This window comes from Laribacter hongkongensis DSM 14985, from assembly GCF_000423285.1.
Classification (GTDB): domain Bacteria; phylum Pseudomonadota; class Gammaproteobacteria; order Burkholderiales; family Aquaspirillaceae; genus Laribacter; species Laribacter hongkongensis.
Genome location: NZ_AUHR01000015.1, coordinates 1 through 57,671, shown reverse-complemented (window position 1 = coordinate 57,671; position 57,671 = coordinate 1). Strand labels below are relative to the sequence as shown.

Annotated in this window: 45 protein-coding genes, 2 tRNA genes, 1 rRNA gene and 2 riboswitches (1 of these 50 running past the window's edge); of the genes, 12 read left to right on the top strand and 36 right to left on the bottom strand. The window is 61.7% G+C overall.

Features of this window, described 5'->3' with window-relative positions; translation table 11 throughout:
- From fliB to G542_RS0111485, 14 genes are all read right to left on the bottom strand, one after another.
- Positions 1 to 180, bottom strand: partial view of a flagellin lysine-N-methylase gene (gene fliB / locus G542_RS0111550; RefSeq protein WP_155826673.1) — the 5' portion only. The gene continues 948 nt to the left of window position 1, outside the view; 180 of the gene's 1,128 nt are visible here — the first part of the coding sequence; the start codon lies at positions 178 to 180; the stop codon falls past the left edge of the window.
- Positions 181 to 292: 112 nt separating this feature from the next.
- Complete coding sequence (gcvP, locus tag G542_RS0111545) at positions 293 to 3,148, bottom strand: aminomethyl-transferring glycine dehydrogenase (RefSeq protein ID WP_027824190.1); 2,856 nt, start codon at positions 3,146 to 3,148, stop codon at positions 293 to 295.
- A 67-nt stretch (positions 3,149 to 3,215) separates the two neighbouring features.
- Positions 3,216 to 3,599, bottom strand: coding sequence for a glycine cleavage system protein GcvH (gene gcvH, locus G542_RS0111540; RefSeq protein WP_012698167.1), 384 nt, complete (start codon positions 3,597 to 3,599; stop codon positions 3,216 to 3,218).
- Between the two features lie 99 nt (positions 3,600 to 3,698).
- Entirely contained in the window at positions 3,699 to 4,805 is a 1,107-nt protein-coding gene (gene gcvT / locus G542_RS0111535; protein WP_027824189.1) for a glycine cleavage system aminomethyltransferase GcvT, read from the bottom strand.
- 26 nt (positions 4,806 to 4,831) lie between these two features.
- A riboswitch (glycine riboswitch) is annotated at positions 4,832 to 4,930 on the bottom strand.
- A 14-nt stretch (positions 4,931 to 4,944) separates the two neighbouring features.
- Positions 4,945 to 5,045: riboswitch (glycine riboswitch) on the bottom strand.
- A gap of 3 nt (positions 5,046 to 5,048) precedes the next feature.
- Positions 5,049 to 5,693, bottom strand: a complete 645-nt coding sequence (locus G542_RS17590; RefSeq protein ID WP_027824188.1) for a biliverdin-producing heme oxygenase — start codon at positions 5,691 to 5,693, stop codon at positions 5,049 to 5,051.
- A gap of 142 nt (positions 5,694 to 5,835) precedes the next feature.
- Entirely contained in the window at positions 5,836 to 6,696 is an 861-nt protein-coding gene (gene pbpG / locus G542_RS0111525) for a D-alanyl-D-alanine endopeptidase (protein WP_027824187.1), read from the bottom strand.
- A 309-nt stretch (positions 6,697 to 7,005) separates the two neighbouring features.
- Positions 7,006 to 7,947: a carbamate kinase gene (gene arcC, locus G542_RS0111520; protein ID WP_027824186.1), complete on the bottom strand. Its 942-nt coding sequence runs from the start codon at positions 7,945 to 7,947 to the stop codon at positions 7,006 to 7,008.
- A gap of 159 nt (positions 7,948 to 8,106) precedes the next feature.
- Complete coding sequence (locus G542_RS0111515) at positions 8,107 to 9,111, bottom strand: ornithine carbamoyltransferase (protein ID WP_012698172.1); 1,005 nt, start codon at positions 9,109 to 9,111, stop codon at positions 8,107 to 8,109.
- Positions 9,112 to 9,189: 78 nt separating this feature from the next.
- A complete protein-coding gene (locus G542_RS0111510; RefSeq protein ID WP_027824185.1) occupies positions 9,190 to 10,419 on the bottom strand; it encodes an arginine deiminase in 1,230 nt (409 codons plus the stop codon).
- A 137-nt stretch (positions 10,420 to 10,556) separates the two neighbouring features.
- Complete coding sequence (gene arcD / locus G542_RS0111505; RefSeq protein WP_027824184.1) at positions 10,557 to 11,993, bottom strand: arginine-ornithine antiporter; 1,437 nt, start codon at positions 11,991 to 11,993, stop codon at positions 10,557 to 10,559.
- A gap of 283 nt (positions 11,994 to 12,276) precedes the next feature.
- Positions 12,277 to 13,713 carry an arginine-ornithine antiporter gene (arcD, locus tag G542_RS0111500; protein ID WP_012698175.1) on the bottom strand — a complete coding sequence of 479 codons (1,437 nt, stop codon included), beginning with the start codon at positions 13,711 to 13,713 and terminating at the stop codon, positions 12,277 to 12,279.
- Between the two features lie 237 nt (positions 13,714 to 13,950).
- On the bottom strand, positions 13,951 to 14,895 hold the full coding sequence (gene arcC, locus G542_RS0111495; protein WP_012698176.1) for a carbamate kinase: 945 nt from the start codon (positions 14,893 to 14,895) through the stop codon (positions 13,951 to 13,953).
- Between the two features lie 111 nt (positions 14,896 to 15,006).
- Positions 15,007 to 16,014: an ornithine carbamoyltransferase gene (locus G542_RS0111490; RefSeq protein WP_012698177.1), complete on the bottom strand. Its 1,008-nt coding sequence runs from the start codon at positions 16,012 to 16,014 to the stop codon at positions 15,007 to 15,009.
- 92 nt (positions 16,015 to 16,106) lie between these two features.
- Positions 16,107 to 17,336 (bottom strand): arginine deiminase, encoded by a 1,230-nt coding sequence (locus G542_RS0111485; RefSeq protein WP_012698178.1) that lies wholly within the window; start codon positions 17,334 to 17,336, stop codon positions 16,107 to 16,109.
- A 695-nt stretch (positions 17,337 to 18,031) separates the two neighbouring features.
- Here G542_RS0111485 and G542_RS0111480 point away from each other — a divergent pair.
- On the top strand, positions 18,032 to 25,246 hold the full coding sequence (locus G542_RS0111480; RefSeq protein ID WP_027824183.1) for a retention module-containing protein: 7,215 nt from the start codon (positions 18,032 to 18,034) through the stop codon (positions 25,244 to 25,246).
- A gap of 319 nt (positions 25,247 to 25,565) precedes the next feature.
- Here G542_RS0111480 and G542_RS0111475 read toward each other — a convergent pair whose 3' ends face one another.
- The 4 genes from G542_RS0111475 to grpE form a co-directional block, all read right to left on the bottom strand.
- A complete protein-coding gene (locus tag G542_RS0111475) occupies positions 25,566 to 27,056 on the bottom strand; it encodes an alanine/glycine:cation symporter family protein (protein WP_012698180.1) in 1,491 nt (496 codons plus the stop codon).
- A gap of 259 nt (positions 27,057 to 27,315) precedes the next feature.
- On the bottom strand, positions 27,316 to 28,458 hold the full coding sequence (dnaJ, locus tag G542_RS0111470; RefSeq protein WP_027824182.1) for a molecular chaperone DnaJ: 1,143 nt from the start codon (positions 28,456 to 28,458) through the stop codon (positions 27,316 to 27,318).
- A gap of 110 nt (positions 28,459 to 28,568) precedes the next feature.
- Positions 28,569 to 30,497 carry a molecular chaperone DnaK gene (gene dnaK, locus G542_RS0111465; protein WP_027824181.1) on the bottom strand — a complete coding sequence of 643 codons (1,929 nt, stop codon included), beginning with the start codon at positions 30,495 to 30,497 and terminating at the stop codon, positions 28,569 to 28,571.
- 118 nt (positions 30,498 to 30,615) lie between these two features.
- The gene (gene grpE, locus G542_RS0111460) at positions 30,616 to 31,173 is read right to left on the bottom strand and encodes a nucleotide exchange factor GrpE (RefSeq protein WP_027824180.1); all 558 of its coding nucleotides are present in this window, start codon (positions 31,171 to 31,173) and stop codon (positions 30,616 to 30,618) included.
- 428 nt (positions 31,174 to 31,601) lie between these two features.
- Here grpE and aceA point away from each other — a divergent pair, with 428 nt between their 5' ends.
- Entirely contained in the window at positions 31,602 to 32,912 is a 1,311-nt protein-coding gene (gene aceA / locus G542_RS0111455) for an isocitrate lyase (protein WP_012698186.1), read from the top strand.
- An 86-nt stretch (positions 32,913 to 32,998) separates the two neighbouring features.
- Here aceA and G542_RS0111450 read toward each other — a convergent pair whose 3' ends face one another.
- From G542_RS0111450 to G542_RS0111430, 5 genes are all read right to left on the bottom strand, one after another.
- Positions 32,999 to 33,805 (bottom strand): hypothetical protein, encoded by an 807-nt coding sequence (locus tag G542_RS0111450; protein ID WP_155826671.1) that lies wholly within the window; start codon positions 33,803 to 33,805, stop codon positions 32,999 to 33,001.
- 466 nt (positions 33,806 to 34,271) lie between these two features.
- Positions 34,272 to 34,955, bottom strand: coding sequence for a phosphate ABC transporter ATP-binding protein (locus tag G542_RS16725; protein ID WP_051190036.1), 684 nt, complete (start codon positions 34,953 to 34,955; stop codon positions 34,272 to 34,274).
- Entirely contained in the window at positions 34,952 to 35,812 is an 861-nt protein-coding gene (locus G542_RS0111440) for a PstA family ABC transporter permease (RefSeq protein ID WP_027824178.1), read from the bottom strand. The genes G542_RS16725 and G542_RS0111440 overlap by 4 nt, the downstream gene beginning before the upstream one ends.
- Positions 35,796 to 36,659, bottom strand: coding sequence for a PstC family ABC transporter permease (locus G542_RS16720; RefSeq protein ID WP_051190035.1), 864 nt, complete (start codon positions 36,657 to 36,659; stop codon positions 35,796 to 35,798). The genes G542_RS0111440 and G542_RS16720 overlap by 17 nt, the downstream gene beginning before the upstream one ends.
- On the bottom strand, positions 36,659 to 37,495 hold the full coding sequence (locus G542_RS0111430; RefSeq protein WP_051190034.1) for a phosphate ABC transporter substrate-binding protein: 837 nt from the start codon (positions 37,493 to 37,495) through the stop codon (positions 36,659 to 36,661). Before G542_RS0111430 ends, G542_RS16720 begins: the two co-directional genes overlap by 1 nt.
- Positions 37,496 to 37,580: 85 nt before the next feature.
- Between G542_RS0111430 and G542_RS18540 the strand changes: the two genes are divergently transcribed.
- Both G542_RS18540 and G542_RS18820 read left to right on the top strand, forming a co-directional pair.
- Positions 37,581 to 37,748 (top strand): hypothetical protein, encoded by a 168-nt coding sequence (locus tag G542_RS18540; RefSeq protein ID WP_155826669.1) that lies wholly within the window; start codon positions 37,581 to 37,583, stop codon positions 37,746 to 37,748.
- Positions 37,749 to 37,892: 144 nt separating this feature from the next.
- Entirely contained in the window at positions 37,893 to 38,069 is a 177-nt protein-coding gene (locus G542_RS18820; RefSeq protein WP_162142358.1) for a hypothetical protein, read from the top strand.
- Between the two features lie 151 nt (positions 38,070 to 38,220).
- Here the strand turns inward: G542_RS18820 and G542_RS0111425 are convergent.
- The 10 genes from G542_RS0111425 to G542_RS0111380 all read right to left on the bottom strand — a co-directional run bounded on the left by G542_RS0111425 (position 38,221) and on the right by G542_RS0111380 (position 45,973).
- Positions 38,221 to 38,297 (bottom strand) — tRNA-Pro (locus G542_RS0111425).
- A 31-nt stretch (positions 38,298 to 38,328) separates the two neighbouring features.
- Entirely contained in the window at positions 38,329 to 38,658 is a 330-nt protein-coding gene (locus G542_RS17585; RefSeq protein ID WP_081666819.1) for a MerR family transcriptional regulator, read from the bottom strand.
- On the bottom strand, positions 38,636 to 38,941 hold the full coding sequence (locus tag G542_RS0111415) for an integration host factor subunit alpha (protein ID WP_012698195.1): 306 nt from the start codon (positions 38,939 to 38,941) through the stop codon (positions 38,636 to 38,638). Before G542_RS0111415 ends, G542_RS17585 begins: the two co-directional genes overlap by 23 nt.
- Before the next feature lie 97 nt (positions 38,942 to 39,038).
- Positions 39,039 to 41,402, bottom strand: a complete 2,364-nt coding sequence (gene pheT, locus G542_RS0111410) for a phenylalanine--tRNA ligase subunit beta (protein WP_027824176.1) — start codon at positions 41,400 to 41,402, stop codon at positions 39,039 to 39,041.
- A gap of 18 nt (positions 41,403 to 41,420) precedes the next feature.
- Positions 41,421 to 42,404, bottom strand: coding sequence for a phenylalanine--tRNA ligase subunit alpha (gene pheS, locus G542_RS0111405; RefSeq protein ID WP_027824175.1), 984 nt, complete (start codon positions 42,402 to 42,404; stop codon positions 41,421 to 41,423).
- A gap of 119 nt (positions 42,405 to 42,523) precedes the next feature.
- Positions 42,524 to 42,883: a 50S ribosomal protein L20 gene (gene rplT, locus G542_RS0111400; RefSeq protein ID WP_027824174.1), complete on the bottom strand. Its 360-nt coding sequence runs from the start codon at positions 42,881 to 42,883 to the stop codon at positions 42,524 to 42,526.
- A 10-nt stretch (positions 42,884 to 42,893) separates the two neighbouring features.
- Positions 42,894 to 43,091 (bottom strand): 50S ribosomal protein L35, encoded by a 198-nt coding sequence (gene rpmI, locus G542_RS0111395; protein ID WP_012698199.1) that lies wholly within the window; start codon positions 43,089 to 43,091, stop codon positions 42,894 to 42,896.
- 151 nt (positions 43,092 to 43,242) lie between these two features.
- Positions 43,243 to 43,761: a translation initiation factor IF-3 gene (gene infC, locus G542_RS0111390; RefSeq protein ID WP_172623009.1), complete on the bottom strand. Its 519-nt coding sequence runs from the start codon at positions 43,759 to 43,761 to the stop codon at positions 43,243 to 43,245.
- Positions 43,762 to 43,802: 41 nt separating this feature from the next.
- Positions 43,803 to 45,704, bottom strand: a complete 1,902-nt coding sequence (thrS, locus tag G542_RS0111385) for a threonine--tRNA ligase (protein WP_027824172.1) — start codon at positions 45,702 to 45,704, stop codon at positions 43,803 to 43,805.
- Between the two features lie 192 nt (positions 45,705 to 45,896).
- Positions 45,897 to 45,973 (bottom strand) — tRNA-Val (locus G542_RS0111380).
- A gap of 122 nt (positions 45,974 to 46,095) precedes the next feature.
- Between G542_RS0111380 and tgt the strand changes: the two genes are divergently transcribed.
- The 3 genes from tgt (at position 46,096) to secD (ending at position 49,442) form a co-directional block, all read left to right on the top strand.
- Positions 46,096 to 47,208 (top strand): tRNA guanosine(34) transglycosylase Tgt, encoded by a 1,113-nt coding sequence (gene tgt / locus G542_RS0111375; protein ID WP_027824171.1) that lies wholly within the window; start codon positions 46,096 to 46,098, stop codon positions 47,206 to 47,208.
- Positions 47,209 to 47,276: 68 nt separating this feature from the next.
- Positions 47,277 to 47,555, top strand: a complete 279-nt coding sequence (gene yajC, locus G542_RS0111370; RefSeq protein WP_012698203.1) for a preprotein translocase subunit YajC — start codon at positions 47,277 to 47,279, stop codon at positions 47,553 to 47,555.
- A gap of 69 nt (positions 47,556 to 47,624) precedes the next feature.
- On the top strand, positions 47,625 to 49,442 hold the full coding sequence (gene secD, locus G542_RS0111365) for a protein translocase subunit SecD (RefSeq protein ID WP_027824170.1): 1,818 nt from the start codon (positions 47,625 to 47,627) through the stop codon (positions 49,440 to 49,442).
- A gap of 129 nt (positions 49,443 to 49,571) precedes the next feature.
- Here the strand turns inward: secD and G542_RS0111360 are convergent, their stop codons facing one another.
- A complete protein-coding gene (locus tag G542_RS0111360) occupies positions 49,572 to 49,826 on the bottom strand; it encodes an ArsR/SmtB family transcription factor (RefSeq protein WP_012698205.1) in 255 nt (84 codons plus the stop codon).
- Between the two features lie 175 nt (positions 49,827 to 50,001).
- On the opposite strand from G542_RS0111360, the gene gpmI reads away from it, so the two are divergent.
- From gpmI to argA, 5 genes are all read left to right on the top strand, one after another.
- Positions 50,002 to 51,528, top strand: coding sequence for a 2,3-bisphosphoglycerate-independent phosphoglycerate mutase (gene gpmI / locus G542_RS0111355; protein WP_027824168.1), 1,527 nt, complete (start codon positions 50,002 to 50,004; stop codon positions 51,526 to 51,528).
- Positions 51,525 to 52,826: a murein hydrolase activator EnvC family protein gene (locus G542_RS0111350; RefSeq protein WP_027824167.1), complete on the top strand. Its 1,302-nt coding sequence runs from the start codon at positions 51,525 to 51,527 to the stop codon at positions 52,824 to 52,826. The genes gpmI and G542_RS0111350 overlap by 4 nt, the downstream gene beginning before the upstream one ends.
- An 81-nt stretch (positions 52,827 to 52,907) precedes the next feature.
- Positions 52,908 to 54,314: a S41 family peptidase gene (locus tag G542_RS0111345; RefSeq protein ID WP_027824166.1), complete on the top strand. Its 1,407-nt coding sequence runs from the start codon at positions 52,908 to 52,910 to the stop codon at positions 54,312 to 54,314.
- 61 nt (positions 54,315 to 54,375) lie between these two features.
- Positions 54,376 to 54,771, top strand: coding sequence for a hypothetical protein (locus tag G542_RS0111340; RefSeq protein WP_051190032.1), 396 nt, complete (start codon positions 54,376 to 54,378; stop codon positions 54,769 to 54,771).
- A 70-nt stretch (positions 54,772 to 54,841) separates the two neighbouring features.
- A complete protein-coding gene (gene argA, locus G542_RS0111335) occupies positions 54,842 to 56,158 on the top strand; it encodes an amino-acid N-acetyltransferase (RefSeq protein ID WP_027824164.1) in 1,317 nt (438 codons plus the stop codon).
- A gap of 4 nt (positions 56,159 to 56,162) precedes the next feature.
- Here argA and galE read toward each other — a convergent pair whose 3' ends face one another.
- Entirely contained in the window at positions 56,163 to 57,176 is a 1,014-nt protein-coding gene (gene galE / locus G542_RS0111330; protein ID WP_027824163.1) for a UDP-glucose 4-epimerase GalE, read from the bottom strand.
- Between the two features lie 235 nt (positions 57,177 to 57,411).
- Positions 57,412 to 57,524: ribosomal RNA gene (rrf, locus tag G542_RS0111325) — 5S ribosomal RNA — on the bottom strand.
- Positions 57,525 to 57,671: the final 147 nt, after the last annotated feature.

Sequence of the window (57,671 nt, the reverse complement as noted above, 5' to 3'; positions counted from 1 at the left end):
GCCCGCCAAAGGACCTGTCTTGATCCGGCGATAAAACCGGACAACGGGTTTATCCAGCGTGACGTTCCAGCCTGCACAGCAGGTATCCTCACATGCGGCTCCGATACACTGGAATTGGGTCACGTATTTGGGTACCAACACTGGGCGAGTCAGGGTTTCATGCATGAACAGGGCTTTCACGACACATCGTTACACAACGACTGGAGAGACTATCCGGTTTATCGACCGTTAGCGTCGACTCTGGACAAAAAAACCGCCCGGCATGGGCGGTTTTGCTTGGGTCTGTACCAGATCAATACTCGCTCATCGGCGGGCAGCTGCATACCAGGTTGCGGTCACCATACACATCGTCGATACGGTTCACGAACGGCCAGAACTTGCTCTCTGCCACGTAAGCCAGCGGGAACAGGCCCTGCTCGCGCGGGTACGGGCGGCTCCAGTCGCCGGTAATGTCCGCCAGGCTGTGCGGGGCATGCTTCAGGGGATTGTCATCCCGCGGCCATTCACCTGCCCCGACCTTGCGGATTTCTTCGCGGATGGCCAGCAGGGCATCAATGAAGCGGTCGAGTTCGGCTTTGGATTCCGATTCGGTCGGCTCGATCATGATGGTGCCCGCCACCGGGAAGCTCATGGTCGGCGCGTGGAAACCGTAGTCCATCAGCCGCTTGGCCACGTCCACCTCGGTGATGCCGGTTTCGGCCTTGAGCGGACGCAGGTCGAGAATGCACTCGTGCGCCACCCGGCCGTTCTTGCCGGTGTAGAGCACCGGATAGGCATCGCCCAGACGCTTCGCGACGTAGTTGGCGTTCAGGAGCGCCACTTCGGTCGCGCGACGCAGGCCGGCCGCGCCCATCATACGGATATACATGTAAGGAATGACCAGGATCGAGGCACTGCCGAACGGTGCCGCCGATACCGCAGTCTGCCCCACGCTTTCGTTGGCGATCGGGCTGACGCAGTGGTTGGCCATGAACGGTGCCAGATGTGCCTTCAGACCGATCGGGCCCATGCCCGGTCCGCCGCCGCCGTGCGGAATGGCGAAGGTCTTGTGCAGGTTCATGTGGCTCACATCAGCGCCAATGTCACCCGGACGCACCAGCCCCACCAGCGCATTCATGTTGGCACCGTCCATGTAGACCTGACCGCCGTTGGCGTGAACGATGTCGATGATCTCGCGGATCGGCTGCTCGAACACCCCGTGCGTGGACGGATAGGTAATCATCAGGCAGCCAAGCTGCTCGCGATGCTGTTCGGCCTTGGCCTTCAGGTCGGCCACATCCACATTGCCATTGTCGTCGCAGGCCACCGCCACCACCTGCATGCCCATCATCTGGGCCGTGGCCGGGTTGGTGCCGTGTGCCGAAGTCGGAATCAGGCAGATGTCACGCCCGCCCTCGCCACGGCTTTCGTGGTAGCGGCGGATGGCCAGCAGGCCGGCGTATTCGCCTGATGCTCCGGAGTTCGGCTGCATCGAGATGGCGTCAAAGCCGGTAATGGCCTTGAGCTGGTCCACCAGCCCGTCGATCAGTTCGGCATAGCCCGTCGCCTGCGCCTTCGGCGCAAACGGGTGCATATCGCCGAAAGCCTGCCAGCTCACCGGAATCATCTCGCTGGCGGCATTGAGTTTCATGGTGCAGCTGCCCAGCGGAATCATGGCGTGATCCAGCGCCAGATCGCGGTTTTGCAGCTTTTTCAGGTAACGCATCATCTCGGTTTCGCTGTGATGCGAATTGAACACCGGATGCGTCAGGATGGCGGATTCACGCTTGAGAGCGGCCGGAAACTGCTCGCGGGCGGCAGCATCCAGCGCAGCAATGTCGGCCGGCTTGCCGGTCAGCAGCTCAACCAGGGCGGCGACATCGGCCCCGGTGGCGACTTCGTGGAATGCCACGGCCAGCGTGGTGTCATTCACGCGGCGCAGGTTGTAGCCAGCGGCTTCGGCGGCAGCCAGCAGGGCATCCGTCCGGGCGCCGGTGTTGACCAGCACAGTATCGAAGAAGGCTTCGCCGGCAATCGCACCGCCGTTGGCACGCACACCGTCGGCAAACAGGCTGGCCAGACGGTGGATACGGGTAGCGATGCGCTTGATGCCTTCTGGCCCGTGATAAGTGGCATACATGCCGGCCATGTTGGCCAGCAGCACCTGCGAGGTGCAGATGTTCGAGTTGGCCTTTTCGCGGCGGATGTGCTGCTCGCGGGTCTGTAGCGCCATGCGCAGGGCACGCTTGCCCTTGGCATCGATCGACACGCCGATGATGCGGCCCGGGGTGGCACGCTTGAAATCGTCGCGAGTGGCAAAGTAGGCAGCGTGCGGGCCACCAAAGCCCATCGGGATGCCAAAACGCTGGGTCGAACCCACGGCGATGTCGGCACCCATTTCGCCCGGGCTCTTCAGAAGCACCAGCGCCATGATGTCGGCGGCTACCGTGACCACGGCCCCCTTGGCCTTGATGGCCGCGATGATGGCGGAGAGATCGCGCACTTCACCATTGGCGCCCGGGTACTGCAGCAGGGCACCGAACACCTCATGGCTGGCAGCTTCATCCGCCGGGCCGGTGACCAGCTCGAAACCAAAATATCGGGCGCGGGTTTTCAGCACATCCTGTGTTTGCGGCAGCACATCGTCGGCCACAAAGAAACCGTTGCCCTTCACCTTGCTGACCCGGCGCGCCATGGCCATGGCTTCGGCGGCAGCGGTGGCTTCGTCCAGCAGCGAAGCGTTGGCCAGTTCCAGCCCGGTCAGGTCGATGACCATCTGCTGGAAGTTGAGCAGGGCTTCCAGACGTCCCTGGGCGATTTCTGCCTGGTACGGGGTGTAGGCGGTGTACCAGCCGGGATTTTCCAGCACATTGCGCAGGATGACCGACGGGGTCAGGGTCGGATGGTAGCCAAGGCCGATGAACGATTTCTGCACCGTGTTCTTGCCGGCGGTGGCGGCCAGATCGGTCAGGGCAGCGTGTTCGGCCACGGCTACCGGCAGCGGCAGCAGGTCGGCGCGGAGAATGTCGGCCGGAATGGTCTGGGCAACCAGATCATCCAGCGAGCCGGCGCCGACCGTGGCCAGCATGGCGGCAATTTCGTTTTCAGCCGGGCCGATATGGCGCTCGACAAATTCGTCGTGGTGTTCGAGTTGGTGCAACGAGGTCATGAGAAGCAGCAATCTGTAGTTCGGGCGAAAAAAGACCCCGCCAGCGGCGGGGCCGGTACGGAGCCGGTCAGCCGACTTCCTTTTCGTAGGCAGCAGCGTCAAGCAGGCTGGCCATGTCGGCCGGGTTCACCAGCTTCAGCTTGAAGAACCAGCCGGCGCCGTACGGGTCGGCGTTGACGGTTTCCGGGGCGCTTTCGAGATCGGCATTCACTTCCAGCACTTCACCGGCGATCGGGGCGTACACGTCGCTGGCAGCCTTGACCGATTCGACCACACCGGCGCCATCGCCTTCGGCCAGCACCTGGCCCACGGCCGGCAGCTCGATGTAAACGATGTCACCCAGCAGTTCCTGGGCGTGGAAGGTCACACCGACGGTCACGACGCCATCACCTTCGTCACGCACCCATTCGTGGCTGGCAACGTATTTCAGATCGGCAGGAATATTGCTCATGAAAGTTCTCCGGTAAGGATGGTAAGCGGACGGCGCAGCGCCAGCGGGCCCGCCATCCGGATGCACGGACAGCCCGGCCGGGCTGCCTCTTTACGTTATTCAGTCAAACACTTTTTTGCCGTTGCGCACGAACGGCAGTTTCACCACGCGGGCAGCAACCAGCTGGCCACGCACCTCAACGGCAGCGCGATCGGTGGTGGCAGCCGGTACCTGGGCAATGGCAATGGCCTGCTTGAGGGTCGGCGAGAAGGTGCCGCTGGTGGTGATACCTTCGCCGGCACCGTCCACGACCACTTTCATGCCTTCGCGCAACACGCCGCGCCCTTCCAGCACCAGCCCGACCTGCTTCATGCTGACGCCACGGGCCTTCTGGGCCTCGATGACATCGCGCCCGATGAACTGGCGACCAGCATCTTTCAGATCGATGGTCCAGCCCATGCCGGCCTTCAGCGGGCTGATGGACTCGTCCATGTCGTGACCATAGAGGTTCATGCCGGCTTCCATGCGCAGGGTGTCGCGGGCGCCAAGGCCGCACGGGGCGACGCCGGCAGCGAGCAGGTCCTGCCACAGGGCGGCAGCATCTGCTGCCGGCAGCATGATTTCCAGACCGTCTTCGCCGGTATAGCCGGTGCGGGCGACAAACCAGCCGTCCGGGCCATCGGTGCAGCATGGCAGCCCCTGGAAGATGGAGAGCGACTGCACCAGGGCAGCACAGGCGGGACGGGCAGCGCAGAACTTGCTGATGGCACAGGGGCCCTGCACGGCCAGCATGGCCAGTTCCGGACGTTCGGTCAGGGTGACATCAAACGAAGCAGCCTGCGCCTGCATCCAGGCCAGATCCTTGTCGCGGGTGGCGGCGTTCACCACCACGCGGTAGCCCCAGGCGGTCAGGTAGACGATCAGGTCGTCGATCACGCCGCCGGCCGCATTGAGCATGCCGGAATACAGGGCCTTGCCCAGTGGCGCCAGCTTGGCAACATCGTTGGCGATCAGGCGGCGCAGGTAGGCCTGGGCATCCGGTCCGGTCAGGTCGACCACGGTCATGTGGGAAACGTCGAACATGCCGGCGTCCGTGCGGACAATTTCGTGTTCCTTGAGCTGGGAACCGTAGTGGATGGGCATGTCCCAGCCTCCGAACGGCACCATTTTGGCGCCGGCGGCAAGATGCAGGGCGTGGAAGGGAGTCTTGGAAAGAGCTGCTGTCATGTCGGCACCGGGTGAATGAAATGCAAATACACCCCTCTGTCCCGGCACCTGAGATTTTCCGGTGCCGCAGCACCGTTAGCCCCTTCGGTGGAGGCCTGACAGCCTCGCTCTCCAGAGTGATTGCGAACCGGCTTGGCGGTCCCTTCATGCAGTCCTTTTGCCTGAGCGATTGCGGGTGTGCTTGCGCCTTCGGCGGTGCTGGCGGTACGGGCCGCCTGCACGCTCTCCTGCATGACCTCGGGATTATCCGGGGCAAGCGGCATCTGTGCAACCACCGGCCGCTTGCCGGGCTGCCGGCAGGGGACGCCAGGGATCGAGAAACAACCGGAAAACCGCCTCGGCATACTGTGCCGATTGCACCAGTGCGGCAGGAGAATCCAGCTCTTCGCGCAGCAGGTTGCAAAAACGCAGCCAGTGGCGGCCGGCCTCGTCACCGTAGGCCACGAAGTAGCGGCAGGCAACAGCCCCGAAGGGATACAGCATCAGTTGCGACAGCATGTGCTGACCGGCATAGGCTGCACCTTCGATCACGTACAGGGCCCCCAGTGCGGCAGCCCGGTCGGGCAGCAGGCAGGGCCAGAGCTGTTTGTGGAAAGTGCGCTCGACCCCCAGTTCCGCCAGGTCGTCATCCAGCAGGGAGAGTCTTGGCAAATAGCCGATTTCATCCAGCAAACCGGCATGCCGGCTGGTCAGCTCGTGCTCCAGCATGCTGAAGCAGCGGTGCAGCCGGGTCAGGATATTGCGGTATGCCTGCTGGTCCAGCATGCCGCCGAAGAGGCCGGTTTCCAGCCACCAGCCTTGCAGGGCGGCATGCAGGGCTTGTGTGTGGCAATAGAGCGCAATCGGTGCCGGTGCGCTGCCGGGAAGTGTCAGCAGGGAATCGACCATGGTGAACGCCCTCTCTCCAGACCAAGCCAGTCTTTCAAGATAGCGGCGACAAGGCCGGTTCACCAGGATTCAGGTGAAGCGAGGCACGCAAAACGGACGACAGTTTTCTGCCGTCCGTCGGGTACTCCAGCCAGTCCGGTTTTCAGCCAGCCAGCCAGGTGGCCGGATGTTTTTCCAGCCAGGTCTTGATGTTGCGGGCATCGTTGATGCGGGCGGACGAGCCTTCGGAATCCAGGAACACCATGATCAGCGGCGTGGAACCCACGGTGGCCATCATGACCAGACACCGGCCTGCCTCCTGGGTATAGCCGGTTTTCGACAGGCCGATCTGCCACTGTCCTTCACGCACCAGCGCGTTGCTGTTGCGGTATTGCAGCATGCGGTTGCGGGCGTAGACCTGCTGGTCGGTGGTGGTGGTGTCCTCGCGGATCAGCGGATAACGATAGGCCGCAGCCACCATGCGGGCCAGGTCTTCCGCAGTCGAGGTATTGCGGCTGTCCAGTCCGGTCGGATCATAGAAACGGGTGCTGTGCATGCCCAGCTGACGGGCCTTCTGGTTCATGCGCGAGACAAAGGCACTGGTGCCACCGGGTGAGGTGCGTGCCAGCGAAGCCGCAGCACGGTTCTCGCTCGACATCAATGCCAGAAGCAGCATTTCGCGCCGGCTCAGCACACTGCCGACTGCCAGACGGGAACTGGTGTTTTTCAGGCGGTCGATTTCCGCCTCGGATATGGTGATCAGCTCGTCCAGCGGCTGTCCGCTGTCCAGCATGACCATCGCCGTCATCAGCTTGGTAATCGAGGCAATCGACATCATCCGGTCGGTATTCTTGCCAAACAGCACTTCACCGGTCTGGGCGTTGACAACCAGGGCGGCACTGGAGTGCAGCCGGGGAACCGAGCTGGCAGCCAGCTGCATTTCGTGTTCCGGCTGGGCCAGAACCAGAGGGCTGGTTGCCAGCAGCATGGCAGTCAGTCCGGATACAAAAAATCGGGACAACATGGGTTTCTCCCTGAGGCAGAAATGGCCGCATCGCGGCCACGGAGAGGACTGGCGAAATTTTAAACGGATTTAAGTCTGTATCGCATGAAATTCAAACGATCGACCCCCCGATTGCCAATCAGACCGACGAGCGTCACCCATCAAGATTCATGCCATCCATATGCAAACATGCAACCATCTGCCGGCAAGCAGCACGCAACATGCTGCCTGATGTGTCCCTACACGTATCCCCGCAGGTTTCAGGCGCAAAAAACCGGCAGGGGCACACCCTGCCGGCTGGCGATACTGGCGGAAGTTTCCGCCACGGATTCAGTAATACTCGATGCCGTTGGTCTCGGTGGAGACAATCGTGCCGGCCTGCCCCTGCACGATCTTTTCAATGTCTTCCAGCGCGCCGATCACCGCCCGCTTGCCGGTCTGCCTAGCAAACTCGGCGGCAGCCTCGACCTTGGGGCCCATCGAACCGGCAGCAAAACCCAGTTTGTCGAGTTCGTCCGGATGCGCCATCCGGATGGCTTTCTGATCCGGCTTGCCCCAGTTGATGAACACGGCATTGACGTCGGTCGCCACCACGAAATAGTCGGCATCCACTTCACGGGCCAGCAGGCTGGAAGCCAGATCCTTGTCGATGACGGCTTCGACGCCCACCAGCTTGCCGTCCTGGTACATGGTCGGAATGCCGCCGCCGCCCGCCGCAATCACTACCGTACCCTTTTCCATCAGCCACTTGATCGGCCGCATTTCAAAAATGCGCTTGGGCCGGGGGCTGGGCACCACGCGGCGGTAGTATTGGCCGTCGGCCTTGACGGTCCAGCCATTGGCCGCTGCCAGCTTGTCGGCCTGGTCCTTGGAATAGACCGGCCCGACAAATTTGGTCGGGTTGGAAAACGCCGGATCTTTCGGATCGACCTCGGTCTGGGTCAGGATGGTGGCCAGTGGCACTTCAAACGGCAGCTCGTTGCCCAGTTCCTGCTCCAGCATGTAGCCGATCATGCCCTCGGTCTGTGCGCCCAGCACATCCAGCGGGTATGGCGTGACCTTTTCATCCACATGCCGGGCGTATGCCTCGTTCTGCAGGCCGAGAAGGCCCACTTGCGGTCCGTTGCCATGCGCCAGCAACAGCTCGTGCTCTCCGGCAACCACCGCCAGCTGCCTGGCGGCGATCCTGACATTGTTGCGCTGATTATCCGCAGTCATGACTTCACCGCGGCGTTGCAGGGCATTGCCCCCCAATGCGACAACCACTCTCATGGCCACACCCTCTCGAAACGGAGCCCGGCTCCGGATGTGAAAGCACGACTGCCGGCACCTTCAGGCTGCGCGGCAGCCGATGACAAACCGCCCTTCACCCGGACTGCCTGCGCAAGCAGTCAGGGACCGGATGAAGGGCAGCAATGGTTCGGCCCGGAATCAGGCCAGCGTGGCCACCATGATGGCCTTGATGGTGTGCATGCGGTTTTCAGCCTGCTCGAAAGCAATGCAGGCCGGACCTTCAAACACCTCGTCGGTCACTTCGATGCCGTCGGCAAACTGCGGATACTGGGCAGCGATCTGCTTGCCGACCTTGGTTTTCGCGTTGTGGAAAGCCGGCAGGCAGTGCATGAACTTGACCTTGGGATTGCCGGTGGCAGCCATCAGCTTCGAATCCACCCGGAACGGCGTCAGCAGCTTGATGCGCTCGCCCCAGCTTTCGATCGGCTCGCCCATCGACACCCACACGTCGGTATGGATGAAATCCACGCCCTTGACTGCCACATGCGGGTCATCGGTCACGGTCAGACGGGCACCGGTGGACTTGCAGATTTCCTGACATTGCTTGACCAGCGCGGGGTCCGGCGACAGGTCTTTCGGCCCGCCGATACGGACGTCCATGCCCAGAAGGCAGCCGATCACCATCAGCGAATGCCCCATGTTGTTGCGGGCATCGCCGACATAGGCGTAGGCGATTTCGGTCAGCGGCTTGTCGCTGTTTTCGGTCATGGTCAGCACGTCGCACAGCATCTGTGTCGGGTGCCAGGCGTCAGTCAGGCCGTTGTAGACCGGCACGCTGGAATAGCGGGCCAGCTCTTCGACGTCTTCCTGGGCAAAGCCGCGGAACTCGATGCCGTCATAGAAACGGCTCAGCACGCGGGCGGTGTCGGCAATGCTTTCCTTGTGACCAAGCTGCGAGCTGCTCGGATCGATGTAGGTCACATGTGCGCCTTGGTCATGCGCAGCCACTTCAAACGAGCAGCGGGTACGGGTCGAGGTCTTTTCGAAAATCAGCGCGATGTTCTTGCCCTTGAGGCGCGGCACTTCGTTGCCGGTGTATTTGGCGCGCTTGAGGTCACGGGCAAGGTCCAGCAGATAATGGATTTCGCGCGGGGTAAAATCGAGTTCTTTGAGGAAATGACGGCTTTTCAGATTAAAGGCCATGGTGGCTCTCCTGTTTGTCAGCCATGAAACACGACGGTCGCATAAAGCGCCCGTCCATATATGACGAGAATGAATGTATCAGAAGTTGATCGGATCGCGAGCGATCGGGCAGGTCATGCAGTGACCACCCCCACGGCCGCGGCCCAGCTCACCGCCGGGGATTTCCACTACTTCCACGCCGGCATCACGCATCAGCTTGTTGGTATAGGTATTGCGGTCGTAGGCCACCACCACGCCACGATCAAGGGCAACCACGTTGTTGCCGTCGTCCCACTGCTCGCGCTCGCGCTGGTAAGCATCGCCGCCGGTATACAGGATCTTGAGTTTCGACAGGCCCAGCGATTCGGCTACCACGTCGAGGAAAGGCTTGTCGTGCCGTTCGAAGATCACCTCGCCCGGCTTGTCGCCGGCACGCAGGCTGGTGCATACGATTTCGTCCACCACGTCCGGGAACACCGACACGAAGTCGTAGTCGAGGAAGCTGAACACGGTATCAAGGTGCATGGCACCGCGGCTCTTGGCCATCTGGCAGGCAATGATGCGGGTCGGGCCATCCGGCTGGCCCAGTGCGTTGCGTGCCACCTGCACCACGGCCTGCGGACTGGTGCGCTCACCCATGCCGATCAGGGCCACGCCCTTGCCGATCGGCATCACGTCACCACCTTCCAGCGTGGCGGAGCCGTGATCCTTGTCACTGTCGCCCCACCACACCTTCACCTTGCCGGCAAAATACGGGTGGAACTGGTAGACGGCCTGCTCCAGCAGGGTTTCCTGCCGGCGGGCCGGCCAGTACATCGGATTGAGGGTGACACCGCCGTAGATCCAGCATGACGGGTCACGCTGGAACTGCGAGTTCGGCACCGGCGGCAGGACGAATTCGGACTGGTCCAGATAGCCGCCGAACAGGCCCTTGGCATCAAACGGCAGCTCGAACTTGGCAATGCCGCCGATCAGGTGTTCGGCCAGCTTGGCAGCCGGCATTTCGTCCAGCCATGCACGCAGGTCGGTCAGCATGCCGATACCGACATTGTCGGCTTTCACCTTGCGGTCAAGGATCCACGCACGTCCGGCCTTGTCTTCACAAACCCTGGTCAGCATGTCGTGCAGTTCCAGCACCTCGATGCCGCGGGCCTGCATCTGGCTGACCATGTAGGCATGATCCTTTTGAGCCTGTTCAACCCAGATCACATCGTCAAACAGCAGGTCATGGCAATTGGCGGGGGTCAGCCGCTTGTGTGCCAGGCCGGGATGGCAAACCATCACCGTGCGCAATTTGCCGCATTCGGAATGGGCTCCAAATTGGGTCATGTGCAACTCCTCGAACGTTACGATGCATATGGCATCAACAAACAAAAACGCCCCGGGTGTTCTGACTTCCCCCAGGGCATTTCCGAATACTCGCTTGCTTAGTGCTTATTGTTCTTTGACGTGAGCGGCGAACCCGGTCACAGGCTCAGCCGGCCGCTGACCAGCTCGTACAGGGCATACAGTCCAAGCACCACAACGATGATGGCGATGATGCCTTCTGCAGAGTTGAACGGCTTTTGCTTCTGTTCACGCCTAGCCCAGATATAGAAGATGAGACCCGGAGCGTAAAGAACCATCGACAGGAACAGGTACTTCGGACCGGCAGCGTAGATCAGCCAGATGCCATAGATCGTCGACACCACGGCAATCAGCAGGTCACGTCCCTTGGAGCCGCCCGTCACATAGGCATCGCCCTTGACCGTGATCATCCAGGCATACAGCGAGCACAGCAGGTACGGAATCAGGATCATCGACGTGGCCAGCGACAGCAGGGCCAGATAGCCCGCCGAACTGAACAGCGTCCAGATCAGGAAGAGCTGCACCAGGCCGTTGGTCACCCACAGGGCGTAGGTCGGCGCACCCTTGGCGTTCACGTGGGCAAAGAACTTCGGCATGGTGCCGTCCTTGCCGGCGAGGAACACGATTTCCGCAGCCAGCAGTGTCCACGCCAGCAGGGCACCGGCCACCGAGATGATCAGGCCGATGTTCATCAGCGCAAAGCCCCACTCGCCCACCACGGCCTTGAGCACGCCAGCGGTCGACGGATTTTGCAGGGCAGCCAGTTCATGCTGCGGCATGATGCCCAGCGACAGCACCGATACGGCCACCAGGATGGCAATGGTGAACAGGAAGCCGATCACGGTTGCCTTGCCCACGTCGGCCATGTTCTGCGCCCGCTCGGAAAACACCGAAGCGCCTTCAATGCCGATGAACACCCACACCGTCACCAGCATGGTGCTCTTGACCTGCTCCATGATGCTGCCCAGAGCCGGGGATCCCCAGAAGTCCAGCGAAAAGGTCTTGACCTGGAAACCGTAGATCACCACCAGGACGAAGATCGCCAGCGGTACCAGCTTGGCAATGGTGGTCAGCGTGTTGATGAAGGTGGCACTCTGCACGCCGTTGAAGATCAGCCATGTCAGCAGCCACAGCAGGATCGAGGCGCACAGGATGGCCCAGCCGGTGTTGCCCTCGCCGAAAAAGCTCAGGGATTCGAACGAGCCGAAGGCCGAGAACATCACCACGAAGTAGGAAACGTTGCCGATCCAGGCCGAAATCCAGTAGCCCCAGGCCGAGTTGAAGCCAATGTACGGGCCGAAACCGGCACGGGCATAGCCGTACACGCCGCCCTTGATGTCCGGGCGGCGGGACGCCAGGTTCTGGAACACGAAGGCAAGGGTCAGCATCCCGACAAAGGTGATGATCCAGCCGATGATGATGGCCCCCGCCCCCGCACCGGCAGCCATGTTTTGCGGCAGCGAGAAAATCCCGCCGCCGATCATGGAGCCGATAACCAGGGCCGTCAGGGCACCCAGTTTGAGTTTGTCGGAAGTCGTGTGGCTTTCGTCAGACATGGTGTCTCTCCGAAACAAGGTCAAGTTATCGTTATGCCGATAAATCGGCAGCCCTGGGCTATGCGGTCAGCCCCTTGACCTGTCATGACGGGGAACCGCTTTTTGGCACAGAAGCTTTCACTGTGCTTTTGGCTTAGTTCAGTCTTACCGACTTTTCAACGCCATCGGTCCAGCCTCTCGCAAATGACAAATACATTTACCGGAAAACAAAAAAACACCCCGGATAATCCGGGGTGTTTTTCGGGCACTCTGCCATGCCCTTGCGGGCAGGCGGTGCAGGGGATTACAGCGACAGGGCGCCGGTAGCCAGTTCGTACACAGCGTAGGCACCAAGCACCACCACGATGGCAGCGATCACGGCTTCGGCAGCATTGAACGGCTTCTGGCTCTGTTCGGCACGTGCCTTGATGTAGAACAGCAGGCCCGGTGCGTACAGGATCATCGACAGGAACAGGTACTGCGGACCGGCAGCGTACACCAGCCACAGGCCGTACACCGAACCCACCAGACCGATCAGCAGGTCCTTGGAGCGGGCAGCTTCGCCAGCCTTGTAGCCATCGCTCTTCACGGCAATGATCAGGGCGTAGGCAGCGCACAGGAAGTACGGGATCAGGATCATCGAAGTAGCTAGCGACAACAGGGCCAGGTAGCCGGCTTCGTTGAACAGGGTGATGACCAGGAACAGTTGTACCAGACCGTTGGTGAGCCACAGCGAGGCAGCCGGAGCGCCCTTGGCGTTGAGCTGACCGAACAGGCGCGGGAACGTACCGTCCTTGCCTGCGAGGTACGGCATTTCAGCCGACAGCAGGGTCCAGGCCAGCAGGGCACCGCCGACCGACACGATCAGGCCGATGTTCATCAGGGCAGCACCCCAGTCACCCAGCACGGCCTTCAGCACGCCAGCAGTGGACGGGTTCTTCAGGGCAGCCAGTTCCGGCTGGGTCAGCACGCCCATCGACAGCACCGACACGGCAACCAGCAGGCCGATGGTCAGCAGGAAGCCGATCACGGTTGCCTTGCCCACGTCAGCCATGGATTGTGCACGGCTCGAGAACACCGAAGCGCCTTCGATACCGATGAACACCCACACGGTCACCAGCATGGTGCTCTTGACCTGGTCAACCACGCTGCCCAGATCAGCCGAGCCCCAGAAGTCGAGCGAGAAGGTGTCGATCTTGAAGGCAAAGACCACGACCAGCACGAACATGGCCAGCGGAACCAGCTTGGCGATGGTGGTGATGGTGTTGATCATGGTAGCGCCATGCACGCCGCGCAGCACCAGGAAGTGCAGTGCCCACAGCAGCACGGAAGCGCACACGATGGCCGGCAGGGTGTTGCCCTCGCCAAAGAAGCCCAGTGCGTCAAACGAACCGAGTGCCGAGAACAGCACCACGAAGTAGGACACGTTGCCGATCCAGGCCGAGATCCAGTAGCCCCAGGCCGAGTTGAAGCCCATGTACGGGCCGAAACCGGCACGGGCGTAACCGTACACGCCGCCTTCGATTTCCGGCTTGCGGTTGGCCAGGGTCTGGAACACGAAGGCCAGCATCAGCATGCCGACAAAAGTGATGCCCCAGCCGATCAGGATGGCACCGGCGCCAGCGCCGGCAGCCATGTTCTGCGGCAGCGAGAAAATGCCCCCACCAATCATCGAACCCACAACCAGCGCGGTCAGCGCGGGTAATTTGAGCTTCGGTGCAGCTTGCGTCTCGTCAGACATTTCGACTCTCCGTAAGTCAAGTTAAAGTTTGTAAAGTTATGGTTTTCTTATATTCTAATTATTTTCTATCCTGGAGCCAAGCGTCTGAACTCACAATGCAAGATTTTGATAGTCAAAGGGCACTTTGCTGTAAGTTTGCTGCAAGAAATGCCGGAAAAGACGAGACCCGGCGCAAGGCCGGGTCTGGCATGAAACAGGCCGGCACCCAAGGTGCCAGACCTGCTCTGGCGAATCAGATCAGTACCATTCGATACCGTTGATTTCGGTGGTCACGATGGTACCGGCTTCGCCCTTGACGATCTTTTCGATGTCTTCCAGGGCGCCGATCACAGCGCGCTTGCCGGTGGCACGGGCAAAGTTGCAGGCAGCCTGCACCTTCGGGCCCATCGAGCCGGCAGCAAAGCCCATCTTGTCCAGTTCGTCCGGGTGAGCCATCTTGATGGCCTTCTGGTCCGGCTTGCCCCAGTTGATGAACACGCTCGGTACGTCGGTAGCGATCACGAAGTAGTCAGCGCCCACTTCGGCCGACAGGATGGCGGAGGCCAGGTCCTTGTCGATCACGGCTTCGACGCCAACCAGCTTGCCGTCCTTGTACATGGTCGGAATGCCGCCGCCGCCGGCAGCGATCACGACAACGCCCTTCTCGATCAGCCACTTGATCGGGCGCATTTCGAAGATGCGCTTCGGCATCGGGCTCGGCACCACGCGGCGGAAGTATTCGCCGTCAGCCTTCACGGTCCAGCCGCGCTCGGCAGCCAGCTGTTCAGCCTGTTCCTTGGTGTACACCGGGCCGACGAACTTGGTCGGGTTGGCGAATGCCGGGTCAGCCGGATCAACTTCGGTCTGGGTCACGATGGTGGCGAACGGCACTTCGAACGGCAGTTCGTTGCCCATTTCCTGCTCGATCATGTAACCGATCATGCCTTCGGTCTGGGCACCCAGCACGTCCATCGGGTACGGAGTGACCTTGCCATCCACGTGGGTGGCATAAGCGTCGTTTTGCAGACCCAGCAGGCCGACTTGCGGGCCGTTGCCGTGGCACATGACCAGGTTGTGGCCCAGACGAGTCACGGCGGCCAGTTGCTTGGCGGCAATCTTGACGTTGTTGCGTTGGTTATCAGCGGTCATGGGCTCGCCACGACGTTGCAGAGCGTTACCACCGAGTGCGACGACTACGCGCATGGTTTTCACCTCGTGAAATTTGGAAAGGGATGTAAATGGTGAAAGGCCAGCCAGTCAAAGACTGACCGGCCTTTTTCAAGACGTCACAGACGCCTCTGGTCAGACCTGGAATCAGGCGCCCAGAGTAGCGACCATGATGGCCTTGATGGTGTGCATGCGGTTTTCAGCCTGTTCGAAGGCCACGTTGGCGGTGGTTTCGAACACGTCTTCGGTCACTTCGATGCCGTTGGCGAACTGCGGATACTGCTTGGCGATATCCTTGCCCACGGTGGTTTCGCTGTTGTGGAAGGCCGGCAGGCAGTGCATGAACTTCACGGCCGGGTTCTTGGCAGCAGCCATCAGTTCCTTGTTGACCTGGAACTTGCTCAGCAGAGCAATACGCTCGTCCCAGACTTCCTTCGGCTCGCCCATCGACACCCAGACGTCGGTGTGGATGAAGTCAACGCCGTTCACGGCAGCAGCCGGATCTTCGGTCAGGGTCAGGCGGGCGCCGGTTTCGGCGGCAATCTTCTTGCACTCGGCGATCAGGGCTTCTTCCGGCCACAGTTGCTTCGGAGCACCGATGCGGACGTCCATGCCCAGCTTGCAGCCGACAACCATCAGCGAGCGGGCCATGTTGAAGCGGGCGTCACCAACGTAGGCGTAGGCGATCTGGCTCAGCGGCTTGTCGCTGTTTTCGATCATGGTCAGCACGTCGGCCAGCATCTGGGTCGGGTGCCATTCGTCGGTCAGGCCGTTGTAGACCGGCACGCCAGCGTAGGCAGCCAGTTCTTCAACCACGTCCTGTGCGAAGCCACGGTATTCGATGGCGTCGTACATGCGGCCCAGAACGCGGGCGGTATCTTTCATGGATTCTTTGTGGCCGATCTGCGAGCCGGACGGGCCGAGATAGGTCACGTGTGCGCCCTGGTCATAGGCAGCCACTTCGAACGCGCAACGGGTACGGGTCGAGGTCTTTTCGAAAATCAGAGCAATGTTCTTGCCAACCAGACGCTGCTCTTCGTTGCCAGCGTACTTGGCGCGCTTCAGGTCGCGCGACAGGTCCAGCAGGTAACGGATTTCACGCGGGGTGAAGTCGAGGAGCTTGAGGTAGCTGCGATTCTTCAGATTGAAGGCCATGATTTAAACGTCCTTTGTCAGGGAACTTGGATTTGGGAGCAATCCGGACCGGAGCCGGCCCGGATTGCCATTGATCATGCTCGGAAAAACAATTACAGCTTCACTGCGTCACGGATGATCGGGCAGGTCATGCAGTGACCACCACCACGGCCGCGGCCGAGTTCGGATGCCGGGATCTCGATCACTTCAACACCGCGATCGCGCATCATCTTGTTGGTGTAGGTGTTGCGGTCGTAAGCCACGACCACGCGACGGTCCAGAGCCACGACGTTGTTGCCGTCGTCCCACTGTTCGCGTTCGCGCTGGTAAGCGTCACCGGCGGTCTGGATGGTTTCAACGCTCGACAGACCCAGCGATTCACGCACCACTTCGGTCAGATGCACGCCTTCGTGACGTTCGAAGCGGACTTCGCCTTCCTTGTCGCCGGCGTAGATGCTGGTGCAGGTGATGTCGTCGACCACGTCCGGGAACACCGACAGCAGGTCCACGTCGAGGAAGCTGAACACGGTGTCAAGGTGCATGGCAGCGCGCGACTTCGGCATCTGGCAAGCCACGACGCGCTGGGCGCCGCCTTGACCCAGGACCGACTTGGCAGTCTGGACCACGGCTTGCGGGCTGGTACGTTCGCCCATGCCGATGAGCACAACGCCGTTGCCGATCGGCATCACGTCACCACCTTCGAGGGTAGCCGGGCCGTGATCCTTGTCGCAGTCACCCCACCATACCTTGACCTGACCGGCGAAGTACGGGTGGAACTGGTAAATGGCTTGCAGGATCAGGGTTTCCTGACGGCGGGCCGGCCAGTACATCGGGTTCAGGGTCACGCCTTCGTAGATCCAGCAGCTCGGGTCACGCTGGAACAGGCTGTTCGGGATCGGGGGCAGCACGAAATCGGACTGGTCGAGGTAGCCACCGAACAGGCCCTTCGGGTCGAACGGCAGTTCGAACTTGGAGATACCGCCCAGCAGGTGTTGGGCCAGCTGGTCCGACGGCATTTCGTTCAGCCAGGCACGCAGTTCGGCCAGCATGCCGATACCGACGTTGTTGGCGCACACCTTGCGATCCAGGATCCATGCACGACCGGCCTTGTCATCCAGCACCTTGGCCAGCAGTTCGCTGACTTCCAGGACTTCGATGCCACGGGCACGCATTTGGCCCACGAAGTAGTCGTGGTCCTTCTGTGCGCGTTCAACCCAGATCACGTCGTCAAACAGCAGGCCATGGCAGTTGTCCGGAGTCAGGCGCTTGTGGGCGAGGCTCGGACGGCAGACCATCACCGTGTGCAATTTGCCGCATTCGGAGTGAACACCAAACTTGGTCATGATGACTTCCTTTCACGTTTAAATGATTCGACCCCCTTCTGACGGGAGGCCAGCATCGGCGCCGATTTCGTACATCAGCTTTTCTGTTGTTCATTATATTAGCGCTCTCTCATACTTCAACACCCCCCTCCCCCCAGGAATCCGGTTGCCGCCTGCAACCAATAATCCGGAAACAGGCCACAATCCGCATTAACCCTTTAAAAACATCAGCTTGACCAACACGCAATTCTTAAGACGATATTCACGGACACACAAATAAGTCATTGATATTTATTGGTATTCCCCTTACCCGACATGAATTTATGAAAAAGGGGGTTTACCCTCCATCCGCTCCTTTCCATACCGTTTCCTACGCGTTTCCGGCGAATAAATCATGCCGGCGGCACGTTTCCCGACATCGGGGATGCCATTCCAGCCCTGCCGATTGCCCGCATCCGCCGTCCGGTTTGCTTTGTATAAGGGCAGCCCTCCCCCGGTCGGTGACAGCCCGTCCCGCAGCCGGCCTCATGCTCCCGGTCATAGCGGGCACGGGCTCCGGCATCACTGCCCTGCCTGCATGCTTGTGTCACATCAAGTTCTCCTGCGTTTTCTCCGCCTTTTCCGGCATCAGAAAGCGGACTGCCCGAAAGGACAATAGGCCGGATACGTGAATCTACTTAGCATGCGAAAGTGAGAATCTGACCGAGGAGAACGCCATGAGCATTCCTGCACAAGCAAAAGTCATCGCCATCCAGGGAGAAGCCAAAGCCATCGCACCGGACGGCAGCGTCCGGATACTCAAGGCCGGAGACATCCTCCAGGCAGGCGAGCAACTGGTCCTGGCTCCCAATGCCTCCGTGCAATACGCCATGGCCGACGGCACCCTGTTCCAGCAAACCGGTGCAGCCGATCCCGTCCCTGTCGAACTGGCCGCGGCAGAAACCGCTGCGGCAGACCCGGCCACCGCCGCAGAAGCCGAGCAGATCATTGCCGCCCTGCAAACCGGCAACGATCCTCTGGGCATCCTTGAAGAAACCGCGGCCGGTCTGACCGGGGGCGGTGGCGACGAAGGCGGCATGTCCTTCGTGCGCCTTGACCGCATCAGCGAAAGCCTCAATCAGCTCTCCATGGCCAGCGGCCAGGCCGAACTGCGCGAAATCCAGACGATTCCCGGCGCCACCAATCCTGCGACCAATCCGGGGACACCGGTCCTCAGCGGACTGGACATCCTCGGCGGCGAACTCTCGGTGTCCGAAGCCAACCTGCCCGGCGGCAGCAGCAATGCCGGCAACGTCAACCAGGCAACGGCCAGCAGCACCTTCAGCATCACCGGCCTCAACGGTGAAACCGCCACCCTCACCATCAACGGCACCAGCATCACCATTGATGCGGCCGGCAATGCCGTCATCCCGGACGGCGGCATCAGCATTGCCACCGACCGCGGCACCCTGACCATCACCGGCATCACCAACGGTACGGTCGAGTACACCTACACGCTCAACGGCTCCCAGACCCACGGCCAGCCGGGCAACGACCAGGTGTCCGACAACATCACCATCACCGTCACCGACCAGACCGGCGATACCGCCAGCGGTTCGCTCGACATCAACATCGTCGATGACGTGCCTACTGCCAATAAAGATACCGTCAGCATCGGGGAGAAGGATGCCCAGGGGGGCTCCACCGACAATGGCAACGTTCTCAGTAACGACGTGTTCGGCGCCGATGCTCCGGACGGCAAGATTGTCTCCGGTGTCACGGCCGGGACCAGCAGCGATGCCCTGACCGGCAATGTCGGTACGGCCATCCAGGGCCAATACGGTTCCCTGACGCTCAATGCCGACGGCACCTATTCCTATGTCCTCACCCCGGGCGTCGACGTACCCAAGGGCTCGGTCTTCGAAGACACCTTCAGCTACACCATCACCGACAAGGACGGGGATACTTCGACCACCACCATCACCGTCAAGATCACCGGTGACGACAAAGTGCCGACCCTGAACATACCGGCAACCGGCACGGCCGGCACCGAGGTATACGAATCCGACCTCGCCACCGGCAGCACTCCGGACGGCAGCCGCGAAAGCACTTCCGGCACCATCACGATCGACCTCCACGGTGAGGCCGGCACGATCACCATCGGAGACCAGCCCTTCCAGCTGGATGCGGCCGGCAATGCCGTCATTCCGGACGGCGGCATCAGCATTGCCACCGACCGTGGCACCCTGACCATCACCGGCATCACCAACGGTACGGTCGAGTACACCTACACGCTCAACGGCTCCCAGACCCACGGCCAGCCGGGCAACGACCAGGTGTCCGACAACATCACCATCACCGTCACCGACCAGACCGGCGATACCGCCAGCGGTTCGCTCGACATCAATATCGTCGATGACGTGCCGGTCATCATAGGCCAGCCCGGTTCGCTAACCGTTGATGAAAGCTTTGCCGATAACATCAAGGGACCGGGTCTGGAGCTGGAAGGCAGCGGATCACAAGCCAGCAGCAGTCTGGACGCAAGCAAGCTGTTCAGTGTCAATGCGGGTGCCGATGGTGAAGCCAGCCGGAACTATTCGCTTGAAATTGCCAATGGATCCACCGGGCTGCAGGCCTTGGTCAATGGTCAAAAACATGACCTGATACTGGTTAAAAACGCTGATGGTTCGATTTCGGGCATGGCCAATGGCACGCCAGTATTCACACTCTCCGTGGATGCCCAAACGGGCCAGGTGACTCTGGAGCAGCATGACGGAGCTTCCCTCTACCATCCGGAGAACCCGGGCAGCACGACAGCGGACCACGACGAAACGCTGACACTGGGTGGCATCAAGGTCAATGCGTCGGTCACGGACAATGATGGCGATACCACCAGCAATTCGGCCGACCTGACCCTGAAGTTCGAGGATGACGGTCCTGCGATCAGTGCAACCGATCCGGTACTGGTCACAAGCACGACCGATCTGGTAGGCCATGGCCGCCTAGACTTCACCGATTACGGTCAGTCTCTCGAGAGCAGCGTCTGGAACGGGCAGATCAGCATGTCGGCAGCCAAAGTGGTTTATGGCAAAGATGGCCAGATTGCCTCGATAACCCAAAGTGGCTCGCTGGGATACAGTGATTACACGGTCGATCAGGACCGCGGCCTGACCGTCAATGGCGGCATCCATCATGAGGAAATCGGGGCAGACAGCAAGGGTAATGCAGAAGCCGTTGTGTTTGACCTGGGGGGCAAGCTCGCCTACGGCATCACCGTCGACTTTGGCGCGTTCTACTCAGGATCTTCCGAGCCGACGGCATGGGACCATGTCTCGGAAAAAGCCCTGATTACCTTCTATCGCAATGGTGAAGTCGTGCACTCCGTCGTGATCACCGGCAACAGCCGCGACGGACAGTTCCAGGTGAGCATCGACGAATACCTTGCCAAGGGTTTTGACAAGGTGGTGATCTCAGCCGTAGACAATGGGGAAAACAGCGACTTCACCATCCAGGGTATTGATTTCGTCACTGCCCTGCCGCCTCTTGTCACCTATTCCGGTACCGTAACCGGAGAATCCGGGGCCGACGGCTTTGCCGAGGGCTATGCCAACGCCACGCTGGATTACAAGAATGGCGACACGATGCAGGTCATCATCAATGGCAAATCCGTAGAAGCCCAGCTCCAAGTCGAACCGGGACGCAGCGGTGGAGCCATGCTGACGGCCACGATAGACGGCAAGCCACTGTTCGTGGTGGTACTTGACGGCAAGGGTGACTGGACGTTCAAGCAGTACGAGTCGTTCAGCATGCCCAACGGCAAGGACTTCACGCTGGATTTCATCACCAAGGACGGTGACGGCGACAGCGCCAGCACTTCGGTCACCATTCCGGTCATCTCGGTCGAAACTCCCAGCCTGACCGTACCGCCCGGTTCTATAACCGTCGAAGAAGCCGCACTGGCAACCGGCACGAATCCGGGCAGTGACAAGGAAAGCACCGAAGGATCGTTTACGGTTTCCATGAACGGAACAGACGGCAAACTGGTCTTGACCGATGCCGGCAACAAGCTGGAAATCACGCTGGATGCCAACGGCTCAGCCAACCCGGCTGCCGGTGAAACCTGGACCCTCCAGACTACCAACGGCACGCTGACCATCCTGTCCATCAAGAACGGACAGGTCACATACAGCTACACCCTGAACCAGGGGCAGCAACATGCACCAGCCGACGGCAACAACGAACTGGACGATTCCATCAGCATCAAGCTGGAAAACTCTGTTGGCACGAGCGAAGGGGCACTGACGGTCACCATCATCGATGATGTACCGAAACTGACCGTGACCCAGCCCGCCGATTCGGCCAACCGTCTGGAAGGCACGGGTGAAAGCCATGCCACCGGCGGCTTTACCCTGGACTACGGCGCCGACGGTGCCGCAACCCGGGGCGCGCTGACCGTTGCCTACGGAACGGACAAGCCGCAACCGCTGGAATTCAATGCGCAGGGCGAAGCCAGCATCAGTATTGCCGGCGGCACGCTGACCGTGACCAGCCTTGGCAACGGCCAGTACGGCTACAGCTTTGACGCCGGCACCGGCACACGGGCCGGTGACCACAGCTTCACCTTTGCCGGCACCGACAAGGACGGCGACACCGCGCGCGACACCATCACCATCAAGGTGGAAAACACCGGGCCGGATGCCGTCGATGACGTGATCTACATCGACAAGGATGCGCACTTCCAGACCACCGTCACCGTGCAGACCGACGGAGCGCTGATTTCGGTCAAGGGCGAAGCCAGCATCAAGGGCAATGTCCATCCTGTTGAGGGCGCAGGCAGCACGGTCCAGTGCGGTCAGCACGCCTCCGGCAACGGCTCGATCAACGAAAACGACACGCTGCTCAAGGAAACCGAAGCCGACTTTTTCGGGCGCTTCTTCACCGACAACAACGGCAACCCGGTCAGCTTCGGCAACCTGATGGCCGAAGGCATGATCCAGACGGTCGTCATCGATCCGTCGTGGACACCGGCCCAGGTCGAACAGGCCCTGAACCAGGCGCAACAGCAGGCAAACGGCAAGATCCTCTACATCACCGGCCCGGACGGCCAGCCGGTCACGCTGACGGTGGACGGCCATACCTTCGGTACACCGGACAACCCGATGACGGTGATCCTGAACGGCAACCTGGTCAACCAGAGCCAGCTGACGGTCAACGGCTTCATGTATGTCGACGGCGACGTCAGCCAGGGCGGACAGCTCACCGTCCATGGCGGCATGGCCTCCACCGGCAACTGGGAATCCAACGGCAGCATCAGCGGCAGCCACCCGGGAGATGGCAACGTCACCACCGAAATCATCGGTCATGCGGACAGCTTCACCCTGACCTTTGAGCAACTGCTGGCCAATGACAGCGATCCGGACGGCAAGCACAGCGACCTGCACATCGCCAAAGGATCCGACCAAGACCCGTCGGTCAAGCTTGCCGACGGCATGGACGACTACTACTCGATCACGGTCGACTACGACAAGGGCACCGTCACCGTCACGCCGCTGGACAAGGACGGCAACGGTACGGTGGACTACGTCAAGGACCTGCAACTTGAGTACAGGGTGACAGACGCCGACAAAGCCACCGACTGGGCCACGGTCACCGTGTCGCCGGTCGATACCGTTACCGGCACCAGCCACGGCGACACCCTGCTCGGCGACAGCTCCGGCGAAATCATCACCGGTGACGTCAGCGGTTCCGGCGGCATCAGCACGCCAGGGATGAACTACAACCTGTGCATCATCCTCGACAGTTCGGGCTCGATGGAATCGTACATGAGCACGGGCGGCTACTCGTCCAGCGCCCGGATCGACGTGGCCAAGAACGCCATCCAGACCCTGCTCGACAACATGGCCGACTTTGACGGCACCATCAACCTGAGCATTGTCGACTTCGACTCGGGCAGCAAGATGGCGCTGCAAGGCGTGACCCTGCGCGACCTGTGCGTACAGGATGCCCAGGGCAACTGGCATCTGGACACCTCGTCTGGCTCCACCTTCATGCAGGCCATGGGCAACATCACGGCAACTGGCAACACCAACTACGAATCGGCCTTCATGCAGGCCGAGCAGTGGTTCAGCCAGCAGCCGACAGACGGGTACACCAACCACACCTACTTTGTTACCGACGGCAAACCGACTTCACGGTACGAGAACTCGTTTGCCGACAAGATCAGCCACACCGTTTCGTTTGATTCGGTCACCGTTCCGAACTCGGACAACTGGAGTGGCAAAGACTGGAGCGGCAAAGAGCGGATATCCTGGACTGCCGAAGTTGACGGGACCGACGTGTCGTATCGCGTGGTTCGTTCCGGCTCGGACAGCTCCAGGTCGTATGAGCTGCAATACAACAACGGCAGCAAGTGGGTCACCCTCCTGAACCAGAAAAACGATCCCACCGACGGGCGCACCATCACGCTCGACAAGGAGGTCTCGTTCACGACCACTGACAATGTCACCGTCCAGATTCCGACCGGTCAGGCACTGGGACAGGCATGGCACGACCAGGCCACGGGGCAGACTTATCGCCTCGAACAAGGGGAACGCAACAGTTACGGCACTTATACGGCCAAAGTCGTGCGCGTCAACGACGATGGCACAACCACAGTGGTCATCAAGGACCTGATGACTACCGACGGTAGCGGTATGGACGGAAGCGCCCAGGAAACCGCCGACTCGCTGGCGGCAGCCGATTCGCTGAAGGACGTATCCAGCATCTTCGTCATCGGCGTCGGCAACGCCGGCAGCCTGCCGGGCAACCTCGGCCAGTACAGCAGCAACGGCAGCTACATCCTTGCCACCAACAAGGACCAGCTGGACGCAGCGCTTGAGGCCGGCAAGAACGCCACCTTCGATGCCATCCCCGGTTCCGACATCATCCACGGCGGCGCCGGCAACGACGTCATCTTCGGTGACAGCGGCTTTGCCAACCTCCAGGCCGTCATTGCCGCCGCACTGGGAATCAGCGCCGACAAGCTGAGCGCCGCCCAGATGCTCGACTACATCCAGAAGCATCCGGATGATTTCGACGTATCGAAGAGCAGCGGTGACGTGACCATCGACGGCAAGCCGACCCATGTCGACCAGTTCGACAAGGGCGACATCCTGATCGGCGGCAGCGGCCACGACACCGTGTATGGCCAGGGAGGCGACGACCTCCTGATCGGTGACGGCGGCCATGTCGGCAGCCAGGCCGGGCTTGATGCCTATCTGGGATCCTTGCAGGGCTTGCTGCACGCCGAAGGCTACTCGGTGGAAGACCTGACCCAGGCCATCCACAGCATGTCGGCCGATGCCCTCAAGGATCTGGCCCAGGAGCTGGAAGGCGCTGCGGGTGACGGCAACGACCGGCTCTACGGCGGCGAAGGCAATGATGTCCTGATGGGCATGGGCGGAGATGACCACCTGTCCGGCGGGGCCGGCAACGACGTGCTGTTTGGCGGAGCGGGCAACGATACGCTGCTCGGCGGCCACGGCAACGACGTATTGCTCGGCGGTTCCGGCAATGACACCCTGACCGGAGGTGCCGGCAACGACATCCTGATCGGTGGCTCCGGAATCGACACCTTTGTCTGGAATCTGGCTGATGCCGGCACCGGCAGCGCACCTGCCCGCGACGTGGTCAAGGATTTCCACCTGACGGCCAACGGCAAGCAGGGCGACATCCTCGACTTCTCCGACCTGCTCCAGCACGCCGGCGACAAGTCGGCAGCCACGCTGGACCAGTATCTGGACTTCAGGGACGACGGCCACGGCAATACCGTCATCGATGTCCGTCCGGACGGCAGCTCGGGCAGCATGACCCAGCAGATCGTGCTGGAAGGTGTCGCCCTGGGAGACCTCGGCGGCAGCGACCAGGAGATCCTCAACAAGCTGCTGGGTAACGGCCAGCTGCACGTTGACTGACCTTCCGGATTTTGCACCGGCAAGCACGGCACCTCCGGGTGCCGTGTTTTTTTGTGCCCGCTGCCGGACCAGCCACCCGGCGAAGGCCGGCAGGCCTCCCGCTCCGCAACAATCCGCACACCGGGTGAGATGCGGGCAACCGGCAAAGCCGCCCGGTCAGCCAGCAGTAGACCGGGCCATCACGCCGCAAGGGGAGGTTCCCGCGGGATGCCGGCAGCCCTGCCCGGACGGGTTCCAGGCGGTCTGCCATGATTCCGGGACCGGCACAATGCAACAGGCTCCCGTGCGGGAGCCTGTCTGGCAGTCCGGCTGACCGGAATCAGCGGGTTTTGGCCGGTACAAATCCTTCTTCACTGTGCGCATGCTCGGGCAACGGCGTCGCCGGCGTGCCCTGCCAGTAATCGGCATTGCGGATGCCAAGGCGCTCGGGATGGAACTGCGGGTCCAGCCCGGCGCGCCGCTGTGCTTCGTAATCAGCCAGCGCCAGCAGGGCCGGCTTTTGCAACAGCAGGATCGCCACCAGGTTCAGCCACGCCATCAGCCCCACGCCGATGTCGCCCAGTCCCCATGCCACCGATGCCGTGCGCACGCAGCCGTACAGGGTGGCCGACAGCAGCACCACTTTCAGCAGGAACATCAGCCACGGCTGGTGCAGCGTGCGGTTGATGTACGCCACATTGGTTTCTGCGATGTAGTAGTAGGCGAGGATGGTCGTAAAGGCGAAGAAAAACAGGGCAACGGCCACGAACGTGCTGCCGAATCCCGGCAACATCGCCTCCACGGCAGCCTGGGTATACCCCGGTCCGGCTTCAACGCCGGCCAGTCCGGCGTAGATCATGCTGCCATCCGGCCCTGCCACGTTGTAAAAGCCGGTCAGCAGGATCATGAAGGCCGTGGCCGAGCACACGAACAGGGTATCGACGTACACCGAAAACGCCTGCACTAGCCCTTGCTTGGCCGGATGCGACACATGGGCGGCGGCAGCCGGATGCGGCCCCGTGCCCTGCCCGGCCTCGTTGGAAAACACGCCGCGCTTGACGCCCCACATGATGGCCATGCCGACCATGGCGCCAAAACCGGCCTGCAGGCCGAATGCGCTTTCAACGATCAGGCTGAGGATGCCCGGTACGCGGTCCAGGTTGAGCGCCAGGATCACGAAAGCCACCAAGATGTAGCCCAGTGCCATGAACGGCACCACCACTTCGGCCACGCGGGCGATGCGCCGCACGCCACCGAAAATGATCATGCCCATCAGCAGCACCAGTACGGCAGCCGTGACGCTGCGTGCCACGCCGAAGGCCGACTCCATGCTGCTGGCAATGCTGTTGGATTGCACGCCCGGCAGCAGCACGCCGGTCGCCAGAATGGTCACGATGGCAAAGGCCCACGCGTACCATTTCACGCCCAGCCCTTTTTCAATGTAATAGGCCGGACCACCGCGATACTGGTTGCCCTCGCGCTCCTTGTAGATCTGCGCCAGCGTCGACTCGACAAAGGCACTGGAGGCCCCCAGGAAAGCCACCACCCACATCCAGAAAACGGCGCCCGGTCCACCAAAAGTAATGGCCGCCGCCACGCCGGCAATGTTGCCGGTCCCCACGCGACCGGACAGCGAGATCGACAGCGCCTGGAACGAGCTCACCCCTTGCCCGTCGGCCTTGCCTTCCACCATCAGGCACACCATCTGCTTGAGATAGCGCAGCTGCAAAAACCGTGTGCGCAGGGAAAAATACAGACCGACGCCCAGGCACAGGAAAATCAGCGCCTGGCTCCAGACGACGCCGTTGACGGCGTCCACCAACTCTTGCATACGACCACTCCTTGTCTGCCCCCGCTCCTGTCCGGGCGGGAGTCGTTTCTCCGTCGCAGGCAAACCGCGTGCACTACCACGTCAAAACGGGTCGTTCATCTGCCGGCCTCCCTGCACTTCCTACGTAGATTCACGCACAAGCCTGACGAAAGATACCGAAGTCATTTCCGTTTGCAAACACTGGTCATTTCGCAGAAACGCCATAAAAAAACATGCCCCGCATCGCGCGGGGCATGTAAAAACCCTGAATAAATGTCGATTAACCGCCAAAAAAATCCTTCAGCTTGTCCATGAAGGACTGGGCTTTCGGATTGTGCTTGGCCGGTGCGCCCTGGCTGATGGCGTCAAACTCGCGCAGCAGTTCCTTCTGGCGATCGGTCAGCTTGACCGGCGTTTCCACCTGCACGTGACACATCAGGTCGCCATGCTGGCTGGCACGCAGGGCCTTGATCCCCTTGCCGCGCAGGCGGAACACCTGACCGGACTGGGTTTCGGCCGGAATGCGCAGCTTGGCGGCTCCGTCGAGCGTCGGGATTTCGATTTCACCGCCCAGCGCGGCGGTGGCGAACGAAATCGGCATTTCGCAGTGCAGGTCCATGCCGTCGCGCTCGAACACTGCGTGCGGCTTGATGTGGGTCACGACGTACAGGTCACCGGCCGGTCCGCCATTGGTGCCGGGCTCGCCCTCACCGGAAAGGCGGATGCGGTCGCCATCGTCGACCCCGGCCGGAATCTTGACGTTGAGGGTCTTCTGCGACTTGACCCGGCCGGCGCCATGACAGACGTTGCACGGATCGGTGATCTGCTTGCCGGAACCGTGGCAGGTCGGGCAGGTCTGCTGGATGGAGAAAAAGCCCTGCTGCATGCGCACCTGGCCAGCGCCACCGCAGGTCGGGCAGGTTTTCGGTTCGGTGCCCGGCTTGGCGCCGGAACCATGGCAGTGCGAACACTCTTCCATGGTCGGGATGCGGATCTGCTTTTCACAGCCGCGCGCCGCTTCCTCAAGGGTGATTTCCAGGTTGTAGCGCAGGTCGGAGCCACGGTAGACCGCATTGCGTCCCCCGCCACCACCGGCACGGGCGCCGCCGCCAAAAATGTCACCGAAAATGTCGGCAAAGGCGTCACCGAAGCCGCCGAAGCCCTGCTGTCCGCCGGCACCGCCAAAGCCGGCCTGCGGATCGACGCCGGCGTGACCGTACTGGTCATACGCCGCCCGCTTTTGCGCGTCCGACAGGATTTCGTAGGCTTCCTTGGCTTCCTTGAATTTTTCTTCGGCATCCTTGCTGTCCGGATTGCGGTCCGGGTGATATTTCATCGCCAGCTTGCGGTAAGCCTTCTTGATGTCGTCGTCGGACGCATCGCGGTTGACGCCGAGTACGTCGTAGAAATCTTTTTTCGACATGGGTTTCACCACAGAAAGACGGAGGCACGGATGATGATCCGCGCCTCCGTTCGGGTTTCAGGCCGTTGCCCGCAGCGCGGATCGCACCGCGGGCCAGACCGGTTCAGGAGTTACTGCTTGTCCTTCTTGACTTCTTCGAACTCGGCATCGACCACATTGCCGTCGTCCTTCTTGCCGGCGTCCGGCTGGCCTTCGCCTGCTGCCTGCGATTCAGCCTGGGCCTGGGCGTACATGATCTCGCCCAGCTTCTGGCTGGCCTTGGCCAGCTCTTCGCTCTTGGCTTCGATCGCGGCCTTGTCTTCGCCCTTGACGGCTTCTTCGGCATCCTTGATGGCGGCTTCGATCCTGGCCTTTTCGTCAGCGCCGATCTTGTCGCCGTAGTCGGCCAGCGACTTCTTGACGCTGTGGATCAGGCCTTCGGCCTGGTTGCGGGCCTGTACCAGCTCGGCGAGCTTCTTGTCTTCTTCGGCATTCAGCTCGGCATCACGCACCATCTTTTCGATTTCGGCTTCGGACAGACCGCTCGAAGCCTGGATGGTGATGTTGGCCTGCTTGCCGGTAGCTTTGTCCTTGGCCGACACGTGCAGGATGCCGTTGGCGTCGATGTCGAAGGTCACTTCGATCTGCGGCAGGCCGCGCGGTGCCGGCGGGATGTCCGACAGGTTGAACTGGCCCAGCGACTTGTTGGCGGCTGCCTTTTCGCGTTCGCCCTGCAACACGTGGATGGTCACGGCCGTCTGGTTGTCGTCAGCGGTCGAGAACACCTGGGTTGCCTTGGTCGGGATGGTGGTGTTCTTCTGGATCAGCTTGGTCATGATGCCGCCCATCGTCTCGATACCGAGCGACAGCGGGGTGACGTCGAGCAGCAGCAGGTCCTTGCGCTCGCCCGACAGCACCGAGCCCTGGATGGCGGCACCGACGGCCACGGCTTCGTCCGGGTTCACGTCACGGCGCGGTTCCTTGCCGAAGAAGGTCTTGACCGCTTCCTGCACCTTCGGCATGCGGCTCTGGCCACCGACGAGGATCACGTCGTCGATGTCGCTGACCTTGAGGCCGGCATCCTTGATGGCAACACGGCACGGCTCGATCGAACGCTCGATGAGTTCATCCACCAGCGACTCGAACTTGGCGCGGGTGATCTTCATGGTCAGGTGCTTCGGACCCGTCGCGTCCATGGTGATGTACGGCAGGTTGATTTCGGTCTGCTGGCCCGACGACAGTTCGATCTTGGCCTTTTCGGCGGCCTCCTTGAGGCGTTGCAGGGCCATCACGTCGTTCTTGAGGTCGACGCCCTGTTCCTTCTTGAATTCGGTAACGATGTAGTCGATCAGGCGCTGGTCGAAGTCTTCGCCGCCAAGGAAGGTGTCACCGTTGGTGGCCAGCACTTCGAACTGCTTTTCACCGTCAACGTCGGCGATCTCGATGATCGAGATGTCGAAGGTACCGCCGCCAAGGTCGTACACGGCAATCTTCTTGTCACCCTTCTCGCTCTTGTCCATGCCGAAAGCCAGCGCAGCCGCAGTCGGCTCGTTGATGATGCGCTTGACTTCCAGGCCGGCGATGCGGCCGGCATCCTTGGTGGCCTGGCGCTGGCTGTCGTTGAAGTAGGCCGGCACGGTGATGACGGCTTCGGTGACATCTTCGCCGAGGTAGTCTTCGGCGGTCTTCTTCATCTTGCGCAGCACTTCGGCGGAAATCTGCGGCGGAGCGAGCTTCTTGCCGCGCACGTCGATCCATGCGTCGCCGTTGTCGGCCTTGACGATGGAGAACGGCATCAGGTCGATGTCCTTCTGGACTTCCTTCTCTTCGAAGCGGCGACCGATCAGGCGCTTGGAAGCGAAGATGGTGTTCTTGGCGTTGGTCACGGCCTGGCGCTTGGCCGGGGCACCGACGAGGATTTCGCCGTCTTCCATGTAGGCGACGACGGAAGGCGTGGTCCGTGCGCCTTCGGAGTTTTCGATAACCTTCGGCTGGCCGTTTTCCAGCACGGCCACGCAGCTGTTGGTAGTACCAAGGTCAATGCCGATGATCTTGCCCATAGTGTTCATTCCTTTTCGTATTCTGTTGATTCCGGCGGTCCCGGGAGATCGCCGATCGTTATCCTTGACGCTCAAGTGGGGATCGCCTGGAGGCTTTCAAGCCCCCTTGTGTCTGCAATCAGGCTTTGGGAGCCGCCACAATCACCATAGCCGGCCTCAGCACGCGGTCTGCCAGCAAGTAGCCCTTCTGCATGACGCGCACGACGGTGTTGGGCTCCAGGTCGGCAGGCTCCATGCTCATGGCCTGATGGCGGTGCGGGTCCAGCCGGTCGCCGGCCACGGGAGCGATTTCGGTCAGGTTGACCTTTTCAAAGGCACCGGCCAGCTGCTTGAGCGTCATGTCCACGCCCATTTTCATGGCCTCGACATTGCCGGACTGGTCCATCAGGGCCATTTCCAGGCAATCGCGTACCGGCAGCAGTTCCTGGGCAAACTTGCCGATGGCGTATTTACCGGCGGCAATGACTTCTTCCTGGCTGCGGCGACGCTGGTTTTCGGTTTCGGCGCGGGCACGGGCAAACAGGTCCTTGAGCTCGGCCACTTCGGCCTCCAGCTCGGCAATACGTGCCTGTGCTTCGTCGGTTTCCGGAATCAGTTCGCCAGCCTCGGGGGCAGCCGTCTCTTTGGCGCTCAGGTCAGGTTCGTCGATGGGGGTCTGGTTTTCCGGGGTTTGCATGGTTGGCCTCTTGCAAGAAATTGTTGGCTAGGTAGGGGCGTCAGCCCGACTTTCAAGTCCGGCCGGTACGCTTGACGGGGAGGATCCCTGTTCATTTCCGACCGAAAAACCGTCCTGACACAGCACAAGTGCAGCCCTTCGCAAACCGTTCTTTTTCGATGATTTTCGTATACGAAAACGGGAAAAAAATGTTTGCTGCATTGCAACCATGCGTGCATATAATCCGCCACGCAGCCTGAATCGGACGGGAACGCAAGACCGGCACAACAAGGTCATGTCCCTCCCCATGTTCACCGCCATCCGCGGTCCGGACCGGATGCCGCACAACCTGCGGCATCCACAGGCGAGGCGGCCATCTGAAGCCGCCCGGCAGCAGGCAGGGGAGTCAATCCCCGCACTCCAACAAAGAACATAGAGGTCAAACTGTCATGTCGACTCGCGAACAACAAATCGCCGCCCTGGAAAAAGACTGGGCTGAAAACCCCCGCTGGAAAAACGTCAAGCGCGGTTACTCGGCTGCTGACGTGGTGCGTCTGCGCGGCTCGCTGCAGCCGGAATACACCCTGGCCCGCCGCGGTGCGGAAAAGCTGTGGGACAAGGTCAACGGCGGTGCCAAGAAGGGTTACGTGAACGCTTTCGGCGCCATCACCGCCGGTCAGGCCATGCAGCAGGCCAAGGCAGGTCTGGAAGCCGTGTACCTCTCCGGCTGGCAGGTCGCTGCCGACGGCAACACCTCCGAAACCATGTACCCGGACCAGTCGCTGTACGCCTACGACTCGGTGCCGACCATGGTGCGCCGCATCAACAACACCTTCAAGCGCGCTGACGAAATCCAGTGGAGCCGTGGCATCAACCCGGGCGACGCCGAGTTCGTCGACTACTTCCTGCCGATCGTGGCTGACGCCGAAGCCGGCTTCGGTGGCGTGCTCAACGCCTTCGAACTGATGAAGAACATGATTGCCGCCGGCGCGGCAGGCGTGCACTTCGAAGACCAGCTGGCTGCCGTGAAGAAGTGCGGCCACATGGGCGGCAAGGTGCTGGTTCCGACCCAGGAAGCCATCGAGAAGCTGATCTCGGCCCGTTTTGCCGCCGACGTCATGGGCGTGCCGACCCTGATCCTTGCCCGTACCGATGCCGAAGCGGCCAACCTGCTGACCTCGGACCACGACGCCAATGACAAGCCGTTCTGTACCGGCGAACGTACCCAGGAAGGCTTCTACCGCGTCAAGAACGGTCTGGAACAGGCCATCAGCCGCGGCGTTGCCTACGCACCGTACGCTGACCTCGTCTGGTGCGAAACCGGTACCCCTGACCTCGGATTCGCCCGCGAATTCGCCCAGGCCGTGCTGGCCGCCAACCCGGGCAAGCTGCTGTCGTACAACTGCTCGCCGTCCTTCAACTGGAAGAAAAACCTCGACGACAAGACCATCGCCTCCTTCCAGGACGAACTCTCGGCACTGGGCTACAAGTACCAGTTCATCACCCTGGCCGGCATCCACATCAACTGGTACAACACCTTCCAGTTCGCCCACGCTTACGCCCGCGGCGAAGGCATGAAGCACTACACCGAAATGGTGCAGCAGCCGGAATTTGCCGCCCGCGAACAGGGCTACACCTTCGTGTCGCACCAGCAGGAAGTCGGCGCCGGCTACTTCGACGACGTCACCACCGTGATCCAGGGCGGTTCCTCGTCGGTGAAGGCCCTGACCGGCTCGACCGAAGAAGAACAGTTCCACTGATCCGTGAGTCACCGGCCTCCGGTGACCCGTCATGCACAACGCCCACCATCCGGTGGGCGTTGTGCATCTGCCGGCAGCGCGCCGTGTCAGACCGACACGCTGACCGACGCTCCCAGCCCCAGTTGCCGACCCAGTTCCTGCAAGGCCTTTTCGGCCGCCCTAGCATCACGGTCATGCGGATCGGCACGCCGGGCCATGCCCACCATCTGCCGCAACCCGGACAGTATTTCCCGTACCAGTTGCTCGTCCTCGGCCGACAGCGACAGGCGATCCTCACCAAACGGCGACCAGTTGCGCATGCCGGACGCCAGCGCCGACAGGTCCGCCGCGGCCTGGTCCGCCTGCTGCGCCGCTCCGGCATCCTCGCTGCCGGCCTCTTCGCCCGCAGCCGTTCCATCATCGGTGCTGGCGGCCTCGGCCTGCCGGGCCTCGCTGGCCAGCTGCTGCGCCTCGGCAGCGGCGGATGCATCCTCGCCTTCGGCCGCGCCTGCCTCGTTACGACCGGCAGCGGCCAGCCCGCCCGTACTGAGCGACACGTCCACGCCGGCATCACCGCCCCCGGTATCCAGTTGCCGGGCCAGCTGTTTCAGCTCCTGAGCCATCTGCTTGAGCTGGGCCGCCATGGCCTTCTGCTGCTTGGGTGGCAGGCCGGCCATCAGCGTGCGCATCAGCTTGACCTGCTCTTTCAGCAGATTCAGCCGCTGGCGGGCCGAGGCCTTGGTGGACTCGTCCGCTTGCTGCCGGGCCTGCGACAACATGCGCGTCATGCTGTCACGCTGCTCCGACAGGACCTGGCGCAATTGCTTGCCTACATTCTGGCGTTCGCCCGCCCGGGACTGGCTGTCGGTAGCCAGCCCGGCCTGCGGTGTGGATGTAACGGGAGTAATCGACATGGTCATAATCCTTGGCGGACAGCCTTATTACCTGTCATCGGCATCCACTGCCGAAAACTGAGCATGACGTGGCTTCAGGTTGTATCCGTTCCTGTGGCAAAGCGCCCCTGACGCAACCGGCTCACACTCCCGCAGCACAGGCAGACGTGCCTCTCCATGCCAGCGGCCCCATGACGCAAACAGGACAATGCGCACCCCGGCCGGGGCGCAGGCACAGACAACCAGGGAGCAAAACCCGTTTTCCGCTGCCGGCAGAGCCGGCATGACAGCAGTCCGGTCCGGACTGGCCACCCTGCCGCACGTCCCGGCTCCTGACTGATGCCCCCCATTCCGGGCCGGAAACCTGCGGCCCATGTCACGGCGGCCATGCTACCCGGTGAGGATGAACCAGCCCGGTTTTCCGGGCAGACCATCCTGCCCATGCAGAACGGCGACACTGCCGTTGCCCGCAACCGGTTCTCCGGTCTTACGCTAGGCGACCGCCTTGCAGGTGCACGTGCAGGTCGGCCAGCCGGGCGGCCTGCGCTTCATCATGGCTGACCAGCAGCAGGGTGGTCTGGCCACGCAGTGCCTTCAGGCTCTGCTCCACGGCCACGGTGGAGGCCGGATCGAGCGAGGCGGTCGGCTCGTCCAGCAACAGGATGTCCGGCTCCAGCGCCAGCGCCCGCGCCAGGCACAGGCGCTGCTGTTGTCCGCCCGACAGGCTGGCCGCCGGCGCATGCAGCCGGCCGGCAACCTCGTCCCAGACGTGGGCTGCTCGCAGCGCCTCTTCCATGCGCCCGGCAAGGACTGCACGCGAACCGGCCCTGACCAGCCTGAGCGGCAACAGCAGGTTGTCGGCAATGCTGCCGGGCAGCAGGTGCGGCGTCTGGAACACCATGCCCACCCGCCGCCGCAACCAGACCGGATCGGTCGACCTGTCGTACGGCGCCAGCGTCCGGCCGCCCACCCGCAGGTGCAGCGTGCCCGACACCTCGGCCTGGTCACGGTCCAGCAGGCGGTTGAGCGTTCGCAGCAAGGTGGTCTTGCCCGAACCGGACGGTCCGGTCAGCACGGCAATCTGCCCGGCCGGTACGGACAGGCTGATGTCGTCCAGCAGCCGTTGCCCCTGCAGCGTCACGCGCAGTCCGCGACATTCAATGGCAGTCATGATTCCAGCATCTTTCTTTCCAGCCGGCGGGCCACGCCGACCAGTCCGCCAGCCAGCCCCAGCAGCAGCAGGGCCGCGACAAAGGCCCGGGCGAGGTCCATCTCGTCCCGGTATTCGTTGGCCTTGACCATGATGAAAAACGGCAATGCCTCGAACTTGCCGAACCAGTGCGGCAGGCCGGCACTGGCCACGGCACCGGTCAGCAGGATCACGGCCACGTCCTCGGCGGCCCGTCCCAGCGCCAGCACCACGCCGCCCATGATGTCCCGGCGTATTGCCGGCAGGAACACATGCCACATGGCCTGCCGGCGCGACAGGCCCAGTGCGTCGGCGGTATCCCGCAGCCGGTGCGGCAATTGCGCCAGCGCACTGCGGGTGGCCAGTGCCATGTAGGGCAGCACCAGCAGCGCCACGCACAGGCTCGCCAGCATGAGCGAGGTATTGGCTGCCGGCCACAGCCGGCGCAGCAACAGGATCAGCACGAAGCCGAACAGTCCCATGACAATGGATGGCATACCGGCCAGCAGGTCGATCAGGCTGCGTTGCAGCCGGCTCCACACGCCGGGCGATGCCTCGGCCTGCCAGATGCCGGTCGCCACCCCGAGCGGCAAGGCCAGCGTCACCGACAGCCCGACCAGACACAGGCTGCCGGCCAGCGCCGGCCACAGGCCGTCCCATACCGGCTCGGCGCCGGTCAGTGCCGCCCAGACCGGCGTGTCGCCAAACAGCCAGCCGGTCTGCAACGCCGGCCACGCCTGCCAGACCACGAACCCCAGCAGGCCGGTGACCGTCAGCAACAGCATGACGGCGGCAGTGGTGGCCAGCACCGTCAGTGCGGATTCAATGATGCGACGCATGCGACAGGATCCGGCGTCCCAAGGCCTGGACGCAACCCACGTACACCAGCAGCAGCAGGCTGGCGGCAAAAATCGAGGCATACGCCTGGCTCTGGGTATCGGCAGCCAGCGTCATGGCGATGTGTGCAGTCAGGGCGCGCAGCGGCTCGCCGGGATGGGCCGGCAGCAAAGGGGTATTGCCGGTCACCATCAGGGCAACCAGCGTGTCGCCCACCGCGCGACCGGATGCCAGCAGCAGGGCCGCCAGCAGGGCGGGACGGCAGGCCGGCAGGCTGATCCACAGCAGGCGCTGGCGCACGGTCAGTCCCAGCGCATCGCAGGCCAGTGCCTGTGCCCGGTCCTGCCGGGCCAGCGGTCCGGCCAGGGTCAGGTAGACCGTGGGCGTCAGCATCAGCCCCAGCGTCAGCGAGCCCGCCAGCCACGAGTAGCCGTTGCCGATGCCCAGTTCGTCCCGCAGGTACGGCACCAGCAATGCCACCGAAACGAATGCATAAACGATGGTCGGCATGCCGGCCATCAGGCGCAGGGCGGCATCCAGCGGCCGGGCCAGCCAGCGGCTGCCCAGTCCCTGCACGTGCAGGGCCAGCAGGATGCCCGTTGGCCAGGCCAGTCCGACGGCCAGCGTGGCCAGTGCCACGCTGCCGGCCAGCATGCTGCCGATGCCGAAGGCACCGGCAAACGGTGCCCACTCCGGCGACAGCAGCGCCGTCAGGGCGGCAGGCGAGCGCAAAAGCGGCAGGCTGGCAAAAGCCAGCCCGGCGAGGATGGCCAGTACGACCCATCCCGCCAGCTGGCCCGCCAGCGCGACCAGCCAGCGCCAGGCCGTGTCGCGACCGGCTTCAGACATCAGAAGAACGGGATGTAGCCGTGCTTGCGGATGATGGCCTGACCGTCAGGCGCTTGCAGGTACTGGTAAAAGGTCTGGGCCAGCGGTTTGGGTTCGCCTTTGGTGTTGAAATACAGGCCGCGGACCACCGGGTAGGCGCCGCTCTTGGCATGCTCCTGGGTCGGGGCCACGCCATTGATGCTGACGGCCTTGATGCTCGGGTCGACATAGCCCATGCCCAGATAGCCGATGGCGCCCTTGTCACGGGCAATGGCCGTCTTGGCCGCCCCGTTGGAGGCCACCAGGGTCGAGCGGGTGGCCGGCTGCACGTCCTTGCCCAGCACCTTGCCGACAAACACTTCGCGGGTGGCACTGGCTTCGTCACGACCATAGAGGTTGATGCGGCGATCCGGGCCGCCAACCTGTTTCCAGTTGTCGATCTTGCCGGAGAAGATGTCCCGTGCCTGCTCCATGCTCAGGTTGCCGACCGGATTGGACGGATGCACGGCAATCGCCACGCCGTCGAGCGCAAAGCGGAACGGCTTGAGGTCGTAGCGCTGGATTTCGGCTTCGCTCGGCGCCCGCCCGGTACTGCCGATATCGACCAGTCCTTCACCTACTTTCTGGATACCGACGCCGCTGCCGCCACCGGTCACGGTGATCCGCACCTGCGGATTGGCACGCCCGACCTGACGGGCCACGTCCTCCACCACCGGAATGTGCGCAGTCCCGCCGGCAATATCCAGCGTGCCGGACTGGCCGGCAAACAGCCGGGTATCGGCAGCATGGGCAAACGGCAAACCGGACAGCAGCAGGCACACACCGGCCAGACAGGAACGCGACAAGGCAATGGTCATGGAAATATCTCTCGGACAAAAAATGCAAAGGCGGGATTCTAGCCGCTTCGCCCGGGATGCATGAATACCGGATGCCTCATGAACGATGAGTCTGCGCCAGATCAAACGCCGGAACAGCAAGGCCGCCATTGCGGAGACATGCCCTGACAGCACTGGTCTGGGCATTCACGGCCGGAAAATCCGGACTGGCGCAGGAAAATTGCAACAAATCGCGGTCGGCATACTGGCCACCGCTTTGTTTTCTGGCGGGTAATGGACAGGAGCTCAGCAGGAGCTGTCAGCCTGGCAAGCCGAAAAGCTTTCCATGTCGTCAGAGCCAGGTTGACACGACGGAAGGAAAGCCAGCTGCGCGGACATCAAGAAGATGCAAGGAAACGGGAAGAAACGCTGGTGACTGGTGCTGACGCTGTTAGCCATGCTGCGCCGCGAAATCGCCGGTTTGCGGCGCAATCCGTCCGCAGTTACCGCCGTAGCCAATCATTCCACGGCCGACACTGCCCTCGACGCATTCAGGGACGATATCGAGCGGAGACAGAGGCGGCTGACCGGCACGCAAACGATGCGAATACGCTGAATCAGGCGTGGCCGGTACCAGATCGCAAGTTAGGATGGGCTGGCTTTATTCCGGATTGAAGTAGAAGAATTTCTAACAGACAGATGATCAATCAAACAAAAAAGCCAACCTTCCGGTTGGCTTGTCTGATTGAACCTGCTGCAAATTCTGTTGGTCGGGGCGGCGGGATTCGAACTCGCGACCCCTTGCACCCCATGCAAGTGCGCTACCAGGCTGCGCTACGCCCCGACACAGGAAGCGGACTATACCAACTCGTTACTTACTCGTCAAAACCTTGTGCCAGGCCATCACGCAGCTGCATCAGCTGCCGGCGCAGTTCGGCAACGGTCAGCCGTTCTCCGTCCGGCCCCGGCGGCAGGCTCCAGCCGGTGGTGCCCTCCAGCATCCGGCCTCGCAGCCGGCGGGCCGCCAGTACTTCTTCACGCCGGTACTGGCGCCGGCCTCCGGCCGGCACGGCCGAATCGGCAAACTCGGCCTCCCAGGCACGGAAGGTTTCCGCATCCACACCGGCCAGCTGCGCCGCTTCTTCCAGACTGAAGTAGCGCTTGACCGGCACCGGCAACAAATCAGAGTGAGTGGCTGTTGGCATATTTCAGTTCGACCATGCCCTTGAGCTTCTGGCTCGCGTGAAAAGTCACCACACGGCGGGCGGTAATCGGGATTTCTTCCCCGGTCTTGGGATTGCGTCCGGGACGTTGCGGCTTGTCGCGCAACTGGAAATTGCCGAAACCCGACAATTTCACGCTATCACCCTCTTCCAGCGCCACGCGGATTTCCTCAAAAAAGGACTCCACCATGTCCTTCGACTCGCGCTTGCTGAGGCCAACCTTGTCGAACAGCAAATCGGCAAGTTCTGCCTTGGTCAGCGTCATGTCTTCCCCTCGGTATTCTGAATAGATTATTTGTCCAGACAACAAAGACGCCGTAGCGATACGGCGTCTTGAGCATGCAAAAACAGCAAAGAACCGATCAGACGCGAAGCACGACCCCATGCTGGCCGGCCGCAGCATCAATCATGCTGCTGATGGCCGCTTCGACTTCCTCGTCTGTCAGAGTGCGCGAAGTATCCTGCATTAACACCTTGAAAGCAAGGCTCTTTTTCCCCTCGTCGACACCCTTGCCGCGATAAACGTCAAAGAGCTGCACTTCGCGCACGAATGCCGGCGCTGCGCCCAGCAAGGACTGGCGTACAGCACCGGCCTCAACCCTCTCGGCGGCTACCAGCGCCACGTCACGCCGCACCGGCTGGAAACGGCTGACCGGCTGTGCCTCGATCCGGCTGCGGCCCAGCAATACGGCCAGATCCAGCTCGAAGAGCACCGGCGCCGCCGGCAGGTCGTACTGGTGCACCCAGCTGGGGTGCAGTTCACCCACTACGCCGACCCCCCGCCCGTCCAGCATCACCTCGGCGGTACGCCCCGGATGCAGGGCCGGATGTACGGCACGACGGAATTCGGCCCGACGCGGGAACAGCAACGCCTCGACATCGGCCTTGACGTCAAAGAAGTCCGTCCGCTCGGTCTTGCAGCCCCACTGTTCGGGCAGACGCGAGCCGTAGGCCAGCCCGGCCAGCCGCTCCGGCTGGGCCACCGAGCCGTCCGCTTCCTTGCGGAACACGCGGGCGATTTCAAACACGCGCACGCGCGGCTGCTTGCGGTTCAGGTTGCCGACCAGGGTATCGACCAGACCGCCGATCAGGGTCGAACGCATCACGCTCATCTGGCTGGCGATCGGGTTGATCAGGCGCACCGGATCGGCATTGCCGGCAAAATCGGTCTCCCACCGGGCGTCAACAAAGGCGTAGCTGACGATTTCCTGGTAATCGCGGCCCACCAGCGCCCGGCGCAGCAATTCGCGCGGGCTGCTTTCTTCCGGTTGCGGCAGCATGGCCAGCCCACCGTGCGGGCGGTCGGCCGGAATCGCCTCGTAGCCATGCACGCGGGCGATTTCCTCGATCAGGTCTTCCTCGATTTCAATGTCGAAACGGAAGCTCGGTGGAATGACGGCAAAGCCACCGTCCACCACGCTGAATTCGAATCCCAGCCGCTCGAGGATCAATGCCATGTCGTCAGCCGGCAGCGCCAGTCCGAGCACGCGGTTGACACGGGCCACCCGCACCACCACGGCCGGCTTGACCGGCAGGTCGGCCACCGCCTCGGTCAGCGGGCCGGCTTCGCCGCCACAGACCGACAGGATCAGGGCGGTAGCCCGCTCGATGGCATCCTGTTGCAGTGCATAGTCCACGCCGCGCTCGTAGCGGTAGGACGCATCCGAGGTCAGGCCCAGACGACGGGCGCGACCGGCAATCGCTTCCGGTGCAAAGAAAGCCGACTCGAGGAACACATCGGTAGTGTCGTCCGACACTTCGCTGTTGGCTCCGCCCATGATGCCGGCCAGCGCCACGGCCTTGCCGGCGTCGGCGATCACCAGCATGTCGGCATCCAGCGTCACGTCCTTGCCGTTGAGCAGGGTAAGCTGCTCGCCCGGGAGTGCCATGCGGACATTGATATCGCCATTGAGCCTAGCTAGATCGAAGGCATGCAGCGGCTGCCCCTGTTCCAGCAGCACGTAGTTGGTCACGTCGACCACGGCCGAAATCGAGCGCAGCCCGGCACGCTCAAGCTTGCGGCGCATCCAGTCCGGCGTGGCGGCACGGGCATTGACGTTGCGGATCACCCGGCCGATGTAGCGCGGGCAGGCAGCAGGCGCGGACAGCGTGACCTGACGGCGTTCGTCGATGACCGGCTCCACGGCGGCAATTGTCGGCTCGTTGAGGGTGGCTCCGGTCAGTGCGGCCACTTCGCGGGCTACGCCGCGCAGGCTCAGGCAGTCCGCCCGGTTCGGAGTGATCTTGAGTTCGATTGACTGGTCGTCCAGCGCCAGATAGTCGCGGATGCTCTGTCCGACCGGAGCATCGGCCGGCAGCAACAAGAGGCCGTCGACATCGTCGGGAATGCCCAGTTCCTTGCCGGAGCACAGCATGCCGTTGGAGACTTCGCCGCGCATCTTGGTCGGCTTGATCCTGAAGTCACCCGGCAGCTCGGCGCCCGGCAGGGCACACGGAATGCGCACGCCTTCGGCCACATTGGGGGCGCCGCAGACGATCTGTACCAGTTCGCCAGTACCGGCATCCACCTGGCACACGCGCAGGCGGTCGGCATTCGGATGCTTGACGACGGACTTGACCTCGGCGACCACGACGCCGCTGAACGGCGGTGCGGCCGGTTCGGTGTCTTCCACTTCCAGTCCGGCCATGGTCAGCAGATGGCACAAAGCCTGGGTATCGAGCGCGGGGTTGACCCACTCGCGCAGCCAGTGTTCGGAGAATTTCATGGTGGGGCTCCGCCGCGATCAGTTGAATTGCTTGAGGAAGGAGAGGTCGTTCTCGAAGAACAGCCGCAGGTCGGTCACGCCGTAGCGCAACATGGCAAAGCGGTCGAGGCCGATGCCGAAGGCAAAGCCGGTGTAGCGCTCAGGGTCGATGTTGACGTTGCGCAGGACGTTCGGGTGCACCATGCCGCAGCCGCCGACTTCCAGCCAGCCGTTCTTGCCCAGCACGTCGATTTCGGCGGATGGCTCGGTAAACGGGAAGAAACTCGGGCGGAAGCGCACTTGCAGGTCGTCGCGCTCGAAGAAGCGGCGCAGGAAGTCGGTCAGCGTGGCCTTGAGGTCGGCAAACGACACGCCGACGTCGACCCACAGGCCTTCCATCTGGTGGAACATCGGCGAGTGGGTGGCGTCGGAGTCCACCCGGTAGACGCGCCCCGGGGCGATGATCTTGATCGGCGGCTGGTTGGCCAGCATGTGGCGCACCTGGATCGGCGAGGTATGGGTACGCAGCACGTTGCCGCCCTCGACGTAGAAGGTGTCCTGCATGGCGCGGGCCGGATGGTCAGCCGGGATGTTGAGCGCCTGGAAGTTGTGGAAATCGTCTTCGATTTCCGGGCCGTCGGCAACTTCAAAGCCCATTGAGCGGAACAGCGAGGCGATGCGCTCGAGCGTGAGCGTGACCGGATGCAGGCCACCGACACCGGCGCCGCGCCCCGGCAGGGTGACGTCCAGCGCTTCGGCGGCAAGCTGGGCTTCGAGCCTGGCGGCATTAAGGGCGTCACGCCGGGCATTGTGGGCGGCTTCAAACTGTTGCTTGGCCACGTTGATGGTGGCGCCGGCCGCTTTCTTTTCTTCGGGCGGCAGCTTGCCCAGTTGCTTGAGCAGTTCGGTAATCTGGCCGGTCTTGCCCAGATAGCGGGCCTTGACCTGTTCGAGTTCGTTGAGGTCCTGCACGGCGGCGATGGCCGCCAGGCCCTCGGCAAGAAGGGTGTCGACGTGGCTCATGTCGGATCAGTTTCCAGAGGGAAGCGGTTGGCGAAAAGGGTGCACGCGCGCTTTTCGCCAAGCGTTCCGAATGTCGAAAAAAAAGGGAGGCAGCGGCCTCCCTTTTAATTGGCTTTCGCTCAGGCTGCGAGGCTTACCTTCGCCTTTTCGACGAGCTGGGCAAACACGGCCTTTTCGAACACGGCGAGGTCGGCCAGCACCTTGCGGTCGATCTCGATCGAGGCCTTCTTCAGGCCGTTCATGAACTTGCTGTACGACAGGCCGCATTCACGCGCAGCGGCGTTGATACGGGCAATCCACAGCTGGCGGAACTGGCGCTTGCGCTGACGGCGGTCACGGTAGGCGTACTGGCCTGCCTTCATGACAGCCTGCTTGGCTACACGGTATACGTTCTTGCGACGACCGCGATAGCCTTTGGCCAGAGCGAGGACTTTTTTGTGACGAGCGCGGGCGGTTACACCACGTTTAACGCGAGGCATCTTCTACTCCTTATGCGTAGGGCATCATTGCGCGAACGGAGGCCATGTTGGTTTCATGAACCATCACGGTGCCACGCAGCTGGCGCTTGGTCTTGGTGGTTTTTTTGGTCAGGATGTGACGCTTGAAGGCCATCGAGCGCTTCACACCACCATTGCCCAACACTTTGAGACGCTTTTTCGCGCTCGACTTGGTTTTCATCTTCGGCATGGAAGTAACTCCTGCGAGAGTTTTTTAGATTCGACACAGGGTGGCCGGCTGGCACTTGAAACCACTGTGTCCCGCTTTTGTGCAGCCCAAAGGCCGCTAATGTGTCGCGGCGGGACACGCCCGCCGCGTTCACAACCACTGCTGACCGGACTTACTTCTTTTTCGGCCCGATCATCATGACCATCTGGCGCCCTTCCAGCTTCGGGAACTGCTCGACGGTGCCAACTTCAACGAGGTCGGCTTCGACCCGCTTGAGCAGCGCCAGCCCGATGTCCTGGTGCGCCATTTCCCGCCCCCGGAAACGCAAGGTCACTTTGGCCTTGTCGCCGTCTTCGAGGAAACGGATCAGGTTGCGGATTTTCACGTTGTAATCGCCGTCGTCAGTGCCGGGGCGGAACTTGATTTCCTTGACCTGAATCTGCTTCTGCTTCTGCTTCTGCTCGTGCTTGCGCTTGCTTTCCTGGTACTTGAACTTGCCGTAGTCCATCACCTTGCAAACCGGCGGCTGGGCCGTGGGCGAGATTTCCACGAGGTCGAGTTCAAATTCCTCAGCCTTGGCGAAAGCTTCGCGCAGGCTGACGACTCCAAGCTGCTCCCCTTCCGGGCCGAGCAAGCGAACCTCACGGCCGGTAATTTCGCCGTTGATTCGCGGTTCACGTTCTTGAGCTATTGCCGTGTCTCCAAAAAATACGATGTCAGCCGCGCGTCATCTTAGTGCAGCAGTTCAGACTTCAGTCGTTCAATGAACTGGGAGAGCGGGATCTGGCCGAGGTCTTCGCCAGTCCGCGCACGCACGGCAACCAGAGCGCCTGCTTTTTCCTTGTCACCGACGATGATCTGGTACGGCAACTTCTGCAGGCTGTGTTCGCGGATTTTATAGCTGATCTTTTCGTTCCTCAAGTCAAGATCGACCCGGAAACCTTGTTTTTTCAGAGTTTCCGCAACTTCCGTCGCATATTCAGCCTGCGCTTCGGTGATATTGAGCACGGCCATCTGCACCGGTGCCAGCCACAGCGGCATGGCGCCGGCGTGGTGTTCGATCAGGATGCCGATGAAACGCTCCAGCGATCCGAGGATGGCCCGGTGCAGCATGACCGGGTGCTTCTTGGCGTTGTCCTCGGACACATACTCCGCCCCCAGACGCACCGGCAGGTTGAAGTCGAGCTGCAACGTGCCACACTGCCACACGCGCCCCAAGCAGTCCTTGAGCGAGAATTCGATCTTCGGACCATAGAAAGCGCCTTCGCCCGGTTGCAGCTCGTAGGCCAGACCCTTGGCGTCCAGCGCAGCAGCCAGTGCTGCTTCGGCCTGGTCCCACAGTTCGTCGGCACCGACACGCTTTTCCGGACGGGTAGACAGCTTGATCAGGATGTTGTCGAAACCGAAATCTTGGTACACCGCCTGCAAGAGGTCGATGAAGGCGGCCGTTTCCGGCTGCATCTGCGCCTCGGTACAGAAGATGTGAGCATCATCCTGAACGAAATTGCGCACACGCATGATGCCGTGCAGCGAACCAGACGGCTCGTTGCGGTGGCAGGAGCCGAATTCGGCCATGCGCAGTGGCAGGTCACGATAGCTCTTGAGGCCCTGGTTGAAAATCTGGATGTGGCACGGGCAGTTCATCGGCTTGACTGCGTAGTCACGCTTTTCCGATTCAGTGGTGAACATCAGGTCCTGGTACATGGCCCAGTGACCGGATTTTTCCCACAGTGAGCGGTCGACGATCTGCGGCGTACGCACCTCCTGGTAATCGTTGGCGATCAGGACGCGGCGCATGTACTGCTCGACCTGTTGCCACAGTGTCCAGCCTTTCGGGTGCCAGAACACCATGCCCGGCGCCTCGTCCTGGATGTGGAAGAGGTCCAGCTGGCGACCGAGCTTGCGGTGGTCGCGCTTTTCCGCCTCTTCCAGCATGTGCAGGTAGGCTTCGAGGTCTTCCTTTTTGGCCCAGGCCGTACCGTAGATGCGCTGCAGCATTTCGTTCTTGCTGTCGCCACGCCAGTAGGCGCCCGCCACCTTCATCAGCTTGAAAACCTTGAGCTTGCCAGTCGACGGTACGTGCGGACCGCGGCACAGGTCGGTGAAGTTACCCTCACGGTACAGGGACAGCACTTCACCCTGCGGGATCGATTCAATGATTTCTGCCTTGTAGGCTTCGCCGATGCTCTTGAAATAGGCAATGGCTTCGTCGCGAGGCAGTTCGTAGCGCTCGACCGGGATGTCTTTTTTGGCCAGTTCGGCCATTTTCTTTTCGATGGCGACCAGGTCTTCCGGCGTGAACGGACGCTTGTAACTGAAGTCGTAGTAAAAGCCGTTTTCGATTTCCGGGCCGATGGTGACCTGTGCTTCGGGGAACAGCTCCTTGACGGCACAGGCCAGCAAGTGGGCAGTCGAGTGACGCAGGATGCCCAGTCCGTCAGCATCCTTGTCGGTAACGATTGCCAGCTCGACGTCATGGTCGATCACGAACGAGGTATCCACCAGCGCCCCGTCCACACGACCGGCCAGCGCCGCGCGCGCCAGACCGGCGCCGATCGAGGCTGCGACGTCATGAACGGAAACCGGGTTCTCGAACTGACGGACCGAACCGTCAGGCAGACGAATGGCAGGCATGGTAATCCTTCTGGCTTTGGGGCCACTGGCCCGGCGGCACACGGCACCACCGCCGGAAAACAGACAAAAAAAAAGTGCGGTCTGAGCCGCACTTCGTTTTTATTTACACCGCAGTCTTACATGGCCCGACCAAACAGATGATGTCTGGTGTTGCTAGTTCGGGCATGCATGTCTGACTCCGATTCTGTATGTTGGTAGGCACGATTGGACTCGAACCAACGACCCCCACCATGTCAAGGTGGTGCTCTAACCAGCTGAGCTACGTGCCTGTCGAGAACCCGAACTATACGCACCTGCGCCGGTCATGGCAAGCGTTTTTGCGCAAAAAATCATGCGCCAGCACGCTTACGTTATACTAGCACGCTGATTTTTCGACATTTCAGCCTTCTTCATGCTCGAATTTACCCTGCACAAAACCAGCGGTCACGCCCGTCGCGGAACACTCCGCCTCAACCACGGCACCATCGAAACTCCGGTTTTCATGCCGGTTGGAACCTACGGCGCCGTCAAGGCCATGACGCCCGACCGCCTAGACGAAACCGGTGCCCAGATCATCCTTGGCAACACCTTTCACCTGTGGCTGCGGCCGGGCCTTGATGTCATCGGCACCTTCGGCGGCTTGCACGACTTCATCGGCTGGCACAAGCCGATCCTGACCGATTCGGGCGGCTTCCAGGTGTTCAGCCTCGGTGACCTGCGCAAGATTACCGAAGAAGGCGTGCACTTCCAGAGTCCGATCAACGGCGACAAGCTGTTCCTGTCACCGGAAAAGTCGATGGAAATCCAGACCGTCCTCAACTCCGACATCGTCATGCAGCTGGACGAATGCACGCCCGGCCAAGTGGACCACGCCACCGCCAAGGCCTCCATGCAGATGAGCCTGCGCTGGGCCGAGCGCAGCCGGCGCGCCTTTGACGACTACCGCAATCCCAACGCCCTGTTCGGCATCGTGCAGGGCAACCTGTACTTAGATTTGCGCGAAGAATCCCTCAAGGGACTCACCGACATCGGCTTTGACGGCATTGCCGTGGGCGGCCTGTCGGTCGGCGAGCCCAAGCCGGAAATGTACCGCGTACTGCGCGAAGTCGGCCCGATGCTGCCGGCCGACAAGCCGCACTACCTGATGGGCGTCGGCACACCCGAAGACCTGGTGGAAGGCGTCGCCAACGGCATCGACATGTTCGACTGCGTCATGCCGACCCGCAACGCCCGCAACGGCTGGCTGTTTACCCGCTGGGGCGATGTCAAGATCAAGAACGCCCGCTACAAGGACGACACCCGTCCGCTGGACGAACAGTGCAGCTGTTATACCTGCCGCCACTTCAGCCGCGGCTACCTGCACCATCTGCACCGCACCGGCGAAATCACCGGCGCCATGCTCAATACCGTCCACAACCTGCATTACTACCAGGAACTGATGGCCGGCATGCGCGCCGCCATCGAGGCCGACAGCTTTGCCGGATTCCAGCAGGAATTCCATGCCCAACGTGCCCGAGGTGCGTAAGCGACTGCCAGGCACCTTTCCGTTACAATGCCCCGTTCTTCAGTACTGACCCTTCCCGGAGACCCTCCATGAACGAACAACTGATGTCGTTCCTGCCCATGATCGTCATCTTCGTGCTCTTCTGGTTCCTGCTGGTTCGCCCGCAGCAGAAGAAAATGAAGGAACACAAGACCATGCTCGAAGCCCTGCAAAAAGGCGACGAAGTCGTGACCCAGGCCGGCATGATCGGCCGCATCACCAAGCTCGACGACAACAACGTGACGGTGGAAGTCGCCAAGAACGTTGAAATCCAGTTCCAGCGCGCCGCCATCGGCAACAAGCTGGAAAAAGGCAGCTACAAAGGCTAAGCCTGTCTCACGCGCCGCAGCACCTTCGTGCGTGCGGCGCGTTCGATTTCCCTTCAGACATTCCCTCCCATGAACCGCTATCCGCTTTGGAAGTACCTGATCATTGCACTGGCCCTGATCGTCAGTGCGATCTACACCGTACCGAACTTCTACGGCGAAAGCCCGGCGGTGCAGATTTCTAGCACGCGCAGCGCCTATCCGGTCAACACATCGCTGATGGACCAGGTGGAAACCCTGCTGAAAACCCGCGAGCTTTCCCCCGACGGCATCTACCTTGACGGCGGCAGCCTCAAGGTGCGCTTTCGCAGCCCCGACGAACAGCTCAAGGCCCGCGATGCCATCCAGCAGGCACTGGGCGACCATTACATCGTCGCACTGAACCTGCTCTCCTCGTCCCCGGCCTGGCTCGCCTCGATCAAGGCCCACCCGATGTTCCTCGGCCTTGACCTGCGCGGCGGCGTGCACTTCCTGCTGGAAGTCGACATGAAAGCCGCCGTCGACAAGACGCTGGAACGCTACGCCGGCGACATCCGCCGCGAACTCAAGGCCAAGAAGATCCGCTACGGCCAGATCCGCCGTACCGGCGATTCGCTGGAAATCGGCGCCCGTGACGAAGCCACCCTCAAGGCCATCGAAGACGTCATCGCCCGCCAGCTGCCCAACCTGACCCTGCGCGCCGACGACAACACCGGCCGCCTGATCGCCGCCCTCTCCGAACCGGAAATCCGCAAGGTGCAGGAAGACGCCGTCCGCCAGAACATCACCACCCTGCACAACCGCGTGAACGAACTGGGCGTGGCCGAACCGGTCATCCAGCAGTCCGGCGCCAACCGCATCGTGGTCCAGCTGCCGGGCGTACAGGACACGGCCAAGGCCAAGGACATCCTCGGCCGCACAGCCACCCTCGAAGTGCGCATGGTCGAAGACGACAGCCAGAAACTGTCCGACGCCATTGCCGGCGTCACGCCGGCCGGCTACGAGCTGATGCAGGAAATGACCTCGCGTGGCCCGCAGCCGATCCTCGTCAAGAAGGAAGTCGAACTGACCGGCGACAACATCAACGATGCCCAGCCGGGCTTCGATGAAAACGGCACGCCGGCCGTGCACATCAATCTTGACTCGACCGGCAGCTCCATCTTCCGCCAGGTCACCGCCGAGAACATCGGCCGCCGCATGGCGATGATCCTCGTCGAAAAGGGCAAGGGCGAAGTGGTGACTGCACCGGTCATCCGCAGCGAAATCGGCGGTGGCCGTGTGCAGATCTCCGGTTCGATGAACGCTGCCGAAGCCAACGACGTGGCACTGCTGCTGCGCGCCGGCTCGCTGGCTGCTCCGATGAACATCATCGAAGAACGCACGGTCGGTCCGTCGCTCGGTGCCGACAACATCCGCATGGGATTCAACTCGACGGTGTACGGCTTCCTCGCCATCGCAGTGTTCATGGTGTTCTATTACCGCGTGTTCGGCACGATTTCGACCCTGTCGCTCGGCGCCAACGTGATGTTCCTGATTGCACTCCTGTCGATGCTTCAGGCCACGCTGACGCTGCCGGGCATTGCCGCCATCGCGCTGACGCTGGGCATGGCCATCGACGCCAACGTGCTGATCAACGAACGGGTGCGCGAGGAACTGCGCAACGGCATGCCGCCTCAAGCAGCCATCCGCGCCGGTTACGACCATGCCTGGCACACGATCCTCGACTCCAACATCACCACACTGATCGCTGGCCTGGCCCTGCTGATTTTCGGCTCCGGTCCGGTGCGCGGCTTTGCCGTGGTGCACTGTCTGGGCATCCTGACGTCAATGTTCTCGGCGGTGATGGTGTCGCGCGGACTGGTCAACCTGGTCTACGGCTCGCGCAGGCGGCTGACCACGCTGTCGATCTGAGTTACTGGCAATAAAAAGAGCGACCTTGATGGTCGCTCTTTTGCATTCCGCCCTGACTGCTGCCGACAAAAAAACCCTTCCGGTGAAGGGGCAGACTCAAGCCGGAACCCGGCAGGCAACAGAACAGGCTTATTCGCTGAAGCCGCAGAATACTTCGCGCATCATGCGCAGCACTTCCAGCGTACGCAGGTCACCCACCCGGTAATACACCCGGTTGGCGTCCTTGCGGGTCCGCAGCACGCCTTTGTCGCGCATAATGGCCAAATGCTGGGAAATGTTCGATTGTGAGGTCCCCACGCGCTCGACGATGTCCTGCACACTGACCTCGCGGTCGCCGAGCACCGAGATGATCTTGAGCCGCAAGGGATGTGACATCGCTTTCATCGCGCGCGATGTCTGTTCAATATGATCTTCGGTAAAAAGCAAGGGACCGGCTCCTAGCAAAGGCGCGTCAACCGAATGGCAAACTATGCCATCACCAAATCGTTAGAATAGTAGCCTGAAAGCGTGCCATCATCAAGAAGCACTAATATACAAAACGATTAAACTTGGATTTTTCATGAAAAGCATCACTCCTGTCCTGCTCCTGATTCTGGATGGCTTTGGCCACCGCCTGGACGGCGATGATAATGCCATCGCACTGGCCCGCACCCCCAACTGGGACCGCCTGCGCCGCGACCATCCCTACGGCACCATCGACGCATCCGAGCGTGCCGTGGGCCTGCCCCGCGGCCAGTTCGGCAACTCGGAAGTCGGCCACCTCAACATCGGGGCCGGACGGATCGTGACGCAAGACATCAGCCGCATCGACCTTGATCTGGAAGAACAGCGCTTTGCCGGCAATCCGGCCTTTACGCATGCTTTTGCAGCAGCCCGGGGCCATGCCCTGCACATTCTCGGCCTGCTGTCCGACGGCGGTGTCCACAGCCATGAAAACCACATCCACGCGCTGATCCGCGCAGCCCAGGCTGCGGGCGTTGCCGACATCCGCGTACACGCCTTCCTTGACGGCCGCGATACACCGCCGCGCAGCGCCCGGACCTACCTCGAGCGGCTGGATGCCGTACTGGCCGAATGCCCGAACGCCCGGCTCGCCACCGTCTGCGGCCGCTACTTTGCCATGGACCGTGACAAGCGCTGGGAACGGGTCGAACAGGCTTACCGCCTGATCGTGGACGGCGAAGCCGCATTCCAGGCCGATGACGGCCTCTCGGCGCTGGCTGCCGCTTACGCCCGCGATGAAAACGACGAATTTGTCCGGGCCACCCGCATCGGAGCCCCGGCTCCCATGCAGGATGGCGATGCCGTCATCTTCATGAACTTCCGCGCCGACCGGGCCCGCGAACTGACCAGCGCCCTGACCGATCCGGAATTTGACGGATTTTCCGCCCGCCAGCCCCGGCTGTCGGACTATGTCACCCTCACCCGCTATGGCGCCGACTATGCCAGCCTGTCGATCGCCTATCCGCCGCAGACCATCCGCAACGGTTTCGGCGAATACCTGGCCTCACAAGGGCTGCGCCAGCTCCGGATCGCCGAAACCGAAAAGTATCCGCACGTCACCTATTTCTTCAATGGTGGCGAAGAAACCGTCTACCCGGGTGAAGATCGCATCCTCGTACCGTCTCCCAAGGTCGCCACCTACGACCTGCAACCGGAAATGAGTGCGGAAGAAGTGACCAACCGCATTGTCGAAGCCATCAACAGCCGGCAATATCAGGCCATCATTTGCAACTACGCCAACGGGGACATGGTCGGACACACCGGCAGCCTGCCCGCCGCCATCCGCGCGGTCGAAACGCTTGACGGCTGCATCAACCGCTGCGTGGAGGCCATGCTCGCCAATGGCGGCGAAGTGCTGATCACCGCCGACCACGGCAACTGCGAACAGATGGACGACCCGCTCCACCAGCAACCGCATACCCAGCACACCACCAACCTGGTTCCGTTGTGCTACGTCGGACACCGGCCGGCGCGCATCCTTGAAGGCGGCGCCCTCAAGGACATCGCCCCCACCCTCCTCGCACTGATGGGCCTGCCGGCACCTGACGACATGACCGGACATTCTCTCGTCGAACTGCTGTGAAACACCTTGCCAGCCTTCTCCTGCTCACCCCGGTCGCCGTGGCTCTCGCGGCACCGGAAGCTCCGCTGTCGACCGCACCGGTCCAGCAGGACCTGAAGGAAATCCGCCAGCAGATCAATACGCTGAAAAAAGACCTGCGCACCAAGGAGTCCGACCGCGCCGAGGCCAGCGATGCCCTCAAGGCCAGTGCTGCTGCCGTGGCCGAGGCCTCGCGCCTGCTTCAGGAACTGGAACAGCAACAGGGCCAGACCCAGCAGGCCCTGCACCAGTTGCAACAGGAAATCCTCAAGGTCACCCAGCAGGTCAACAAAAACCGCCAGCGCGTATCCCGCATCCTGAAGGCGCAATACGTCAACCGCCATAGCGCCGATCCACTGGCCCTGTTCCTGCAACAGGACAACCCCAACCGCTTTGCCCGCGACCTCAGCTATTACGGCTACCTTGCCCGGGCGCAGCAGCAGGAATTCGACCAGCTGCACGAACGGCTGACCGAACTCGATGCCCTGTCATCCCGGCTGGAGTCCGAACAGACCAAGCTCGCACGGCTTGAAGAAGAACGGCAAAAGCGCAAGGCCAGTCTCGTCAACCAGCAGCAGTCACATGCCACCCTGGTCGCCCGACTGTCCAAAGAGATCGACAGCCAGCAAACCCGTATCGCCAACCTGCAGGAAGACGAAAAGCGCCTGACCCAGCTGATCGCCCGCATCCAGCGCCAGATTGCCGAGCGCCGCCGCGAAGAGGCCCGCAAGCGGGCCGAAGCCCGCAAGCAGGCCCAGATCGCCGCCCGCCGTGAAGCCGAGCGCCGGGCGGCCGAAGCCCGCAAGGCCGGCAAGCCGGTCCCCAAGGCCGAACCCGTCAAGGAAGCACCGGTGGTAGACGACGTGGCAGACGACTCGGCCGCCGGCCGGGCCTTCGGCTCGCTGCGCGGCCGCATGAAGCTGCCGGCTTCGGGCACCATCAGCGGCCAGTTTGGCGCTCGCCGCAGCGAAGGCACCAGCTGGCGCGGCGTCTTCATCAAGGCACCGGAAGGCCAGCCGGTCCGGGCCGTGGCCGACGGGCGCGTGGTGTATGCAGATACCTTGCGCGGATTCGGAAATATGCTGATCATCGATCACGGCGGCGGTTACATGACCATTTATGGCAATGGCAACCAGTTGGCCAAATCCGTCGGCGCCACCGTACGCGCCGGTGATGTCGTCGCCAGCACCGGCAACAGCGGCAACATGGAAGATTCCGGCATCTATTTCGAACTCCGCCACCTCGGGCAACCACTCAACCCGTCAAAATGGGCGCGTTAACCTTTAATCCACACGTATTCATGATGAACCGGCCAGCCGTCCACCATACCTGCACGGCAGGCCAGCGGGAGATTCCACTCGATGCACAATAGCCGGCAAAAATTTGCCCTCGTCAGCGCTGGCGCCATCGCCGGTGCCATCCTCACCCTGTCGATCACCGCCTCGGCCGACAAGGAAGCCCTGGCGCCCTTGCCGCTGAACGAGCTGCGCACCTTCGCCGAGGTATACGGCCGGATCAAGGCTGATTACGTCGAGCCAGTCGACGACAAGAAACTGATTACCGAGGCCATCAACGGCATGGTGTCGGGACTGGACCCGCATTCGTCCTACCTCGACCCGGAAGCCTACAAGGAGCTGCGCGAAGGCACGCAGGGTGAATTCGGCGGACTGGGCATCGAGATCGGCATGGAAGACGGCCTCGTGCGCATCATCGCGCCGATCGAAGACACGCCGGCTGCCCGTGCCGGCCTCAAGAGCGGTGACCTGATCGTCAAGATCGACGATACCCCGGTGCGCGGCCTGACCAGTACCGAGGCAGTCAAGCGCATGCGCGGCAAGCCGGGTACGCCGGTCATCCTGACCATCAGCCGCAAGAGCGAGGCCCGGACCTTCCAGGTGCAGCTGACCCGCGCTATCATCAAGACCAAGAGCGTCAAGCCAAAGCTGATCGAGCCGGACATCGGCTACGTCCGCATCACCCAGTTCCAGGAGCACACGGTCGAAAACCTGGTACAGGGCATCAACCAGATCTACAAGGACAACAAGACTCCGCTGAAAGGCTTGGTGCTGGACCTGCGTGACGATCCGGGCGGCCTGCTGAACGCGGCCGTCGGCGTCTCGGCCGCCTTCCTGCCTGCCAATACGCTGGTGGTCTATACCGAAGGCCGCACGCCGGATGCCAAGATGCAGCTGACGTCGATTCCGGAAAACTACGTCCGCGAACCGGGCAAGCCCGACCCGCTCAAGAGCCTCGTCCCCGAGGCCCGCACGGTACCGATCGTGATCCTCGTCAATGGCGGCACCGCCAGCGCCTCGGAAATCGTCACCGGCGCCCTCCAGGACCACAAGCGCGCCATCGTGGTCGGTACCCAGACCTTCGGCAAGGGTTCGGTCCAGTCGGTGTTGCCGCTGGGCAGTGCCGGCGGCATCAAGCTGACCACCGCCCGTTACTTCACCCCCAAGGGTACGTCGATCCAGGCCAAGGGCATTACGCCGGATGTCGAAGTCGAGGAAATAGCCGTCGCCGGTGACGAGCGCAAGCCGCTGACCATGCCGGTCCGCATCCGCGAAGCCGACCTGGAGCATCACCTGAGCAACCCGAACGGCGACAAGTCCGGCAACAAACTGGTCCCGACAGACAAGCCGGCCGCACCGGACAAGGCCGACGAAGCGCCGGTCAATCCACGCGAGCCGAATCCGAAAACCGACAACCAGCTGGCGCAGGCCTTGAACATCCTCAAGGTGCAGCAAATACTGCAAAAACCGTAAGCGCCACCGCTGCCAGACACACCGCCTTCGGGCGGTGTGTTTTTTTGGAGGAGCCACAGGCATGCCACAGCCATCCACCGTCATCCAGATACGGGAGCTGCGACTGGCCTCCCTGCCTGCCGGCCAGGGCCCGCTGGTCATGGCATGGCTGGGCCGGCTTCCCGGACTGGAAGTGAGCCAAAACGGTCCACTGACACTGACCATTCGTTATGCTGCCGGCCAGTATCGGATGAGTGAGCTGCGTCAACTGCTGACGGATGCCAGCTTTCATCCGGACAACAGCCTGTGGTCCAGGCTGCGTCTGGCTCTCTACGATTACAGCGACCAGCTGGCCCGTCACAATCTGGCGCAACCTGCCTCCCGCTCGTACAGCCGTGAGGCCTATGCCCGGATTTACCAGCAGCACCTGCACGGCGACCACGACGACACACCGGAAGAACTGCGGCATGACAGCTAGGCATCATGCATTCCCAATACCAGACAATGCTGTTACCCTTTTTGACTTGCCATTGTCTTGATTGTGCACCATGTACGCTTCCGCTTTTGTCCAGAGTTTCCGCGAAGCCGCTCCTTATATCCATGCGTTTCGCGGGCGTACTTTTGTCATCGGATTTGGCGGTGAAGCACTCGAGCAAGGACGGTTTGCATCGCTGTCCCATGACATCAACCTGCTGGTCAGCCTCGGGGTCAAGGTAGTGCTGGTGCATGGCGCCCGGCCCCAGATTGATGAACTGTTGAAAATCCGTGGCATTACGCCACGCATCCATCTGGACCGGCGGGTAACAGACAGCGACACGATCGAAATCGTCAAACAGGCTGTGGGCTGGACGCGTGCGGAAATCGAGGCACAGCTGTCGGTCGCCCTGCCGGATTCCCCCATGGCCGGGGCCAACCTGCGCATTGTCGGTGGCAACCACATTGTCGCCCGGCCGCTGGGCGTCATCGATGGCGTGGACATGCAGTACAGCGGTCAGGTCCGCAAGCTGGACGTGCAGGCCATCCGCCACCAGCTGGACTTCGGTGAACTGGTGCTGCTGTCTCCGCTGGGTTATTCACCGACTGGCGAGATTTTCAACCTCAGCATGCCAGAGGTTGCCGCCGCCGCTGCCGCAGCCCTGCATGCAGAAAAACTGCTGTTTGTCCTCGATACGCCAAGCGGAGTCCAGGACAAGAATGGCCGCCACATTACCGAATTCACCGCCCGGGAAGGACTGGAATGGCTGGATCATTCGGCCCGGCATCTGGGGGCCGGCATGCGTCACTGCCTGAAAGCCGCGCTGGATACGGTCATAAGCGGAGTCAAACGGGCACACATCGTCAGCCAGCACCTTGATGGCGCCCTGCTCAAGGAGCTGTTCACCCATGATGGCTGTGCCACCATGATCTCGGCCGAACCATTGCAGGTCTGGCGCCAGGCCGTCATTGAGGATGTCGGCAGCATTCTGGCCCTGATCGAACCACTTGAACGGTCAGGAGCCCTGGTCAAGCGCGGCCGGGAACTGATCGAAATGGATATCCACCGGTTTTATGTCATCGAACATGATGGGAAAATCACCGGATGCGTTGCCCTGAACCTGTTTCCGGAAGACCATGTTGCCGAACTGGCGTGTCTGGCCGTACTGCCCGCCTGGCAAAAACGTGGCCAAGGTGATGCCCTGTTGCGTCACACCGTCCAGAAAGCCTGGCAGCTGGGCATGAAGCGGCTTTTTGTCCTGACCACGCAGACGGCACACTGGTTTATCGAGCGCGGTTTTGCTGAAGGTGACCTGTCTGAACTCCCCGAGCGCAAACAGGCGCTGTACAACTATCAGCGCCGCTCGAAAGTCCTGTTCCGGAATCTCTGAAACACTATCCGGCAAATGATTGCTTCAGCCGCTGCTGGAAGTTCCAGGTAGAGCGACACATTTCGTCCAGATCCCGGTTAGCCTGCCAGCCCAGCAAACGGTTGGCCTTGCCAGCATCGGCATAATAGGCCGGCAAGTCACCGGCCCGCCGGGCAGCAACCTGGTACGGAACCGGGCGACCGCTGGCCTTTTCAAACGAACGGATCACGTCCAGCACACTGATGCCTTGTCCTGTTCCCAGATTGAAAGCGTGCCATCCGGCATGTGATTGCAGGTAGTCCAGAGCTGCTGCATGCCCCTCAACCAGATCCATTACGTGCACGTAATCACGCACACCGGTGCCGTCCGGCGTGTCGTAATCATCACCAAAAACCGACAGGAACGGACGCTCACCCGATGCAACCTGGGCGATGAACGGCATCAGGTTATTGGGAATACCCAGGGGATTTTCTCCGATCAGGCCGGATTCATGGGCTCCGACGGGATTGAAGTAACGCAGGCAAGCAATGCACCACGCTGGACTGGATACAGCCAGATCAGCAAGCATGTCTTCTACATGCTGCTTTGTACGCCCGTATGGATTGATGGCACCTACAGGGTGTTTTTCATCGTATGGCAGATACCGGGGCGTGCCATAAACCGTTGCACTGCTGCTGAAAACCAGACGATGAATACCGGCTGACTCCATGGCCTGCACGAGGCTGATCGTACCCTGGACATTATTCGCATAATAATCGATGGGCTTTTGCACGGATTCGCCGACTGCTTTCAATCCGGCAAAATGCACTACCGCATCAATTGCATGTCTTTTCAGCGCATCAGCAAGAATATCCCGATCCCGCACATCACCAATCACAAGCGGTACGGTTTTTCCGGCAAGAAAAGAAACCCTCTCGGCCACTCCTGCATCACTGTTGACCAGGTTATCAAACAAGACAACTTGATGGCCAAACCGTGCAAATACCACTGCGGCGTGACTGCCGATATAACCGGTCCCACCAGTCAACAGAATATTCATTGCATCCTCATCCAAGCTGTAACCCGTTCATTCAGCAGGCAGTATACAAGTGGCACCTGCAGCTGACACCCTTTGAGAACATTGCGTTTCTTGAGGACAAGCGGAGAAGCTGGTCAGGATGGGCAAAGGTTCAGCCTGTTCCCGGACTCGATGCAGGCGGTCGTATACGCGTACGCGCGAGGACGGGCATGACAAAGCAAAGGCCCCCAGCGTGTGCTGGGGGCCTTGATGGGGAGCCTGGCGGTGTCCTACTTTCGCACGGGTATCCGTACTATCATCGGCGCTAAGTGGTTTCACGGTCCTGTTCGGGATGGGAAGGGGTGGGACCCACTCGCTATGGCCACCAGGCATAAACTGTCGAGCCGTCGTGCTGCTTTCGCAACACGCCGCCTCATCAAACGGTCAAAGAAGTGACAGGTCAGATCGATCGTCGCATTCACTGAATGCTTCAACTTATAGGATCAAGCCTCACGGGTAATTAGTATCGGTTAGCTT

Bases quoted from the DNA above. Each gene is read 5' to 3' on its own strand.
- gcvP (WP_027824190.1), bottom strand. From the start codon at position 3,148: ATGACCTCGTTGCACCAACTCGAACACCACGACGAATTTGTCGAGCGC.
- G542_RS0111480 (WP_027824183.1), top strand. From the start codon at position 18,032: ATGAGCATTCCTGCACAAGCAAAAGTCATCGCCATCCAGGGAGAAGCC.
- G542_RS16720 (WP_051190035.1), bottom strand. From the start codon at position 36,659: ATGTCTGAAGCCGGTCGCGACACGGCCTGGCGCTGGCTGGTCGCGCTG.
- gcvH (WP_012698167.1), bottom strand. From the start codon at position 3,599: ATGAGCAATATTCCTGCCGATCTGAAATACGTTGCCAGCCACGAATGG.
- G542_RS0111345 (WP_027824166.1), top strand. From the start codon at position 52,908: ATGCACAATAGCCGGCAAAAATTTGCCCTCGTCAGCGCTGGCGCCATC.
- arcC (WP_027824186.1), bottom strand. From the start codon at position 7,947: ATGAGAGTGGTTGTCGCATTGGGGGGCAATGCCCTGCAACGCCGCGGT.
- rplT (WP_027824174.1), bottom strand. From the start codon at position 42,883: ATGCCTCGCGTTAAACGTGGTGTAACCGCCCGCGCTCGTCACAAAAAA.
- G542_RS0111475 (WP_012698180.1), bottom strand. From the start codon at position 27,056: ATGCAAGAGTTGGTGGACGCCGTCAACGGCGTCGTCTGGAGCCAGGCG.
- galE (WP_027824163.1), bottom strand. From the start codon at position 57,176: ATGAATATTCTGTTGACTGGTGGGACCGGTTATATCGGCAGTCACGCC.
- G542_RS0111510 (WP_027824185.1), bottom strand. From the start codon at position 10,419: ATGACCCAATTTGGAGCCCATTCCGAATGCGGCAAATTGCGCACGGTG.
- G542_RS0111450 (WP_155826671.1), bottom strand. From the start codon at position 33,805: ATGTCGATTACTCCCGTTACATCCACACCGCAGGCCGGGCTGGCTACC.
- pheS (WP_027824175.1), bottom strand. From the start codon at position 42,404: ATGAGCCACGTCGACACCCTTCTTGCCGAGGGCCTGGCGGCCATCGCC.
- arcC (WP_012698176.1), bottom strand. From the start codon at position 14,895: ATGCGCGTAGTCGTCGCACTCGGTGGTAACGCTCTGCAACGTCGTGGC.
- pheT (WP_027824176.1), bottom strand. From the start codon at position 41,402: ATGAAATTCTCCGAACACTGGCTGCGCGAGTGGGTCAACCCCGCGCTC.
- G542_RS0111430 (WP_051190034.1), bottom strand. From the start codon at position 37,495: ATGACCATTGCCTTGTCGCGTTCCTGTCTGGCCGGTGTGTGCCTGCTG.
- secD (WP_027824170.1), top strand. From the start codon at position 47,625: ATGAACCGCTATCCGCTTTGGAAGTACCTGATCATTGCACTGGCCCTG.
- tgt (WP_027824171.1), top strand. From the start codon at position 46,096: ATGCTCGAATTTACCCTGCACAAAACCAGCGGTCACGCCCGTCGCGGA.
- arcD (WP_012698175.1), bottom strand. From the start codon at position 13,713: ATGTCTGACGAGACGCAAGCTGCACCGAAGCTCAAATTACCCGCGCTG.
- G542_RS0111440 (WP_027824178.1), bottom strand. From the start codon at position 35,812: ATGCGTCGCATCATTGAATCCGCACTGACGGTGCTGGCCACCACTGCC.
- G542_RS18540 (WP_155826669.1), top strand. From the start codon at position 37,581: ATGAGTCTGCGCCAGATCAAACGCCGGAACAGCAAGGCCGCCATTGCG.
- rpmI (WP_012698199.1), bottom strand. From the start codon at position 43,091: ATGCCGAAGATGAAAACCAAGTCGAGCGCGAAAAAGCGTCTCAAAGTG.
- G542_RS0111490 (WP_012698177.1), bottom strand. From the start codon at position 16,014: ATGGCCTTCAATCTGAAGAATCGCAGCTACCTCAAGCTCCTCGACTTC.
- G542_RS0111360 (WP_012698205.1), bottom strand. From the start codon at position 49,826: ATGAAAGCGATGTCACATCCCTTGCGGCTCAAGATCATCTCGGTGCTC.
- arcD (WP_027824184.1), bottom strand. From the start codon at position 11,993: ATGTCTGACGAAAGCCACACGACTTCCGACAAACTCAAACTGGGTGCC.
- gcvT (WP_027824189.1), bottom strand. From the start codon at position 4,805: ATGACAGCAGCTCTTTCCAAGACTCCCTTCCACGCCCTGCATCTTGCC.
- G542_RS0111340 (WP_051190032.1), top strand. From the start codon at position 54,376: ATGCCACAGCCATCCACCGTCATCCAGATACGGGAGCTGCGACTGGCC.
- pbpG (WP_027824187.1), bottom strand. From the start codon at position 6,696: ATGTTGTCCCGATTTTTTGTATCCGGACTGACTGCCATGCTGCTGGCA.
- G542_RS17590 (WP_027824188.1), bottom strand. From the start codon at position 5,693: ATGGTCGATTCCCTGCTGACACTTCCCGGCAGCGCACCGGCACCGATT.
- dnaK (WP_027824181.1), bottom strand. From the start codon at position 30,497: ATGGGCAAGATCATCGGCATTGACCTTGGTACTACCAACAGCTGCGTG.
- yajC (WP_012698203.1), top strand. From the start codon at position 47,277: ATGAACGAACAACTGATGTCGTTCCTGCCCATGATCGTCATCTTCGTG.
- aceA (WP_012698186.1), top strand. From the start codon at position 31,602: ATGTCGACTCGCGAACAACAAATCGCCGCCCTGGAAAAAGACTGGGCT.
- gpmI (WP_027824168.1), top strand. From the start codon at position 50,002: ATGAAAAGCATCACTCCTGTCCTGCTCCTGATTCTGGATGGCTTTGGC.
- G542_RS16725 (WP_051190036.1), bottom strand. From the start codon at position 34,955: ATGACTGCCATTGAATGTCGCGGACTGCGCGTGACGCTGCAGGGGCAA.
- G542_RS0111485 (WP_012698178.1), bottom strand. From the start codon at position 17,336: ATGACCAAGTTTGGTGTTCACTCCGAATGCGGCAAATTGCACACGGTG.
- dnaJ (WP_027824182.1), bottom strand. From the start codon at position 28,458: ATGTCGAAAAAAGATTTCTACGACGTACTCGGCGTCAACCGCGATGCG.
- grpE (WP_027824180.1), bottom strand. From the start codon at position 31,173: ATGCAAACCCCGGAAAACCAGACCCCCATCGACGAACCTGACCTGAGC.
- G542_RS0111515 (WP_012698172.1), bottom strand. From the start codon at position 9,111: ATGGCCTTTAATCTGAAAAGCCGTCATTTCCTCAAAGAACTCGATTTT.
- argA (WP_027824164.1), top strand. From the start codon at position 54,842: ATGTACGCTTCCGCTTTTGTCCAGAGTTTCCGCGAAGCCGCTCCTTAT.
- thrS (WP_027824172.1), bottom strand. From the start codon at position 45,704: ATGCCTGCCATTCGTCTGCCTGACGGTTCGGTCCGTCAGTTCGAGAAC.
- G542_RS0111415 (WP_012698195.1), bottom strand. From the start codon at position 38,941: ATGACGCTGACCAAGGCAGAACTTGCCGATTTGCTGTTCGACAAGGTT.
- G542_RS17585 (WP_081666819.1), bottom strand. From the start codon at position 38,658: ATGCCAACAGCCACTCACTCTGATTTGTTGCCGGTGCCGGTCAAGCGC.